General features: G+C 71.4%; 56 protein-coding genes (1 of these 56 only partly in view). 29 read left to right on the plus strand and 27 right to left on the minus strand.

Annotation, left to right across the window (positions count from 1 at the left end; genetic code table 11):
* From BBH68_RS04225 to BBH68_RS04240, 4 genes are all read left to right on the plus strand, one after another.
* Positions 1-746: sensor histidine kinase (locus tag BBH68_RS04225; protein ID WP_245737883.1), on the plus strand; the 746-nt coding region annotated here is incomplete at its 5' end.
* Positions 743-1,417 (plus strand): response regulator, encoded by a 675-nt coding sequence (locus BBH68_RS04230; protein WP_065958902.1) that lies wholly within the window; start codon positions 743-745, stop codon positions 1,415-1,417. The genes BBH68_RS04225 and BBH68_RS04230, both read left to right, overlap by 4 nt.
* Positions 1,418-1,528: 111 nt before the next feature.
* Entirely contained in the window at positions 1,529-2,731 is a 1,203-nt protein-coding gene (locus tag BBH68_RS04235; RefSeq protein WP_065958903.1) for an alpha/beta hydrolase, read from the plus strand.
* On the plus strand, positions 2,718-2,927 hold the full coding sequence (locus tag BBH68_RS04240) for a hypothetical protein (RefSeq protein ID WP_065958904.1): 210 nt from the start codon (positions 2,718-2,720) through the stop codon (positions 2,925-2,927). Before BBH68_RS04235 ends, BBH68_RS04240 begins: the two co-directional genes overlap by 14 nt.
* A 92-nt stretch (positions 2,928-3,019) precedes the next feature.
* Here the strand turns inward: BBH68_RS04240 and BBH68_RS04245 are convergent, their stop codons facing one another.
* From BBH68_RS04245 to BBH68_RS04255, 3 genes are all read right to left on the minus strand, one after another.
* Positions 3,020-3,964, minus strand: coding sequence for a DUF5829 family protein (locus BBH68_RS04245; protein ID WP_174588979.1), 945 nt, complete (start codon positions 3,962-3,964; stop codon positions 3,020-3,022).
* Positions 3,965-4,046: 82 nt separating this feature from the next.
* Complete coding sequence (locus tag BBH68_RS04250; protein ID WP_065958906.1) at positions 4,047-5,078, minus strand: aldo/keto reductase; 1,032 nt, start codon at positions 5,076-5,078, stop codon at positions 4,047-4,049.
* Between the two features lie 7 nt (positions 5,079-5,085).
* Positions 5,086-5,538 (minus strand): MerR family transcriptional regulator, encoded by a 453-nt coding sequence (locus tag BBH68_RS04255; protein ID WP_065958907.1) that lies wholly within the window; start codon positions 5,536-5,538, stop codon positions 5,086-5,088.
* A 156-nt stretch (positions 5,539-5,694) separates the two neighbouring features.
* Here BBH68_RS04255 and BBH68_RS04260 point away from each other — a divergent pair, with 156 nt between their 5' ends.
* Positions 5,695-6,510 (plus strand): serine hydrolase domain-containing protein, encoded by an 816-nt coding sequence (locus tag BBH68_RS04260; protein ID WP_065958908.1) that lies wholly within the window; start codon positions 5,695-5,697, stop codon positions 6,508-6,510.
* A 77-nt stretch (positions 6,511-6,587) separates the two neighbouring features.
* Here BBH68_RS04260 and BBH68_RS04265 read toward each other — a convergent pair whose 3' ends face one another.
* Positions 6,588-7,292 (minus strand): pirin family protein, encoded by a 705-nt coding sequence (locus BBH68_RS04265; protein WP_425428774.1) that lies wholly within the window; start codon positions 7,290-7,292, stop codon positions 6,588-6,590.
* A gap of 48 nt (positions 7,293-7,340) precedes the next feature.
* On the opposite strand from BBH68_RS04265, the gene BBH68_RS04270 reads away from it, so the two are divergent.
* The 5 genes from BBH68_RS04270 (at position 7,341) to fabF (ending at position 12,294) form a co-directional block, all read left to right on the plus strand.
* Positions 7,341-8,525, plus strand: a complete 1,185-nt coding sequence (locus BBH68_RS04270; RefSeq protein ID WP_065958909.1) for a PucR family transcriptional regulator — start codon at positions 7,341-7,343, stop codon at positions 8,523-8,525.
* Positions 8,526-8,614: 89 nt separating this feature from the next.
* Entirely contained in the window at positions 8,615-9,616 is a 1,002-nt protein-coding gene (locus BBH68_RS04275; RefSeq protein WP_065958910.1) for an ACP S-malonyltransferase, read from the plus strand.
* A gap of 13 nt (positions 9,617-9,629) precedes the next feature.
* Positions 9,630-10,640 (plus strand): ketoacyl-ACP synthase III, encoded by a 1,011-nt coding sequence (locus BBH68_RS04280; RefSeq protein ID WP_065958911.1) that lies wholly within the window; start codon positions 9,630-9,632, stop codon positions 10,638-10,640.
* Between the two features lie 74 nt (positions 10,641-10,714).
* Positions 10,715-10,963, plus strand: a complete 249-nt coding sequence (locus tag BBH68_RS04285) for an acyl carrier protein (protein ID WP_065958912.1) — start codon at positions 10,715-10,717, stop codon at positions 10,961-10,963.
* A gap of 68 nt (positions 10,964-11,031) precedes the next feature.
* Positions 11,032-12,294, plus strand: a complete 1,263-nt coding sequence (gene fabF, locus BBH68_RS04290) for a beta-ketoacyl-ACP synthase II (RefSeq protein WP_065958913.1) — start codon at positions 11,032-11,034, stop codon at positions 12,292-12,294.
* 165 nt (positions 12,295-12,459) lie between these two features.
* On the opposite strand, the gene BBH68_RS04295 is transcribed toward fabF, so the two are convergent.
* Positions 12,460-13,356 (minus strand): NAD(P)-dependent oxidoreductase, encoded by an 897-nt coding sequence (locus BBH68_RS04295; RefSeq protein ID WP_065958914.1) that lies wholly within the window; start codon positions 13,354-13,356, stop codon positions 12,460-12,462.
* A 61-nt stretch (positions 13,357-13,417) separates the two neighbouring features.
* Positions 13,418-13,912 carry a DUF3145 domain-containing protein gene (locus tag BBH68_RS04300; protein ID WP_065958915.1) on the minus strand — a complete coding sequence of 165 codons (495 nt, stop codon included), beginning with the start codon at positions 13,910-13,912 and terminating at the stop codon, positions 13,418-13,420.
* A gap of 326 nt (positions 13,913-14,238) precedes the next feature.
* Here BBH68_RS04300 and BBH68_RS04305 point away from each other — a divergent pair, with 326 nt between their 5' ends.
* Positions 14,239-15,207 carry an SGNH/GDSL hydrolase family protein gene (locus BBH68_RS04305; RefSeq protein ID WP_079150792.1) on the plus strand — a complete coding sequence of 323 codons (969 nt, stop codon included), beginning with the start codon at positions 14,239-14,241 and terminating at the stop codon, positions 15,205-15,207.
* A gap of 90 nt (positions 15,208-15,297) precedes the next feature.
* Here BBH68_RS04305 and BBH68_RS04310 read toward each other — a convergent pair whose 3' ends face one another.
* Positions 15,298-17,817 (minus strand): glycoside hydrolase family 3 protein, encoded by a 2,520-nt coding sequence (locus BBH68_RS04310; RefSeq protein WP_065958916.1) that lies wholly within the window; start codon positions 17,815-17,817, stop codon positions 15,298-15,300.
* A gap of 225 nt (positions 17,818-18,042) precedes the next feature.
* Here BBH68_RS04310 and BBH68_RS04315 point away from each other — a divergent pair, with 225 nt between their 5' ends.
* Positions 18,043-18,666 carry a TetR/AcrR family transcriptional regulator gene (locus BBH68_RS04315; protein WP_065958917.1) on the plus strand — a complete coding sequence of 208 codons (624 nt, stop codon included), beginning with the start codon at positions 18,043-18,045 and terminating at the stop codon, positions 18,664-18,666.
* A gap of 6 nt (positions 18,667-18,672) precedes the next feature.
* Here BBH68_RS04315 and BBH68_RS04320 read toward each other — a convergent pair whose 3' ends face one another.
* Positions 18,673-20,076 carry a YncE family protein gene (locus BBH68_RS04320; RefSeq protein WP_065958918.1) on the minus strand — a complete coding sequence of 468 codons (1,404 nt, stop codon included), beginning with the start codon at positions 20,074-20,076 and terminating at the stop codon, positions 18,673-18,675.
* Between the two features lie 466 nt (positions 20,077-20,542).
* On the opposite strand from BBH68_RS04320, the gene BBH68_RS04325 reads away from it, so the two are divergent.
* Together BBH68_RS04325 and BBH68_RS04330 are read left to right on the plus strand one after the other, a co-directional pair.
* Complete coding sequence (locus BBH68_RS04325; RefSeq protein ID WP_065958919.1) at positions 20,543-21,280, plus strand: IPT/TIG domain-containing protein; 738 nt, start codon at positions 20,543-20,545, stop codon at positions 21,278-21,280.
* Positions 21,281-21,424: 144 nt separating this feature from the next.
* Complete coding sequence (locus tag BBH68_RS04330; protein WP_065958920.1) at positions 21,425-22,996, plus strand: beta strand repeat-containing protein; 1,572 nt, start codon at positions 21,425-21,427, stop codon at positions 22,994-22,996.
* Positions 22,997-23,032: 36 nt separating this feature from the next.
* Here BBH68_RS04330 and BBH68_RS04335 read toward each other — a convergent pair whose 3' ends face one another.
* Entirely contained in the window at positions 23,033-24,388 is a 1,356-nt protein-coding gene (locus BBH68_RS04335; RefSeq protein ID WP_107500861.1) for an alpha/beta hydrolase family protein, read from the minus strand.
* Positions 24,389-24,510: 122 nt separating this feature from the next.
* Between BBH68_RS04335 and BBH68_RS04340 the strand changes: the two genes are divergently transcribed.
* Positions 24,511-25,257, plus strand: coding sequence for a DUF4232 domain-containing protein (locus BBH68_RS04340; RefSeq protein WP_079150793.1), 747 nt, complete (start codon positions 24,511-24,513; stop codon positions 25,255-25,257).
* Positions 25,258-25,578: 321 nt separating this feature from the next.
* Positions 25,579-26,415 carry a hypothetical protein gene (locus BBH68_RS04345; protein ID WP_065958921.1) on the plus strand — a complete coding sequence of 279 codons (837 nt, stop codon included), beginning with the start codon at positions 25,579-25,581 and terminating at the stop codon, positions 26,413-26,415.
* 8 nt (positions 26,416-26,423) lie between these two features.
* Here BBH68_RS04345 and BBH68_RS04350 read toward each other — a convergent pair whose 3' ends face one another.
* The 4 genes from BBH68_RS04350 to tnpA all read right to left on the minus strand — a co-directional run bounded on the left by BBH68_RS04350 (position 26,424) and on the right by tnpA (position 29,040).
* On the minus strand, positions 26,424-26,924 hold the full coding sequence (locus BBH68_RS04350) for a DUF3515 family protein (RefSeq protein WP_076970993.1): 501 nt from the start codon (positions 26,922-26,924) through the stop codon (positions 26,424-26,426).
* Between the two features lie 102 nt (positions 26,925-27,026).
* Positions 27,027-27,290: a DUF6011 domain-containing protein gene (locus BBH68_RS04355; protein WP_065958923.1), complete on the minus strand. Its 264-nt coding sequence runs from the start codon at positions 27,288-27,290 to the stop codon at positions 27,027-27,029.
* Positions 27,291-27,412: 122 nt separating this feature from the next.
* A complete protein-coding gene (locus tag BBH68_RS04360; RefSeq protein ID WP_065958924.1) occupies positions 27,413-28,621 on the minus strand; it encodes an RNA-guided endonuclease InsQ/TnpB family protein in 1,209 nt (402 codons plus the stop codon).
* Positions 28,618-29,040: an IS200/IS605 family transposase gene (gene tnpA, locus BBH68_RS04365; protein ID WP_104531217.1), complete on the minus strand. Its 423-nt coding sequence runs from the start codon at positions 29,038-29,040 to the stop codon at positions 28,618-28,620. The genes BBH68_RS04360 and tnpA overlap by 4 nt, the downstream gene beginning before the upstream one ends.
* Before the next feature lie 442 nt (positions 29,041-29,482).
* Between tnpA and BBH68_RS04370 the strand changes: the two genes are divergently transcribed.
* The 8 genes from BBH68_RS04370 to BBH68_RS04405 all read left to right on the plus strand — a co-directional run bounded on the left by BBH68_RS04370 (position 29,483) and on the right by BBH68_RS04405 (position 39,226).
* Positions 29,483-30,391 carry a LysR family transcriptional regulator gene (locus BBH68_RS04370; protein WP_065958926.1) on the plus strand — a complete coding sequence of 303 codons (909 nt, stop codon included), beginning with the start codon at positions 29,483-29,485 and terminating at the stop codon, positions 30,389-30,391.
* A gap of 302 nt (positions 30,392-30,693) precedes the next feature.
* A complete protein-coding gene (locus BBH68_RS04375; RefSeq protein ID WP_065958927.1) occupies positions 30,694-31,857 on the plus strand; it encodes a mandelate racemase/muconate lactonizing enzyme family protein in 1,164 nt (387 codons plus the stop codon).
* Positions 31,858-31,889: 32 nt separating this feature from the next.
* On the plus strand, positions 31,890-32,915 hold the full coding sequence (locus BBH68_RS04380) for a zinc-dependent alcohol dehydrogenase (RefSeq protein ID WP_065958971.1): 1,026 nt from the start codon (positions 31,890-31,892) through the stop codon (positions 32,913-32,915).
* A gap of 157 nt (positions 32,916-33,072) precedes the next feature.
* A complete protein-coding gene (locus BBH68_RS04385; protein ID WP_065958928.1) occupies positions 33,073-34,071 on the plus strand; it encodes a hypothetical protein in 999 nt (332 codons plus the stop codon).
* Positions 34,072-34,107: 36 nt separating this feature from the next.
* Positions 34,108-35,214 (plus strand): multiple monosaccharide ABC transporter substrate-binding protein, encoded by a 1,107-nt coding sequence (gene chvE, locus BBH68_RS04390; protein ID WP_065958972.1) that lies wholly within the window; start codon positions 34,108-34,110, stop codon positions 35,212-35,214.
* Positions 35,215-35,231: 17 nt separating this feature from the next.
* Positions 35,232-36,794, plus strand: a complete 1,563-nt coding sequence (mmsA, locus tag BBH68_RS04395) for a multiple monosaccharide ABC transporter ATP-binding protein (protein WP_065958973.1) — start codon at positions 35,232-35,234, stop codon at positions 36,792-36,794.
* Positions 36,791-38,023 carry a multiple monosaccharide ABC transporter permease gene (gene mmsB / locus BBH68_RS04400; RefSeq protein WP_065958929.1) on the plus strand — a complete coding sequence of 411 codons (1,233 nt, stop codon included), beginning with the start codon at positions 36,791-36,793 and terminating at the stop codon, positions 38,021-38,023. Before mmsA ends, mmsB begins: the two co-directional genes overlap by 4 nt.
* A 42-nt stretch (positions 38,024-38,065) precedes the next feature.
* Positions 38,066-39,226 (plus strand): aldose epimerase family protein, encoded by a 1,161-nt coding sequence (locus BBH68_RS04405; RefSeq protein ID WP_076970999.1) that lies wholly within the window; start codon positions 38,066-38,068, stop codon positions 39,224-39,226.
* Between the two features lie 77 nt (positions 39,227-39,303).
* Here BBH68_RS04405 and BBH68_RS04410 read toward each other — a convergent pair whose 3' ends face one another.
* Both BBH68_RS04410 and BBH68_RS04415 read right to left on the minus strand, forming a co-directional pair.
* Complete coding sequence (locus BBH68_RS04410; protein ID WP_065958931.1) at positions 39,304-39,513, minus strand: DUF397 domain-containing protein; 210 nt, start codon at positions 39,511-39,513, stop codon at positions 39,304-39,306.
* Complete coding sequence (locus BBH68_RS04415; protein ID WP_065958975.1) at positions 39,510-40,349, minus strand: helix-turn-helix domain-containing protein; 840 nt, start codon at positions 40,347-40,349, stop codon at positions 39,510-39,512. The genes BBH68_RS04410 and BBH68_RS04415 overlap by 4 nt, the downstream gene beginning before the upstream one ends.
* A gap of 93 nt (positions 40,350-40,442) precedes the next feature.
* Here BBH68_RS04415 and BBH68_RS41770 point away from each other — a divergent pair, with 93 nt between their 5' ends.
* The 3 genes from BBH68_RS41770 to BBH68_RS04425 are packed head-to-tail and all read left to right on the plus strand — an operon-like array spanning position 40,443 to position 41,143.
* On the plus strand, positions 40,443-40,595 hold the full coding sequence (locus BBH68_RS41770; RefSeq protein ID WP_170066531.1) for a hypothetical protein: 153 nt from the start codon (positions 40,443-40,445) through the stop codon (positions 40,593-40,595).
* Positions 40,592-40,846: a hypothetical protein gene (locus BBH68_RS04420; protein WP_065958932.1), complete on the plus strand. Its 255-nt coding sequence runs from the start codon at positions 40,592-40,594 to the stop codon at positions 40,844-40,846. Before BBH68_RS41770 ends, BBH68_RS04420 begins: the two co-directional genes overlap by 4 nt.
* Before the next feature lie 6 nt (positions 40,847-40,852).
* The gene (locus tag BBH68_RS04425) at positions 40,853-41,143 is read left to right on the plus strand and encodes a hypothetical protein (RefSeq protein ID WP_065958933.1); all 291 of its coding nucleotides are present in this window, start codon (positions 40,853-40,855) and stop codon (positions 41,141-41,143) included.
* Between the two features lie 3 nt (positions 41,144-41,146).
* Here the strand turns inward: BBH68_RS04425 and BBH68_RS04430 are convergent, their stop codons facing one another.
* The 4 genes from BBH68_RS04430 to arfA all read right to left on the minus strand — a co-directional run bounded on the left by BBH68_RS04430 (position 41,147) and on the right by arfA (position 45,808).
* Entirely contained in the window at positions 41,147-41,977 is an 831-nt protein-coding gene (locus BBH68_RS04430; protein WP_065958934.1) for an EI24 domain-containing protein, read from the minus strand.
* Between the two features lie 154 nt (positions 41,978-42,131).
* On the minus strand, positions 42,132-43,136 hold the full coding sequence (locus BBH68_RS04435; protein ID WP_065958935.1) for a pectate lyase family protein: 1,005 nt from the start codon (positions 43,134-43,136) through the stop codon (positions 42,132-42,134).
* Between the two features lie 338 nt (positions 43,137-43,474).
* Positions 43,475-44,098 carry a Uma2 family endonuclease gene (locus BBH68_RS04440; protein ID WP_076970997.1) on the minus strand — a complete coding sequence of 208 codons (624 nt, stop codon included), beginning with the start codon at positions 44,096-44,098 and terminating at the stop codon, positions 43,475-43,477.
* A 162-nt stretch (positions 44,099-44,260) separates the two neighbouring features.
* Positions 44,261-45,808, minus strand: coding sequence for an arabinosylfuranosidase ArfA (gene arfA, locus BBH68_RS04445; protein WP_065958937.1), 1,548 nt, complete (start codon positions 45,806-45,808; stop codon positions 44,261-44,263).
* A 355-nt stretch (positions 45,809-46,163) separates the two neighbouring features.
* On the opposite strand from arfA, the gene BBH68_RS04450 reads away from it, so the two are divergent.
* The gene (locus BBH68_RS04450; RefSeq protein WP_065958938.1) at positions 46,164-46,670 is read left to right on the plus strand and encodes a DinB family protein; all 507 of its coding nucleotides are present in this window, start codon (positions 46,164-46,166) and stop codon (positions 46,668-46,670) included.
* A gap of 44 nt (positions 46,671-46,714) precedes the next feature.
* Here the strand turns inward: BBH68_RS04450 and BBH68_RS04455 are convergent, their stop codons facing one another.
* From BBH68_RS04455 to BBH68_RS04470, 4 genes are all read right to left on the minus strand, one after another.
* Positions 46,715-47,149 carry a hypothetical protein gene (locus tag BBH68_RS04455; protein WP_245737884.1) on the minus strand — a complete coding sequence of 145 codons (435 nt, stop codon included), beginning with the start codon at positions 47,147-47,149 and terminating at the stop codon, positions 46,715-46,717.
* A gap of 21 nt (positions 47,150-47,170) precedes the next feature.
* Positions 47,171-47,419, minus strand: a complete 249-nt coding sequence (locus BBH68_RS04460) for a hypothetical protein (RefSeq protein WP_065958940.1) — start codon at positions 47,417-47,419, stop codon at positions 47,171-47,173.
* A 101-nt stretch (positions 47,420-47,520) separates the two neighbouring features.
* Positions 47,521-48,516 carry a phage baseplate protein gene (locus BBH68_RS04465; protein ID WP_065958941.1) on the minus strand — a complete coding sequence of 332 codons (996 nt, stop codon included), beginning with the start codon at positions 48,514-48,516 and terminating at the stop codon, positions 47,521-47,523.
* Between the two features lie 173 nt (positions 48,517-48,689).
* Entirely contained in the window at positions 48,690-49,706 is a 1,017-nt protein-coding gene (locus tag BBH68_RS04470) for an arabinan endo-1,5-alpha-L-arabinosidase (protein ID WP_065958942.1), read from the minus strand.
* Positions 49,707-49,889: 183 nt separating this feature from the next.
* Between BBH68_RS04470 and BBH68_RS04475 the strand changes: the two genes are divergently transcribed.
* Complete coding sequence (locus tag BBH68_RS04475; RefSeq protein WP_065958943.1) at positions 49,890-51,302, plus strand: glycoside hydrolase family 30 protein; 1,413 nt, start codon at positions 49,890-49,892, stop codon at positions 51,300-51,302.
* A 62-nt stretch (positions 51,303-51,364) separates the two neighbouring features.
* Here the strand turns inward: BBH68_RS04475 and BBH68_RS04480 are convergent, their stop codons facing one another.
* The 4 genes from BBH68_RS04480 to BBH68_RS04495 form a co-directional block, all read right to left on the minus strand.
* Positions 51,365-52,255: a carbohydrate ABC transporter permease gene (locus BBH68_RS04480; RefSeq protein ID WP_065958944.1), complete on the minus strand. Its 891-nt coding sequence runs from the start codon at positions 52,253-52,255 to the stop codon at positions 51,365-51,367.
* Positions 52,252-53,214, minus strand: a complete 963-nt coding sequence (locus BBH68_RS04485) for a carbohydrate ABC transporter permease (protein ID WP_065958945.1) — start codon at positions 53,212-53,214, stop codon at positions 52,252-52,254. The genes BBH68_RS04480 and BBH68_RS04485 overlap by 4 nt, the downstream gene beginning before the upstream one ends.
* The gene (locus tag BBH68_RS04490) at positions 53,211-54,548 is read right to left on the minus strand and encodes an extracellular solute-binding protein (RefSeq protein WP_065958946.1); all 1,338 of its coding nucleotides are present in this window, start codon (positions 54,546-54,548) and stop codon (positions 53,211-53,213) included. The genes BBH68_RS04485 and BBH68_RS04490 overlap by 4 nt, the downstream gene beginning before the upstream one ends.
* A gap of 348 nt (positions 54,549-54,896) precedes the next feature.
* Positions 54,897-55,326 carry the 3' portion of a DUF5946 family protein gene (locus BBH68_RS04495; RefSeq protein WP_076970991.1) on the minus strand. The gene runs 26 nt beyond the window's last position, so the window shows 430 of its 456 coding nt (coding positions 27-456); its start codon lies beyond the right edge, outside the window; the stop codon is at positions 54,897-54,899.

Genomic DNA, 55,326 nt, shown 5'->3' on the forward strand with positions numbered 1-55,326 from the left:
CACGCTGCTCGCGCGCCCGGATCGCGCGCGAGCTGCACGACGTGGTCGCCCACCACATGTCGGTGATAACGGTGCAGGCGGACAGCGCCCCGTACCGGATCGGCGGCCTGCCGCCCGAGGCGGAGCGGGAGTTCGGCACCATCGCGGCCACCGCCCGTGAGTCCCTGGCCGAGATGCGGCGGCTGCTGGGCGTGCTGCGCAGCGAGGACACCCGCGGGGAGCGCGCGCCGCAGCCCGGTCTCGACCGGGTGCCGCAACTGGTCGAGGCGACCGTACGGGCCGGGATACCCACCAAGTTGTCGATCGCGAAGGACGTGGCCGCGCTCGGGCCGCTGCCGCAGGCGGTGGACCTGTCGGCGTACCGGATCGTGCAGGAGGCGCTGGCCAATGTGGTGCGGCACGCCCCGGGCGCCCCGACGAACGTGTCGATCCTGGCCTCCGCGGACCGTACGGGGCTGACGGTGCTCGTCGTCAACGGCCCGGCCGGCGGCACGTCCCGGCCGCCCCTGGAGACCACCGGCACCGGCCACGGCCTGGTCGGCATGCGGGAACGCGTCCGGCTGGTCGGCGGCACCCTGGACACCGGCCCGCTGCCCGACGGCGGCTTCCGCCTGGCGGCCCGGCTCCCGCTCGTCGAGGTGGCCCGGCCCACAGCAGAAGCAGACGCAGCAGAATCAGCGAGCGCGGCAGACTCAGCGAGCGCAGAAGGCGCGACAGGCGCAGAAAGGGACCCCCACGCTCCATGACCATCCGGGTGATCATCGTCGACGACCAGGCCATGGTGCGCGCGGGCTTCGCCGCGCTGCTCGCCGCGCAGAGCGACATCGACGTCGTCGGCGAGGCCCCCGACGGGAAGCAGGGGGTCGAGGTGAGCCGCAGCACCCATCCGGACGTGGTGCTCATGGACGTCCGGATGCCCGAGATGGACGGCCTGGAGGCGGCGCGCCGCCTGCTCGACCCGCCGCCCGGGGTCACCCACCGCCCGAAGGTGCTGATGCTCACCACCTTCGACGTGGACGACTACGTGTACGAGGCGCTGCGCGCGGGCGCCAGCGGCTTCCTGCTCAAGGACGCCCCGCCCGCCGACCTGATCTCGGCGGTGCGGGTCGTGGCCGCCGGGGAGGCGCTGCTCGCCCCGTCCGTGACCCGCCGTCTCATCGCCGACTTCGCCCGGCAGCGGCCCGCACCGCGCAAGAACCTCGCCGTGCGGCGCAGCGGGCTCACCCCGCGCGAGACCGAGGTGCTGGAGCTCATCGCCCGCGGGCTGTCCAACCAGGAGATCGCGGAGTCGCTGGTGCTGGCCGAACAGACCGTCAAGACGCACATCGGGCGGGTGCTCGCCAAGCTGGGGCTGCGCGACCGGGCCCAGGCCGTGATCTTCGCCTATGAATCGGGCCTGGTGACACCGGGTCAATAGCCACCCCCTACCCAGGTATGACCCGGCAGTTGGCTCCGGGGTGTGACGCTTCGCCACCCACCGTCTTCCTACGTTTCCCTCCGCCAGCGAACGACAGAGGGGGACGCGACCATGTCGCACACATCGGTCGGCCGACACCGGGCCCGCAGCCTGATCACCGCCGCGCTCATGGTCACCGTGATGGCGGGCACCGCGGGCTGGACCGTGGCCCATGAGCAGCAGGCCATCACCGGCCCGCCGCCCGGCACGGCCGCCTGGCGCGCGGACCACTCCCTGGGCCCCGGCGCCGCGGGCCGGCTGCCCGACCCGGCCGACGCCTCCCCCGCCGAGGTCGCGCGTTTCTTCGCCCGGCTCACCGCGGCCCAGCGGCACACCCTGGCCCTGCGCCATCCGCTGGTCGTCGGCAACCTCGACGGCGCGCCCGTGGCGCTGCGCTACACCGCCAACGCCCTCGCGATCCGGGCGGAGCGCGACAGGGAGCGGACCGCCGACCCCGAGAGCCCGCTCATCGACCGCTACACCCGGCTCCTCGCCCCCGGCCGCCGGATCCTGGCCTTCGACCCGCGCGGCCGCGGCCAAGTGGCCGAGGTCTACGGAGACCTGACGACCGCGCAGCGCACGGCGGTGCTCGTGCCGGGCTCCGACACCGACCTGGGCGACTTCGACCGCGTCAGGGCCTCGTACGGCTCGGCGGCGGGCATGGCCAGGTCGCTGCGCGCGCAGATGGCCCGGGAGGCGCCCGGGGTCCGCTCGGCCGTCGTGGTCTGGGTCGGCTACACCACCCCGCTGGGCCTGGGCCCGGACGCCGCCACCGGTCGCCTCGCCAAGGCGGGCGCGCCCCGCCTCGACCGCTTCCTCGCCGGTCTGGCCGCGACGGCCGGCGAGGCCCTGGAGGCCCCGCCGGCCGTCTTCTGCCACAGCTACGGCTCGGTCGTCTGCGGGCTGACGTCCTCCGGCCTGGACCGGGCGGAGATCTCCGACCTGGTGGTCTTCGGCAGCCCCGGGGTCCGGGCCGACGACGCCGCGGACCTGGGCCCGGCCGCCCGGGTGTGGGCGGCGCGCGACGGCTCCGACTGGGTGCGGCGGGTCACCGGCTTCGACTTCCTGGGGCTCGGCCACGGCGAGGACCCGACCGACCCGTCCTTCGGCGCGCGGGTCGTCTCAGCCGCCGGGGCCCACGGCCACACCGGCTACTTCGCGCCCGGCACCGAGTCGCTGCGCAACTTCGCGCGGATCGCCGTCGGCCACTTCGCCGCGGTCCGCTGTGCCGACGGCGCGGGCTACGACCGCGACTGCCGCCATGGCCTCGGCTGAGCCCCCGCCGTCCGGGTTCGCGGTGCTGTGCGCGTATCTCTTCGCCCTGGGCCGGGAGGGTGGGGAGCCCGGCGAGGATCCCGGCGACGGGCCGCCGCCCGGGGAGCGCCGGGCGCTGCTGCTCCGCGCGGCCACCGCGGTCGTCGCCTCCCTCGCGATATGCGCGGCGGCCCTCCTGGACATCGGCTCCCCCTAGGCGGGTGGGATCGGCGGCGGGCAGCGGCGGGCACGGCGACGCCGGCCCGGACGGGTCCGGGCCGGCGTCGGGGTGCGGGTCACGCGCTGCGGCTACGGCTTGTCGAAGGTCCAGACGGCGCGGGCGCCGGGGCCCACGACCAGGGTCGAGTTGCCGATCCGCTCGGTGTGCCGGTAGTCCACCGACTTGTTGAGGGCCATGGTGATCTGCTTCAGGCCCACCTTGTCGGCCGGAACCACGTCGAACTGGACCGTGGTGAGGCCGTCCTTGACGAGGACGCCACCCTTGACGTGCCGGATGTCCAGCCCGCCCGCCTCGTACAGCGGAAGCTGCTGCTCGAGGTCGCGTTCGGTGACGGCGAAGCGGACGCGGGTCAGGTCCCGCATCAGGTGGTCCTTGTAGGTGTCCGGAAGGTAGCGCTGTCGGCTGACGTCACCGGGGTAGCTCGCCGGGCCCGTCTTGCTGCGCGGGTCGGCGAAGTACTCCGGCCGGTACTCCATCGCCCAGGAGCCGAAGGCGTCATAGGCGGTGACCGGGATCTGGACGCCGTTGAACCACGGCACCCGGACGCCGTCGCCGAAGTCACGGGTCTGGAGGAACTCGTCCGGCTTCTCGACCCCCCGCTCCTTCAGCCCCTCGGTAACCTTCGCCAGGTCGCCCTCGTGCTCGGGCGAGTACGCCACCGCCGAGGAGCCGAAGTTGGCGTCCTGGCCGGGCAGGTCGCCGGCGCCGAACAGCTCGACGTAGGTCTGGCTGCCGTACAGGTAGCGGCCCTTCCAGGTGAGGTCGCCACCGGTGGTGGTGCGGACCTCGAAGGCGCCGAACTCGCGCAGGAACTGCGAGTTCTCGACGGCGTCGGCCGTCTCCCGGTCCAGCACGCCGTAGGAGTGGTTGTAGAAGAGGAGCTGGTCATCGGCCGATGCCCGGCTCTCGGCGTGGCGCGCCGTCTGCGCGCCGGCCTGGGCGGACCCCGCGAAGGCCACACTGGCGACCACGGCGAGGCCTACGGTTGCCCTTAAAACACGACGAATAAACATGCCGGTGATCCTAAGCGGTGCCGATCACAAAGGGAACGTTTGTTCGTGATTCAAGGGTTCACCACTCCCGGCCGCGCATGCGCTACTCCCGGCCCGCGCTGGTGAAGGTCATGTCCTCGTAGCGGTCCCCCGCGACCCGGCCCGCGATCGGCTCCAGCGCGGCCAGCTCCTCCTCGCTCAGCTCGATCCGCGTCGCCGCCGTGTTCTCCTCCAGGCGGCGCCGGCTGCGCGTGCCGGGGATCGGCACCACGGCCAGGCCCGCGTGGACCCGCGCCCGCTGCTGCACCCACGCCAGCGCGATCTGCGCGAGCGTCGCCCCGTGGGCCTCGGCGACCTTCCGCACGGGCTCCAGCAGGGCCGCGTTGGCCGCCGCGTTGTCGCCCGTGAAGCGGGGCTGCCGGCGGCGGAAGTCGTCGCTGGGCAGTTCCCGGTCGGCGTTGGCGAACGACCCGGTCAGGAAGCCTCGGCCGAGCGGCGAGTAGGGCACGAAGGCGACGCCCAGCTCGCGCGCCGCGCCGACCACCCCCTGCTCGACGTCCCTGCTGAACAGCGACCACTCCGACTGCACCGCCGCAATCGGGTGCACCGCGTGCGCGGCCCGCAGCTCGCCGCCGGTGACCTCGCTGAGCCCGAGGTGCCTCACCTTGCCCTCGGCCACCAGCTCGGCCATGGCGCCGACGCTCTCCTCCAGCGGCACGTCGGGGTTGCGCCGGTGCATGTAGTAGAGGTCCACATGGTCGACACCGAGGCGGCGCAGGCTGTTCTCGATGGCCTCACGGATGTACGGGGCGTCGTTGCGGATCACGGTCCGCCCGTAGGGGTCGTCCGGCGAGCGCACGATGGAGAACTTGGTCGCCAGCACCACCCGGTCCCGGTGGGCCCGGACGAAGGGGGCGAGGAACTCCTCGTTGGCGCCGAGGCCGTAGACGTCGGCGGTGTCGAGGAGGGTGACACCCAGCTCCAGGGCCCGCTCCAGCGTGGCCCGCGCCTCCGTCTCGTCCGTCGGTCCGTAAGCCCAGCTCATGCCCATGCAGCCCAGGCCCTGCACCCCGACTTGGGGGCCGTCGGTGCCCAGCGCGACGGTGTCGAGCTTCTCGCTGTCCGCGGTGGTCATATGGTGTTCAGGCCCTCTCCGCCGAGCGTCGGGCGCCGGCGTAAATTTCGATCTTGAAGTCGAGGACGTGCAGGGTGTCCTGCAGCTCGGCGATCCGCTCCCGCACGTTCTCCCGGTGGGCGGTCAGCAGCGCCTCGCGCTCGCTGAAGGTGTGCTCGCCCTCGCGCACCAGCTCGGCGTAGCGGACCATGTCGGCGACCGGCATCCCGGTCAGCCGGAGCTTGCCCACGAGCTCGAGCCAGTCGAGGTCGCGGTTGGAGAAGCGGCGCTGGCCGGTGTGGGTGCGGTCCACGTGCGGCATCAGCCCGATCCGCTCGTACCAGCGCAGGGTGTGCGCCGAGAGGCCGGTGTGGGCGGCGACCTCGCTGATCGTGTAGCGGTCCTGCCCGGTGGGCCGGGGGTGGGTGACCCGCCCCGCGCACGTCCGCACCTTCACCGGTGCGCTCTCCAACACGGTCATGCCGCTCCACCTCTCGCCGTCGCTGATCCGTAAAGCCTCACGACGTTCTCAACGCTATTGACTTGGAGTGCACTCCAAGCAAGCCCGGATTTGAGGAATTCTTGGCTCCCCTTCCCGGGGTCCGGCCGCCGGCGGCCCTTGGCTAGGCTCTGGACCATGGAGAGCCTGCGGATGATCGAGAACTGGCCGGTGTCCACGGCGGCCGCCGCCGTCGTGCGCGCGGACGGCACGGTGGCCGGATCGTACGGCCCCGCCGACCATCGCTTCCCCCTCGCCTCGGTCACCAAGCCGCTGGCCGCGTACGCCGCGCTGGTCGCCGTCGAGGAGGGCGCGGTCGAGCTGGACGAGCCGGCCGGGCCCGAGGGGGCCACGGTCCGCCACCTGCTGGCCCACACCTCCGGGCTCGCCTTCGACGAGCACCGCTCCGCCGCCGCGCCCGGCACCCGCCGGCTGTACTCCAACGCCGGGTTCGAGGTGCTGGGCGACCACATCGCCAAGGCCACGGACATCCCCTTCGCCGAGTATCTGCGCCAGGCGGTGCTGGAGCCGCTGGGCATGGCCTCGACCGAGCTGTCCGGCTCCCCCGCCAAGGACGGCGTGTCCACCGTCGCCGACCTGACCCGCTTCGCGGCCGAGCTGCAGGCCCCGCGGCTGCTGGCCGACCGGACGCTGGCGGAGGCCACCGCCGTCGCCTTCCCCGGGCTGGGCGGGGTGCTGCCCGGCTACGGCCACCAGCGGCCCAACGACTGGGGGCTCGGCTTCGAGATACGCGACGGGAAGTCCCCGCACTGGACGGGCGCCGCGTCCTCGCCGCGCACGTTCGGGCATTTCGGGCAGTCCGGGACGTTCCTATGGGTGGACCCGGACGCGCGGGCGGCCTGTGTGGCCCTGACGGACCGGGCCTTCGGCCCCTGGGCGATCGAGGTCTGGCCCGCGCTGACCGACGCGGTCCTCGCCGAGCTGCGCGCCTGAGCCGTGCCCGGCAGCCGCGCCCGACAGCCCGGCGCGGCCCGGTCGGCCAAAGCGGCCCGGTCGGCCGTAGCGGCCCGTCAGCCGTACGAGGGCTCCGCGCGCATCGCCCACACCAGCAGCTCCGTCGGGGTCAGGGCGTGGGCCACCAGGTCCCGGCCCTCGGTGATCCGCGCCGCGTCCCCCGCCGTCAGCGTGTGGCCGGCGAGACGTATCTCACCCCGCACCACATGGGCGTACACCCAGGGCGCGGCGGGCAGCGCCACCCGCGCCCCGGCGGCCGGCCGCCGCACGGCGAGCGCGGCGCCCGCCCGCTCCAGGGCGTACGGCTCGGCCGGCCCACGGTCCGCGACGCCCCGCACCACCTCGTACGCGGGCTCGGCGCCCGCCTCCGCCGAGGTGAAGCCGGGGGCCGGGGCCAGCCACATCTGAAGGAACGTCAGCGGCTCGCGGCCCTCGTTGCGCTCGCTGTGCCGCACCCCGCCGCCCGCGCTGAGCCGCTGCAGCTCGCCGGGGCGCACCACGGTGCGGCCTCCGGTGGAGTCCTCGTGGGTGAGCTCCCCCTCGACCACCCAGGTGACGATCTCCAGGTCGCGGTGCGGGTGCTCGGCGAAGCCCGCGCCCGGGGCCAGCCGCTCCTCGTTGCAGGCCACGAGTGATCCGAATCGCGCATTTTCCGGGTCGTAATACCCAGAAAAGGAAAAGGCGTGGCGCGTCTCGATGCCTGCCCCGTCTCCGCCCCGATACCGTTCACCGGCCCGCTGTACCCAGATCACCCGGATCACGGTACCCACACCCACGACCCCGTCACCCGATAAGGCAGTCTTGTCCTCGTGCCAGAACCAGCCGCGAACAGCCCTCATCCGCACAGCGCCACGCTGCGCCGCCTGGAGAAGTCCTCCGGGAAGCTCGCAGCGAGCGCCATCGCCCGCATGGACGAGCAGCTGCCGTGGTACCGCGCGATGCCGCCGGAGAACCGGTCCTGGATCGGGCTGGTCGCCCAGGCGGGCATCGCGGCGTTCACCGAGTGGTTCCGGCACCCCGAGGCCCCGCAGGCCATCAGCACGGATGTGTTCGGCACCGCGCCGCGCGAGCTGACCCGCGCGATCACGCTGCGGCAGACCGTCGAGATGGTCCGCACCACGATCGAGGTCATGGAGTCCGCGATCGACGAGGTGGCGGCCCCCGGCGACGAGTCGGTGCTGCGCGAGGCGCTGCTGGTGTACGCGCGGGAGATCGCCTTCGCCACGGCGCAGGTGTACGCGCAGGCGGCGGAGGCCCGGGGCGCGTGGGACGCCCGGCTCGAGTCGCTGGTGGTCAACGCGGTGCTGTCCGGGGAGGCCGACGAGGGGGCGCTGTCCCGGGCCGCGGCCCTGGGCTGGAACTCGCCGGAGCATGTGTGCGTGGTGCTGGGCACCGCGCCCGACGGGGACAGCGAGCTGACCGTGGAGGCGATCCGGCGCGCCGCCCGCCACGCCAAGCTGCAGGTGCTCACCGGTGTCCTCGGCGACCGGCTGGTGGTGGTCGCGGGCGGCTCCGACAATCCGCTCCAGGCGGCGAAGGCGCTGATCGGGCCGTTCGCGGCGGGCCCGGTGGTGGCGGGCCCGGTGGTCTCCGACCTGCTGGCCGCGACCAAGTCCGCCGCGGCCGCCGCGGCCGGGCTGAAGGCGTGCACCGCCTGGCCGGACGCGCCGCGGCCGGTGCTCGCGGACGATCTGCTGCCGGAGCGCGCGATGGCCGCGGACCCGGCGGCGCGTGAGCAGTTGGTGGAGGAGATCTACAGACCGCTGGAGGAAGCGGGCTCCGCCCTGCTGGAAACTCTGAGCGTATATCTGGAACAGGCAAGCAGTCTGGAAGGCGCGGCGCGCATGCTCTTCGTTCACCCCAACACCGTGCGCTACCGGCTACGACGTGTGACCGACGTCACCGGGTGGTCTCCCTCCGACGTGCGCTCGGCGTTTACTCTGCGCATAGCCCTGATCCTGGGGCGTCTGGCCGACGCGGACCCCCAGGCCTAGCCCTTTGTCGGAGTCCAACAATTCCCTTCACGGTTCTTCGTCCTTGTCCTCACGGGCGGGCGAGACCGACCACAAGAGAGAGTGTGAGGGTGCTCGTACTCGTCGCTCCCGGCCAGGGCGCCCAGAAGCCCGGCTTCCTGACCCCCTGGCTCGACCTCCCCGGCGTCACCGAACGGCTGACCTGGTGGTCCGCCGTATCCGGCCTGGATCTGATCCACTACGGCACCAAGGCCGACGAGGAGGAGATCCGGGACACCGCCGTGGCCCAGCCGCTGCTGGTGGCCGCGGCACTCGTCTCCGCCCGGGCCCTGTTCCCCGAGGACGCCGCGGGCGCCGGGGGCGCCGGGAACTCCGCCGAGGGGCTCCCCGGGAGCGCCCGGGCCGTGCTCGGCGCGACGGCCGGCCACAGCGTCGGTGAGATCGCGGCGGCCGCGGTCGCCGGGGTGCTGACCGAGGAGACCGCCATGGTGCTGGTCCGCCGCCGCGGGCTGGCCATGGCGGAAGCCGCGGCCCAGGCCGAGACCGGCATGTCCGCGGTGCTCGGCGGCGAACAGGACGAGGTGGTCGCCCATCTGACCAAGCTCGGGCTGACCCCGGCGAACGTCAACGGCGCGGGCCAGATCGTGGCGGCCGGAACCGCCGAGCAGTTGGCCGCCCTGGCCGCCGACAAGCCCGAAGGGGTGCGCCGGGTGGTTCCGCTGGCGGTGGCCGGCGCCTTCCACACCGACCACATGGCCCCGGCGGTCTCGGCCCTGGACACCCTGGTCGCGGGCGCCCCCTTCGCCGACCCGCGCCTGACCTACGTCTCCAACCGGGACGGACACGTCGTCACCTCCGGCGCCGAGATCGCCCAGCGCCTGGTCGCCCAGGTGTCCAACCCGGTCCGCTGGGACCTGTGCATGGAGACCTTCCAGCGGCTGGGCGCCACCGCGATCATCGAGGTGGCGCCGGGCGGCACGCTCGTCGGCATCGCCAAGCGCGCCCTGCCGGGCGTCAAGACGCTGGCCCTCAAGACTCCCGACGACCTCGAGGCGGCCCGTGCGCTGATCGCCGAGCACGCTGTTCCGGTCGCCGACACCCCGGCCGAATAGGAGCTCCCAGAGCATGACCGCGAAGATCAAGCCCACCAAGGGCGCCCCGTACGCGCGCATCCTCGGTGTCGGCGGCTACCGTCCGCACCGCGTGGTCCCCAACGAGGAGATCCTCAAGCACATCGACTCCTCCGACGAGTGGATCCGCAGCCGCTCGGGGATCGCCACGCGGCACTGGGCCGGGCCGGACGAGACGGTGGCCACCATGTCCGTCGAGGCGGGCGGAAAGGCCATCGCCGCGGCGGGTCTGACGCCGGAGCAGATCGGCGGCGTGGTCGTCGCCACCGTCTCGCACTTCAAGCAGACCCCGGCGGTGGCCACCGAGATCGCCCACCGGCTCGGCGCGGGCAAGCCGGCCGCCTTCGACATCTCGGCGGGCTGCGCGGGCTTCGGCTACGGCCTGACCCTCGCCAAGGGCATGGTCACCGACGACACCGCCGAGTACGTGCTGGTCGTCGGCGTGGAGCGGCTCTCGGACCTGACGGACCTGGAGGACCGCGCGACCGCCTTCCTGTTCGGCGACGGCGCGGGCGCCGTGGTCGTCGGCCCGTCCGAGGAGCCCGCGATGGGCCCGACCGTCTGGGGCTCGGAGGGCGACAAGTCCGACACCATCACCCAGACGCTGCCGTGGGACGTGTACCGCGACGAGAAGGCCGCCGAGGTGCGCTTCCCCGCGATCACCCAGGAGGGCCAGTCGGTCTTCCGCTGGGCGGTCTACGAGATGGCCAAGGTCGCCCAGCAGGCCCTGGACGAGGCCGGGGTCAGCCCCCAGGACCTCGATGTCTTCATCCCCCATCAGGCCAACATGCGGATCATCGACTCGATGGTCAAAACCCTTGAGCTGCCGGAGCACGTCACGGTCGCCCGTGACGTGGAGACCACCGGCAACACCTCGGCCGCCTCCATCCCGCTCGCCATGGAGCGGCTGTTGGCGACCGGACAGGCGAAGAGCGGCGACACCGCGCTCGTCATCGGCTTCGGGGCGGGTCTCGTATACGCAGCGACGGTCGTTACCCTCCCTTAGTCAAGATCCCACGCAGCCCCGAACAGGTCGGACGCTGCGCACTCACCGCACACACCCGAAGAAGGAGCGCCGCAATGGCCGCCACTCAGGAAGAGATCGTCGAGGGTCTCGCCGAGATCGTCAACGAGATCGCCGGTATCCCGACCGAGGACGTCCTGCTGGAGAAGTCCTTCACGGACGACCTGGACGTCGACTCGCTGTCCATGGTCGAGGTCGTCGTCGCCGCCGAGGAGCGCTTCGACGTGAAGATCCCGGACGACGACGTCAAGAACCTCAAGACCGTCGGCGACGCCGCCGACTACATCCTCAAGCACCAGGGCTGAGTCCGAGCGCTTGTCGCCACCCGAGCGGTGGCGGGTCCAGCACCTTCAACACGTGGAATAGGAATCCTGTGAGCTCGACCAATCGCACCGTGGTCGTCACCGGTGTTGGTGCCACGACGCCGCTGGGTGGCGACGCCTCCGCCACCTGGGAGGCACTGCTCGCCGGTCGTTCCGGCGTACGCCTCCTCGACGAGGACTGGGCGGCCGACCTGCCCGTGCGCATCGCCGCGCGGATCGCGGTGGAGCCCGGTACCGTCATCCCCCGTCCGCAGGCCCGCAAGCTCGACCGCTCGGCGCAGTTCGCGCTGATCGCGGCCCGGGAGGCCTGGGCCGACGCCGGCTTCACCGCCCGGGCGGGCGAGGACCCGACAGTCGACCCCGACCGTCTTGGCGCGGTCGTGGCCTCCGGCATCGGCGGTGTGACCACCCTCCTCGACCAGTACGACGTGCTGCGCGAGAAGGGCGTCCGCAAGGTGTCCCCGCACACCGTGCCGATGCTCATGCCCAACAGCCCGGCGGCCAACGTCGGCCTGGAGGTGGGCGCCCGCGCCGGTGTCCACACCCCGGTCAGCGCCTGCGCGTCGGGCGCTGAGGCCATCGGTTACGCCATCGAGATGATCCGCACCGGCCGCGCCGACGTGGTGGTCGCGGGCGGCACCGAGGCGTCCATCCACCCGCTGCCCATCGTGGCCTTCGGCAACATGATGGCGATGTCGAAGAACAACGAGGACCCGCAGGGCGCCTCGCGTCCGTTCGACACCGGCCGCAACGGCTTCGTGATGGGCGAGGGGTCCGGCGTCATCGTCCTGGAGTCGGCCGAGCACGCCGCCCGGCGCGGCGCGCGGGTCTACGCCGAGGCCATCGGCCAGGGCATCTCGGCCGACGCGCACCACATCACCCAGCCCGAGCCCTCCGGGAACGGCATCGCCCACGCGCTGCAGAACCTGGTCGAGGCCACCGAGCTCAAGCCGGCCGAGATCGCGCACGTCAACGCGCACGCGACCTCGACCCCGCAGGGCGATGTGGCGGAGCTGAAGGCGCTGCGCAAGGTCTTCGGCCACGATGTCGACCACATGGCGATCTCCGCCACCAAGTCGATGACCGGCCACCTGCTGGGCGGCGCGGGCGGTGTGGAGACGGTGGCCACCGTGCTGGCCCTGCACCACCGGCTGGCCCCGCCCACGATCAACCTCGACCACCTCGACCCGGAAGCGGACGGGGACGTCGTGCGCGGCGAGCCCCGGCCCCTGCCGGCGGGCGCGATCGCCGCGCTCAACGACTCGTTCGGCTTCGGCGGCCACAACGTGGTGCTGGCCTTCCGGACGGTCTGATCCACCACCGGGGCTCCGCCCCGGACCCCGGCACACCTCAGGGTGCCCGCCGGGTCCGGGGCGGAGCCCCGCGTGTTGCCGCCGCGTGTTGCCGCGTTGCCGCCGCGTGTTGCCGCCGCGTGTTCCGGCCGCGTGTTCCGGCCGCCGCCTGCCGCGACCGCGTGTTCAGCCGTCGAAGCTGGCGAAGTACGACGCGGCCATGTCCTGGTCGCCGTGCCCCTTCTCGGTGGCCCGCCGGAACCGCTCCGCGCCCGCGGCCGCCACATCCAGCCGCACCCCCGCGCGCTGCCCCGCCTCGACGATCAGCCGGGCGTCCTTCTCCGCGGTCCTGGTCGCGAAGCTGGCCTCGAGATGGCCGCTGAGCAGCATCTCCGCCTTGGTCCGCAGATAGCCCATGTCCAGCGGCCCACCCGCGACCACGTCCAGGAAGGCGCGCGGGTCCACGCCGAGCCCCTCCGCGAGGGCCAGCGCCTCGGCCGTGCCGTTCGTGACGGTGAGCACCCAGCTGTTGGCCACCAGCTTGAGCCGGCTGGCCGCGCCCTGCTCTCCGCTGTCGCCCACCCACTGGGTCCGGCTGCCGATCCCGTCGAAGACGGGGGCCAGGACGGCACGGGCCGGCTCGGGGCCGGCGGCCAGCACCACCAGCTGTCCGCTCTCGGCGGGCTGCTTGGTGCCCAGGACGGGGGCGTCGACGAAGACCAGTCCGCTCTCCCGGGCGAAGGCGGTGAGGTCGTCGAGGCCGCTGAGACCGGCGGTGGTGGACTGGGCCCACACCGTGCCGGGGCGCAGCCCGGGGGCGGCCTGGCGCATCGCGTCGAGGGTGGCCGGGCCGTCGTGGAGGATCGTCAGGACGACGTCGGCGCCGTCCACGGCCTCGGCGGGGGTGTCGGTGACGCGGACACCGTGGGCGGCCAATGGCTCGGCCTTGGCGCGGGTGCGGTTCCAGGCGCGGACCTCGAGCCCGGCCCCGGCGAGGTTGCGGGCCATGGGGAAGCCCATGGTGCCGGTGCCGAGGACGGCGACGGATCGGGCGGGACGGGGGGTGGGGAGGTTTTCGGTCATGCCCGCACGCTAGGGCTTCGAGCGAGCTCCAGGCCAAACGCTCCAGGTCAGACGCGGGTGTTCAGACCACCTGGTGGAGCCAGCGTACGGGCGCGCCCTCCCCCGCGTAGCGGAAGGGCTCCAGCTCGTCGTCCCAGGGCTTGCCGAGCAGCTTGGCGACCTCGGCCTGCAAGTCGCTCTCCCCGCGCGCCGAGCGCCCGAGCGCGGCGCGCAGCCGGTCCTCGGGGATCAGGATGTCGCCGTGCATGCCGGTGACCGCGTGGAAGATACCGAGGTCGGGGGTGGAGCTGTAGCGCTCGCCCTCGGCCGTGGCGCACGGTTCCGCGGTCACCTCGAAGCGCAGCAGGTGCCAGCCGCGGAGCGCGGAGGCCAGCTTGGAGGCGGTGCCGACCTCGCCCTGCCAGGAGAACTCGGCGCGCCATGTGCCGGGCGCGGCGGGCTGCTTGATCCAGTCGAGGGTGACGCGCACGCCGAGTACGCCCGCGATGGCCCATTCGACGTGTGGGCACAGCGCGCGCGGGGCGGAGTGAACGTACAGAACTCCACGTGTCGTCACCTGGGCCTCCTGTGCGGTTCGAGGTACGCCTTCCCCAGCGGCCTCGTGCCCGTACCGGTGACGCCCGGGACAGCACTAGACATTCTGCCCTAATGATCACCCTCGCACCAGCCCCGAGGTTACCTGCAGTGAAATTTTTCGGGCAGAATTCTTATGAAAACGGACAGTATGTGACGCCGGGTAATGTGCCCGTACCGCAACGCTCCCGCTCCCGCCAGGGTGTGAGCGGGGCCGGCCCGGGAAAACGCTACCGCGCGGTGCGTCCGGAGGAGTGACGTACCGTCGGTCCTGGACAGAATCACCCATCAGTCGGAGGGGGAACAGCCATGCGGGGCAGCGCAGCACGGCGGGGCCGGCCGTCTTTTGACGCCCGGTACGCCTTCGGCCCGGCCGCGTCGACGACCACCCGTACCACCGCGCGTGCCGCCGTCCGTACCGCTGTGGCGCTGCTCACCACGGGGGCCGTGCTGGCGTCGGCGGGCTGCCTCGGCGGCTCGGACGACGCCTCACATCCGGGCGGGCCCCGGGCGGGCAAGCGCCCCGCGGCCAAGCCCAGCATCCTGTGGAACACCCGGCCCGACTCCATCGCCTCGCTCGGCGACTCCATCACCCGCGGCTTCGACGCCTGCTCGGTGCTGGCCGACTGCCCCGAGGTGTCGTGGTCCACCGGCACGGAGGTGAACAGCCTCGCCCGCCGCCTGCTGCCCGCCGCCTCCCGCTCGACCGCGCGCAGCTGGAACTACGCCAAAACGGGCGCGGTGATGGCCGATCTGTCCGGCCAGATCCAATCCGCGATCCCCCACAAGCCCGAGCTGGTGACCATCCTGATCGGCGCCAACGACGCCTGCCGGAGCACGGTGGACGCCATGACGCCGACGGCCCAGTTCCGGACCGACTTCAGCGCCGCGCTCAGGACGCTGCGCCAGGAGCTGCCCAAGACCCAGGTGTACGTGGCCAGCGTGCCGGACCTGAAGCGGCTGTGGTCCGAGGGGCGCAAGAACGTGCTGGGCAAGCAGATCTGGAAGCTGGGGATCTGCCCGTCGATGCTGAAGGACTCCGACGCCACCGACCCGGCGTCCATGGAGCGGCGCCGCCGGGTCGCGGACCGGGTGGAGGCGTACAACGGCGCGCTGAAGTCCGTCTGCGACCGGGACGCGCTGTGCCGCTACGACGGCGCGGTGCACGACTACCGCTTCTCGACGGACGAGTTGAGCAAATGGGACTGGTTCCACCCGAGCAAGCGCGGTCAGCAGCGACTGGCCGCCATGGCCTACCGCCGCATCACCACGCCATAGCCCCCGCGCGGGAGGTTGTGGTGAGTATGAGACGGCGACACGCCGTCGGGTCGGCGTGTCGCCGTCTCATACTCACCGCAAATCCCTCCTTCAGACCACAGCCACCGGGACGGACAGGCGGGGGTCGGCGATGCTGCGGGCCGCCTGGGCGGTGTACGTGCCGGGGACCAGCCGCCACGTGTGCGCGGCCTCGTCCCAGACCTCCGCGGCCCGGCGCGGCAGCGCGATGGCCACCCGGGCCCGCTCGCCCGGCCCGGCGGTCACCGAGGCGAAGCCCGCGAGGCGGCGCGCCGGCCGCTCCTCGCCGTCTCCCCCGGGCACCGCGAGATAGACCTGGACCACCTCACGGCCGGCCCGCGCCCCGGTGTTGCGGACCGAGACGGTGAGCGTGCCCAGGGTGTCGCCCGGCTCCGCTGCCGGGGTGAAATCGGCGTCTTCGTAGGCCCATTCGGTGTAGCCGAGGCCGTGGCCGAACCAGTACGCGGGGGCCGGCGCGGCCTCCGGCCGCTCGGCGGCGCGCCGCTCCCACGCCCGGTAGCCGATGAACACGCCCTCGTCGTAGCTCAGCCGGCCGTCCGTCGGCCGGACCTCGCTGACCGGGGCGTCCGCCAGGCGGGCCGGCCAGGTGGTGGGCAGCCGCCCGCCGGGCTCCTCGGCCCCGAGCAAGACATCAGCGAGCGCCGCGCCCGCCTCCTGGCCCGGGAACCAGCTCAGCAGCACCGCCGCGACGTCCTCGCGCCAGGGCATCTCCACGGGCGAGCCGGCGTTGACGACCACGACGGTCGGGGTTCCGGTCGCGGCGACGCGCCGCACCAGTTCGTCCTGACGGCCCGGCAGCCGCAGGTCGGCGCGGTCGAAGCCCTCGCTCTCGACGCGCTCGGTCGTCGCGACCACCACCACGGCGGCCTCGGCGGCTCCGGCCGCCGCCACCGCCTCCTCGATCAGCTCGTCCGCGTCGCGCTCGGGGGCGCGGTGCATCAGGCTCACGCACACCGCCTGGAGGGGCGCGTCCTCGAGCTTGACGACCCGGCAGGTCAGGCCGACCCGTACGGGCAGACCGGCCGTCAGCTCGACGGTCCCGCGCGGGGCGGGCTCGCCGAAGGCCGCCTCGAAGGGGTCGCGCGCGTCCGCCATGTCCTGCACCCCCTCGAAGAGCACCGCGTCGCCCACGGACAGCCGGAAGCCGCCCAGGCCCCGGGTGCCGAAGGCGTGCGGGCCGCTCTCGCGCGGGGTGAAGGTGCCGGTGATCTCGACGGTGTGCAGCTCCTCGTACGTCACCCCCTCCGGCAGGTCGCCGAGCCACCGCACCTCGCCGCTCGGCAGGCTCGACTCCCCCAGCACCCGCCCGTCCCCGTCGCGCACGACGGCGCGCAGCTCGAACCCCTGGGCGGCCGGGGTCAGCTCGTCGGTGGGGTCGGCCCCGACGGCGTACGTGAGCACGCCCGGCGGCAGCGCCTCGCGCAGCCCCTCCAGCGGGGAGACGACGCGCTCGGGGAAGACCTGGGCCGAGCCGCCGCCGAGCACCCGGGCGTCGCGGGCGGCCGCGCCGAGCAGCGCCACGCCCGTCACCCGGGCGGGGTCCAGCGGCAGGGTCGGACGGCCGTCGGGGCCGGGCTCGTTGCGCAGCAGCACGAAGGAGCGGCGGGCGATCTCGCGGGCCAGCGCCGGGCCGCCGCCGTCGCCGAGGGGTTCCGGCCGGTCGGCGACCGGCACCGCCGGGGCCACGCCCTCCAGGGCCCCGACGCGGGCGGCGAGCCGGAGCACCCGGCGCACCGCCTCGTCCACGTCGGCCTCGGCGACCCGACCGGCGCGTACTGCGGCGGCCAGCGCCTCGCCGTAGACGGTGCGCGGGCCGGGCATGGCGGCGTCGAGCCCGCCGAGCAGGGCCCCTACGGTGTCCCGGGCGGCCAGCCAGTCGGACACGATGAACCCGTCGAATCCCCACTCGCCGCGCAGCACCCCCTGCTGGAGCTCGCGGTGTTCGGTCATCGTGGAGCCGTTCACCCCGTTGTAGGCGGCCATGACGCCCCAGGGGCGGGCGTTCTTGACGATGGCTTCGAAGGGGGCGAGGTACAGCTCGCGCAGCGCCCGCGCGCCGACCCGGTTGTCGACGGTGAAGCGCTCGGTCTCGGCGTCGTTGGCGACGAAGTGCTTGACGGTCGTGCCCACCCCGCCCTCCTGGACGCCGGTCACGTACCCGGTGCCGATCTCGCCGGTGAGGTACGGGTCCTCGCTGTACGCCTCGAAGTGGCGGCCGCCCAGCGGCGAGCGGTGCAGGTTCACGGTCGGCGCCAGCAGCACGTGCACGCCCTTGCGGCGCGCTTCCTGGGCGAGGAGGTGGCCGGCGCGGCGGGCCAGGGCGGGGTCCCAGGTCGCGGCCAGCGCGGTGGGGCTGGGCAGGGCGATGGAGGGGTCGTCGGCGGTCCAGTGCACGCCGCGCACGCCGATCGGGCCGTCCGACATGACCAGCGACCGCAGCCCGATCTCCGGGACGGCGGGCAGCGACCACATGTCCTGACCGGCGAGCAACCGCGCCTTGGTGTCCAGGTCGAGCTTGCCGAGCGCGTTCTCCACGGCGTCCACGGCGTCCACGGCGCTCCCGTCGTTCACGGCGCCACCTCCTCGTCGTCATGCCCGTCGGCTCAGGCCATGGTGGCCCGGCCACCCACGCCTCCCTGTAAGCCGGTAGGTATGGTTACCCTTTCGTTATGCGACCCCGTGGGGGCGGCGCGGGGGCGGGGATGTCGTACGGTCGGCGAGCGGCGGACGAACGTCCACGGCGGACGGCGTTCAAGGCGGCGTTCAGGACGGCGAGCGGGAAGGGCGGGGACGGCGATGGCCGAACGGACGCGGAGCGGCGGGGGCGACGCCACCAGACGCGGCGCGCGCGGCGAGGAGCGGCGCGCCGAGATCGTCCGCCGCGCGCTCGAGGTGATCGCCGAGCGGGGCTACCGCGGCGCCACCCTGGGCGCGGTCGCCGAGCGCGTCGGCCTCACCCAGCAGGGCCTGCTCCACTACTTCCCCACCAAGGAGGCGCTGCTGGTCGCGGTGCTCGACGAGCGCGACCAGTGGGACACCGGCTCCGCCCGGCCCAGCGCCTCGGGCGGCTGGCCGCTGGACCTGCTCGCCTCGCTGGTGGAGTACAACGCCATGCGGCCGGGCGTCGTGCAGACCTTCTCCGCCCTCCTCGGCGAGAGCGTCACCGACGACCATCCGGCCCGCGAGTTCTTCACCCGCCGCTACGAGCGGGTGCGCGCCGAGATGGCGGCCACGCTGCGCGGCGAGTTCGGCGACCGGCTGCCCGGGGGGCTCACCCCCGAGGAAGCCGCGCCGTTGCTGGTCGCGGTGATGGACGGGCTGCAGTACCAGTGGCTGCACGACCCGGAGGGCGTGGACATGCCCGCCGCCTTCCGCTCCTTCCTCACCCTGCTGGGCCGGTCGGCCGCGCCGCGCGGCTGACGATCGCTACGCGTAGGTGTAGGTGAGGGTGTTGGAGGGGCCGCCCGGCGTGATCACCTGGACCAGGACGTTGCCCGGCCCGGCCGCCGCCGGGGCGATCACGGTGATCTGACTGTCGGAGTCCACGGTGGGGAACATGCGCGTGGTCCCGAACCTCACCTCGGTGGCGGTGCTGAGACGGCTGCCGCTGAGCACCACCGTGTTGCCGCCGCCCACCGGGCCGCCGACCGGGGTGAGGACGGTGAGCAGGGGCGGGGGGATGTAGTAGAAGTGGCCGAGGGGGCGTGTTCCGCCGGGTGTGGTCACCGTCACCGTCACCGCCCCGCTGCCCGCGGGGGTCACCGCCATGATGGTGTTGTCGTCCAGTACGGTGAAGCTCCTGGCCGGCCGGGAGCCGAACTTCACGGCGGTGGCGCCGGTGAGGTAGCGGCCGGTGATGGTCACCGTGGTGCCGCCGCCGATCGGGCCCTGCTCGGGCAGGACACCGAGCGGTGGGCTGAACACGCTGACCGAGTCGCCGCCGTTGTTGACCACGTACACGTACCGGCTGTCGGGGGTGACCGCCAGCCAGTTGGGCACGTTGAAGCCCGGCACGGTGTCCGTGACGGTGTCCGTCGCGGGGTTGATGACCTGCACCGAACTGGTGCCGTCCACGCTGACATACGCGCGCCCGCCGTTGGGGGCCACCGCCACGAAGAACGGGATGGACTGGGCACCGATCGTCCGCACGACGGTGTTGCCGGCCGTGCTGACCACGGACAGCGTGTTGCCGCCGTAGTCGGTCACGTACAGGCGCAGGCCGTCCTTGGTCAGGGCCAGGCCTCGGGGCAGGTCGAAGCCGGTGATGGTGGTCAGCACCGTGTTGGTGGCGGTGTCGATGACGCTGACCGTGTCCCCGCCGAAATTGCTCACATAGGCGCGGCTGGAGTCGGGGGTGATGAGGACGTTGTACGGCCTGGTGCCGACGGGCACGGTCGCGACGACGGCGCGGGTGGCGGTGTCCACCCGCACCACCGCGTTCCCGCCCTGACTGACCACGTAGGCGAACTGCCCGCCCGGCGCGAAGTCGACACCGACCGGGCTGGTGATGCCGCCGATGGTGGCGACCACGGTGTTCGTCGGGGTGCTGATGACGCTGACCGAGCCGGCGCCGAAGTTGCTGACGTAGACCTGGGTCCCGTCCGGGGACACCGCGATCCCCCAGGGGCCGGCGCCGGTGGTGACCGTGGCGGTCACGGCCTTGGTGGCGGTGTCGATGACGCTGACCGTGCCCGAGCCGAAGTTGGTGACATAGGCGTGGGCGCCGTCGGGTGCCATCGCGATACCGATGGGGCCGTGGCCGACGGGTATCTGGGTCAGCGGGTCTGCCAGCGGGGCGGGGGCCTGCGGCGGTGATGTGGGGAGCGACATGAGAACTCCTTCCGCGCGGCTCCGGTATGTTCGGCACGGCCGCGCAGGGACACCCCCCTTTTTTTCCTGATCAGAAGAATTGCAGCAGCCGATGGCCGACCCGCTGAAGGGGTGTATTGCCGCCTGTTGGGGCACCACCGCGCGGAATTCCCCAAGGCGTCGCTTTTTCATACAGTCATATTCACCCCCACGAGTATCGTATGCGCCCTTCTCACCCGATCGAGTATTCCGTTCAATCGATCCAGAGAGGTGGCCGTCTCGTGGCGATACCGGCTACAAGCCACGGTCGCGAGCCTCGATCCGCCGGCAACGAGGTCCCCCATCCCCCTCTCGTCCAGCGGTTTCCCCTCCCGGGCGCAAGCAGCCCGCAGGGGCCCCGGCTCGGCAGCTCCGCGATCCATGGCAGTGGAGACGCCCTCGCCGCCCGGCCCCGGGGACATGCCGCACCCCACAAAAGGAGCCCCCCATGGCAACACTCAACCCCACCCAAGGCCCCGCGGCGGGCGGAAACTCGGTCGTCATCACCGGCACCAATTTCACCGGCGCGACGAGCGTGAAATTCGGCAACAAGTCCGCCAGTTTCACCGTCAACTCCCCCACCCAGATCACCGCCACCGCCCCCTCGGGCAGCGGCGTCGTGGGCGTCACGGTGACCACCCCCGGCGGCACCACCAGCCCCGTCAACTACTTCTACGTCCCGCAGCCGATCAAGACGACCCTCAGCAATACCTCGGGGCCGCTGACCGGCGCGACCACCACCATCTCCGGCGCCAACCTGTCCACCGCCTCGTCGGTGACCTTCGGCACCGTCGGTTCGGCCACGCCCACCGTGGTGAACGACAACACCATCACGGTGACGGCCCCGACCGCCACCGGCGCCCAGACGGTTCCCATCACCGTCACCACCAAGGGCGGCTCCACCAACGGGCTGTTCTTCTCGTACGTGGACGCGCCCACCACGACCGGCATCAACCCGGCGAGCGGCCCCGAGGCCGGCGGCACCGCCAGCACCATCACCGGCACCGGGCTCAGCGACACCACGAGCGTGACCTACGGCGCCGCCTCGGCCGCCTTCGTGGTCAACAGCGACACGGAGCTCATCGCGTACGCCCCGCCCGGCACCGGGACGGTCACCGTCAACGTGACCACCCCCGGCGGCACCGACTCCACCCAGACCTTCACCTACGTTCCCCCGCCCACCTGATCGGCTCCCCGGGGCGGGAGGCGGCCCTGCCGCCTCCCGCCCCTCGCCGCGCGCTCCCCACCCTCATCCCGCCCTCCCCTCCGGCACACCGCGACCCTGACCCGGATCCACGCCTCCGACCACGGAGACGAGAAAGGCGCAGCCGTGCCCACGCCACCCGCCCCCTCGCCCCGGCCACCCGCCGCCGACCCCGAGGCCACCGCACGGACCGATGCCCACGCCACCGCGGCCGCGCCCGTGGTGTCCTCGGTCAGCCCCAGCAGCGGGCCGGCCGGCACGGCGGTCGTCATCACCGGCAGCGGACTCACCGGGGCCACGCAAGTCAGGTTCGGCACCGCGCTGTCCTCCTTCACCGTGGTCTCCGACACGCAGATCAACGCGACCGTGCCCACGGGCAGCGGCACCGTGCAGATCACCGTCACCACGCCGAACGGCACCAGCACCCAGAACGTCACCTTCACCTACGGCACGGCGACGGCCCCGACCCTCGCCTCGCTCAGCCCGGCCTCGGGGCCGGCGGGCGGCGGCAACACCGTCGTCCTCACCGGCACCGGGTTCACCGGCGCCACCCAGGTGCTCTTCGGCGCCACCCCGGCCCCCTCCTTCACCGTCAACTCCCCCACCCAGATCACCGCCACCGCCCCGGCCGGCAGCGGCAGCGTGCCGGTGAAGGTCACCACCCCCGGCGGCGGCAGCAACACGCTCACGTACACCTACGTCAGCGGCCCGGCCATCAGCTCGCTGTCCCCGTCCGCGGGGCCCCAGGCCGGCGGGAACACCGTCGTCATCACCGGGACCAACCTGGCCAACACCACCTCCGTGCACTTCGGCGCCACCTCGGTCGCCTTCACCGTGCTCTCCGGCACCCAGGTGTCCGCGGTCGCCCCGCCCGGGACCGGCTCGGTCAACGTCAACGTCACCACCCCCGGCGGCACCAGCAACAACCTGACCTACACCTACTCCGCCATCCCCACGGTCGGCACGGTCAGCCCCGGCCAGGGCCCGACCGCCGGCGGCACCACCGTGATGATCACCGGTACCGGTTTCACCGGCGCCACCCAGGTGTTGTTCGGCACCACCCCGGCCCTCTCCTTCACCGTCAACTCCGCCACGCAGATCACCGCCACCGCCCCGCCCGGGGTGGCCGGGGCGGTGGCGGTGAACGTGGTCACCCCGGGCGGCACCAGCGGTCCGGGCGCGTTCTACTTCTATGTGGCACCGCCCGCGCTGACCTCCCTGGCCCCGCCCAGCGGTCCGGCGAACGGGGGCAACACGGTGGTGATCAACGGCTTGAACCTCACCCTCACCACCGCCGTGCACATCGGGGCCGCGTCGGTGCCCTTCACCGTCCTGAACGACAGCCAGGTCTCCTTCGCGGCACCGCCCGGCACCGGCACCGCCAACGTCAACGTCACCACCCCCGGCGGCACCAGCAACAATCTGACCTACACCTACATGGCGGCCCCCGCCCTCTCCGGCCTCAACCCGAACCTGGGCCCGGAGAGCGGCGGCACGGTCGTGACGGTCACCGGGACCAACCTGGCCACCACCACCTCCGTCCACTTCGGCGTCGTCTCGGCCGCGTACACGGTGCTCTCCGACACCCAGCTCACCGCGGTCGCCCCGCCCGGCACCGGCACCACGAACGTCAACGTCACGGCCACCGGCGGCACCAGCAACAACCTGACCTTCACCTACGTGCCCCCGCCGGGATAAGGCCTCGCACCCGTCGGACCCCGGCGGTGCCTCGCGCTAGCCGATGAACCGCACGTCCGGGTGGCGCGGGGAGGGCCCGTCCAGCAGCGGCCGGTGCAGCCCCCGCAGGTGCCGGTCGAAGAACGCGGTGAGGTAGGCCCGCCGGCTCGCCGTGAAGCGGGCCGGGTCCACGGTGCCGATCATCTGCTTCCGCAGCCCCTCCGGCAGGGTGAGGTGTTCGGCGAGTGCGGGGAGGACGATCTCGTAGTCGGTGAACGAGTTGTGCTCCGCCTCCCGCACCCACAGGTCGCGCTTCCAGCCCGTGGAGTTCTGCCAGAACGCCCGCCAGGACGGCGAGTGCTCATGGGTGTGCGGCAGCCGCTCCGACGTGGTCACCAGCCACGCGCCCATCAGGAGGAACGGCCGGTCCAGCCCGCTGTGCGCGACCGGCAGCAGCTGGTCGGGGTCGGACCAGTCGTAGCCGAGCGGCCCGTCCAGATTGGCCCCGGCCCGGATCCGGCGGTCAAGACGCATGGCCTCCGCCGTCGCCATGCCCCCGAGCGAGTGTCCGAACATGCCGACCCGCGCCATGTCCAGCGCCGCGCCCAGCCCGCTGGGCAGCCGCCGCCCACCGGCATCGGGGTTGCCGCCGCGCGCCAGCACCTCCAGCCGGTCCAGCACGAAACGGACATCGGCCACCCGCACCTCCAGCGCCGCCTTGTTGCGCTCGGCGACCGGCTCGATCCTGCCGATCTCCGGCGACGGTTCGACGACCCGCCCGCCGGGGAACTCCACGGCGTGCGCCTCGTACGTGGGGTCGACCGTCACCACGACATAGCCCTGCCCGGCCAGCTCCACCACCGCGCCGGTGTCCAGCGTGCGCTCGTTGTACATCCCGGGCGAGTACAGCACGACGGGCCTGCGCCCCAGGCCGCGCGCCACGGCCGCCCCCTCGCGGGCGTAGGTGGGGAACCCGCCCCAGTCGACGGCCCCGTGCTCCACCTTCAGGATCCGCTCGGCGCCCGCCCCGAACACCTCCGCCGCGCCCGGCCGCATGTAGGGCGCCTGCGCGGCGTCCGTGCCCGCGTCCTTCCGCGCGGGGTACCACACGCTCACCATGAGTTCCCGCACCCCGGGCCCCCACCGCTCCTCGCGCCCCTGGTCCACCAGGTGCAGCTCGGTCATCCCCACCGGGTACGGGCCCGTGGGCGCCGGCAACTCGACCCGCAGGCCGTCATCGGCCCGCGCCTTTCCCTTACGGCCTGCCTGGCCCTTCCCCCGGCCGTCCCCGGAGGGCACCGCCCCGGAAGCGACGGTGGCGGAGGCGAGGGTCACGGCGGCGCCCGTGGCGGCCAGCCCGCCGAGCAGTTGACGCCGTGACAGCCGGGACACGGCGGAAGTCTTGAATCGCATGCCCAGACCCTCCCGCGCCCCCGCGCCCCCGCCCCACTGTCGAACGCCAGGTGTGCGTCTTACTTTCGTCGGGTTCCCGGTCCGCCGGTCGAACTCGTGGTCGAGCGTGCGAGGATGCCGACATGACCACACTTGGCCGTACGAGCGCGAGACCCGCGGACCCGGACCCGGTCGGACGGCCGGGATCCACGCTCCCCCGCCTGGCCGCCCTCGGCACGACGGCGGCCCTGCTCGGCCTCCTCGCCGCCTGCGGCACCAAGCCCGCCTCCGAGACCGTCGGGGCACCCGCCCCGCCCCCCGCCCCCTCCCGCCCCGTCCAAGCCGAGGAACTTCCCAAGGACCTTCCCAGCTACGGCGAGCTGCCGACCCCCACCCCCGCCACGCCGCCCCCCTGCCCGGAGTCCGGGGTGGTCGTCCAGGGGGAGGAGCCGGGCGCCGCGATGGGCCTGCGCGTCATGTCCCTGAAGCTGACCAACTGCGGCAAGCGCCCCTACACGGTGAAGGGCTACCCGACCGTCCGCGTCCTGGACGGGGACGGAAAGCCCCTGGACATCCGCGTGGCCCACGGCTCCGCCGGCATCGCCACCCTCGACCACTTCGACGCGGCGCCCCGACAGGTGACCCTGCGCCCCGGCCAGACGGCGGTGGCGGGCCTGGCGTGGCGCAACACCGTGACCGACGCCACGAACCCGGCCGTCAACGGCGAGGCGCTGGACGTGGCCCCGGCCGAGGGGAGCCCCCGGCAGACCGTGACGGAACTGATCGACCTCGGCAACACCGGCAAGCTGGGCGTCAGCCCCTGGCGCGCCCTCGACAAGCCCGCCAAGACCCCCGCGCCCCGCCCGAGCGCCCCGGCCACCCCACGGTGAGCCCCACGCGGGACGGGTAGCCAACGGCCGTCGGCTACCCTCCCCGCTCGGTTCGCCGCTCAGTCGCCGTCGAGCTCGATGTCGATGCCCATGTCCTCCAGGGCGTCCTCCAGCTCGTCCAGCACCTCGTGGACTACATCGTCCTGGTCATCGGCCACGGTGGTGGTCCGCCTTTCTCACAAGAAACACACGCGGGCCCCGCGGCTGCGAGGCCGCCCGCATCATATGCAAACCCCCTGGCCACCACCGACGTTGGCGCGCCCCCACCGCGCCACCGTCCGGCGCGGTCGGCACGGCCGGCGCGGCTGACACCATGGGCGCATGTCGAACATCTTCACCGACGCCATCCGGGTCTACGCCCGCCCCGACGACCGCATCACCGGTGTCGAGGCACAGTGGATCACCTGGATGCTGCTCGGCCGCCACGGCTCGTACCACGTCCCGGTGGTGACCCGGCGCGGGCCGGAGGGCGCTTACGTCGACATCCAGTACGGCTCGGGCAAGAGCCCGGACATCGTGAACTTCAGCCAGGACCACGCCCCGTACCTCTACGGCTCCCTCTGGGGCCGGCACTACAACGAGGGCGGTGACCAGGACATCATCTGGCAGGGGGACGTCAACGACGGCCCGCACCGGTACTGCCGCTACGGATTCGACGAGGTGCGCGTGGCGACCACCGCCGGCGACCGCCCGCCCGTCGGCCCCGAAGCCCCCTGGCGGCGCCACCCGGACGGCTCCTGGCGGCTGTTCGTCGCCGGCAGCTACCGCACCGGCAACTGCCGCTACGCCGACGTCGGCCCCATGGCCACGCCCGCCACTCCCCTGCCCGACCCGCCGCCGGCGGCCCTGCCCACACCCACCACGCCGAACGACGAGGGCGAGGCCCTCACCGCCCTCCACCCCCACTGGCTCGCCCCGCTCGCCGACGACCACCCCGACGTCACCTGGATCGAATACCGCTGGCGTGGCCGCGTCGTCCACCGCGCCCGCGAGGAGGACGACTGGGACGGCCCCGCCTGGCAGCACCGCTGCGCCGACGACTGGGACAACTGCCTGGACCCCGACTTCCTCCGCGCCACCGGCGCGACCGGCCTGCTCGCCCCGGAGGAGGTCTACGAACGCGACCGCGAGGACTGGGAGAAGCGCGGCTCACGCTGACGGCGGGGTCAGCGCCCGCGGGAGTCAAGACACTTGTCGCGCTGGCGGATGGGCTTGACCGCCTTGCTGAGGTCCACCAGCACCGCGTCGAGTTCGGCGACCCGGCCGGAGATGAAGACCTCCACCGCCGGGTCCCGGCCGTAGGTGATGACGACCTTCCGGCCGTCCCCGGACGCGGTCTCCCGCACCACCCAGTCCACCCCGTCGACATTCACACACGGGTCGGGCGTCGGAACGGGCGGCACCGCCCCGCAGCGCGACACCACCGCCCGGTCCCCCCACACGGCGACCCCGGCCGCCCCTCCCGGCGCCCGCTCCCGGCCGCCGAGGTCGTCCGGATACCCCTCCGCGATCCGCGCGCACTCCGGTGCGTCGCCCCGGGGCGCCGCCGCCACGCCGTACGCCGGCGAGGTCACCACGCCCGCCACGTACACGCCGGCGACCACCAGCCCGGCAGCGGCCACCCCCACGGCGACGCGCGCCGTCCGAGAACGAGGGACCAACCTCACGAACCCGCTCCTCACCCCCGCCGGCCGACCCTTCCACCGGCCCGTGCGGATCATCGTCCCACCGGCACTCCGACGGGCCGCCGCCAGGGCACACCGTCCGCGTCAGATCCCGGGCAGCGTGTCCTGCTCGACATCGTGCGCGGGCGGCTTCGGGGCGCCGCGCACCGCCAGCTTGGCCCGGCACTCGTCGCCCAGCCCCCACAGCCGCGCCTCACGCCCCCGCAAGGGGCGCCCGCACATACGGCAGGTGACGCGGCGACGCGCGGAGAGCGGCTCCTCGCCGAGGCCGGGGAGCGCGGCGGGTGGCGAGGCGGGTGGCGAGGCGGGCGACGCGGTGGGCGGCGTGGCGGGGTCGTCGGTGGTCATGGCTCCGGTGTACCACCTCGGCCGGCGCCGACCACAGCCGGCGTACGAACGCCCGCGGGCGCGTCCGGGGTGAGGTCGTGACTCCACCCACGCGTAAACGCGCGGGCTTCCTGCGTCGGTGGCTAAGCCGCCGTGCAGAGGGCCAGCCCGGCCCTGCTGAGGACGTTCCTCGCGCCGACGTGGTCCGCGTTCGCCGCGAACCCGCACGCCGTGCATTCGAACTTCGCTTGGGTGACGCGGTTCTCCTTCGCGACGTGCTCGCACTCGGGGCACGTGCGGGAGGTGTTGCGCGCGTCCACCGGGACCACGAGGCGACCGGCACTCTCAGCCTTGTTCGCCAGGATTCCGAGGAACTGCGCCCAACCCGCGTCGAGGATGCTGCGGTTGAGCCCGGCCTTCACGGCAGCACCGTTCGGCAGGAAGCCGCCGGGCTGGTCGGGGTCGGGCTTGGGGGCGGGGCTCTTGGTCAAGCCCGCCGTGTTCAGCCGTTCGTGCGCGATCACGTCGAGGTCACGGACAAGCGCGCGGGCGGTCTTGTGGTGGAAGTCGGCGCGCTGCCGCCGGATCTTGCCGTACAGCTTGGCGACCTTCCGGGCCGCCGCGCGGTGGCGCTTGGTGCGCTGCCGGGTCCGCTTCGGGAACGTGGCGAGGCTCCGTTGCGCCTCGGCCAGCTCATCAGCCATCGCGGTGAGGAATCGCGGGTTGGCGACGTGTTCGCCGTCCGAGGTGGTGAGGAAGTGGGCGACGCCCATGTCGATGCCGACAATCGCCCCGGTGGGCGGCAGTTCCTCGGCGGGCACGTTGTCGCAGGAGAGGACGATGTACCAGCGGGTTCCCTCTCGCTTCACCGAGATCGTCTTGACCCGGCCGCGCACGGGCCGGTGCTGGTGCACACGGACGTGCCCGACACCCTGGATGCGGACGCGGGTGACGGGGTCGTGGGGGGTGGGGTCCCATCGGCAGCCGTCGCCGTCCTTGGGGAAGGTGACGGTGTCGAAGTGCCCTGCGCCCTTGAAGCGGGGGTAGCCCGGGCTCTGCCCGGTCTTGACCCGGCGGAAGAACGCCTGGAACGCCTTGTCCAGGCGGCGCAGGGTGGCTTGCTGGGAGGAGAACGACCAGCGGCCCTGCCGTTCGGGATCGAACGCCCGGATCTCCTTGAGCTGGGCGGACTGGTCCCCGTAGCGGACGTTTGCCTTGGAGGTGTGCCGGTAGGCGTCACGGCGTTCCTGGAGGGCGCCGTTGTACAGGGAGCAGTGGTCCCGCAGCATCTCGCCGAGCGCGGCCGTCTGACGGGCCGTGGGGCGCAGGAGGAACTTATACGCGCGGATCAAGAGCTGTCCCCCTTCTTCCGCGGGCGTTCCCACTGGGTGTTGATGTACTTCTCGACCGTGGCCGCCGACACGGCACCGACCGAGGCGGCGAAGTACGACGACGACCACAAGGTGGGCATCCGTGACTTCAGGTGCGGGAACTCCTCGCGCAGCACGCGGGATGTGAAGCCCTTGAACTGGTTCGCCACGTACGAGGCCGACGACTTCGGGTCGTGCTTCACGAACAGGTGCACGTGGTCGGGCATCACCTCAAGGGCGATGACCTCCCACCCGCGTTCGTCGGCCTTCTGCCGGATCAGCTCGTCGAGGCGCTCCGCGACCCGTCCGCCGAGGACCGGACGGCGGTACTTCGGGCACCACACCACGTGGAGGCCGAGGTCGTACACGCCGCCGGAGAAGCGGCGAACCTTCCTGGTCACAGTCACGCGATCACTATACACACGCAACACGTCTAGTGCGGCAGAAAGGCGGTACAGGTGAACAGCGCAGATCCGTGCACCGAGTTGAGGTCAGAGCAATCCAGAGAAGCCATTCCCCACCCCGCTCAAGCGGGGCGTCCCCGGGCTAGGTTCTGATGGTGAGGATCACGAACAGCCAGTGGATGCCGGTCGTGGCCGCGAACTGCAGTCGGGCCAGATCCGCAGCGCTCATGGTGCGGCCTTTCTGGGGGGCGGGTGGCCGAGGGGACGGCGGGTGGCGGGTGGCTGGGGCCCTCGCTTCGCGTGTGCGGATGCCGGGCGCCGTGGCGCCCCTCATCCGTGCGGTGAACCCGCTGAAGACCGTAGGGAAAATCGCTCATGCGCTCCAAGACCAGTTTGGGTATGTGAAGATAACCGCGGAGGCATCAGGGAAGGGTGGACCGTGGATCTGCTGCAGTTGCGCTACTTCCAGGTGGTCGCCCGCCACGAACACATCAGCCGCGCCGCGGAGGAGCTGCGCGTCGCCCAACCCTCGCTCAGCCGCACCATCGCGCGCCTGGAGGCCGAGCTGGGCACCCCGCTCTTCGACCGGGAGGGCCGCCGTATCCGGCTGAACCAGTACGGAGCGATCTTCCTGCGCCATGCCGAGCGCGCCCTGAGCGAGCTGGACGACGGCCGCAGGGCCCTGCGCGGCGCCCGCGACACCGGGCTGGGCCGGGTCAGCGTCGCCTCCGAGACCCTCCTGACGATCACCCACGCCCTCGGCAGTTTCCGTGCCGCCTACCCCCGCGCCGACGTTCGGCTCTACCAGTCGAACGCGGAGGAGATGGCCCGCCAACTGCGGGCCGGAGAGGTCGACTTCTGCGTGGCCTCGCAGCCGCTGACCGGCAGCAACCTGGAGTCGATCCAGCTCGCCCGCGAGGAGGTGCTGCTCGCGGTCCCGCGCGGACACTGGCTCGACGGGCGGGAGAGCGTGACGATCCCCGAGATCGCCGACGAGCCGTTCGTCACCACACGCCCGGGCCACTGGCAGCGCGCGCTCCTGGACCGGCTGTTCGCGGCCGAGGGGCTCAGGCCACTGCTGTCGTGCGAAGGCGACGAACCGGCCTCCAGCCAGGACATGATCAGCGCGGGACTCGGCATCGGCCTCATCCCGGCCATGTCCCGCCAGACCGGTACGGACGCGATCGTCCCGGTCGCCTGGGTGCACCTGGACGCGCCCGGCTGCCACCGGCTGCTCACCCTGGTGTGGAACCGCGACACCTACCTGGCCGAAGCCGCCCTGAGGTTCCGGGAGTTCATCACCAGCAGGCCCTTCATGACCCACCGCCTGCCCGACCGGCATCCGTGACCGGCGTGCCCCGGCCCGCCCGGTCTCGCACCCACGCACGGGGGCTCACGGAGCGCAAGGGGGGCGCAGGCCCCGATCCGGTATCCGTTCGACAACGAACCTGCGACCACCCCGCCCCGGCTCCCACACACAGCAGAAAATCAACAAAGTAGAAAATCATTCGACAACCGTTTCCCCCGACCATTGACACCCCTTACACCCGGTGACTACCGTCACGCCAGGATTTCGAACGTGTGACGAAATATCGAACACGAACGGACTACCAACCCGGAACACGAACCATCGCGAAAGGGCAGACCGCCTTGCGCATCACCGGAATCAGCACGCATGTCGTCGGCACCCCCTGGCGCAACCTGACCTACGTACAGGTGCACACCGACGAGGGCATCACCGGCGTCGGAGAGACCCGCATGCTCGGGCACACCGACGCGCTGCTCGGCTATCTCCGTGAGGCCGAGGCCAACCACATCGCCGGCTCGGACCCCTTCGCCGTGGAGGACCTGGTGCGGCGGATGAAGTACGGCGACTACGGCCGCGCGGGCGAGATCGTGATGTCGGGCATCGCCTGCGTCGAGATGGCCTGCTGGGACATCAAGGGCAAGGCGCTGGGCGTGCCCGTCTGGCAGCTCCTCGGCGGCAAGGTGACCGACAAGGTCAAGGCGTACGCCAACGGGTGGTATACGACCGAGCGGACGCCGGAGGCCTACCACAAGGCCGCCCAGGGGGTCATGGAGCGCGGCTACAAGGCGCTGAAGATCGACCCGTTCGGCACCGGCCACTTCGAGCTGGACCACAAGGAGACCCTGTACGCGGTCTCGCTCATCGAGGCCGTGCGGGACGCGATCGGCCCGGACGCCGAGCTGATGCTGGAGATGCACGGCCGCTTCTCCCCCGCCACCGCCGTCCGCCTGGCGAACGAGCTGGCCCCCTTCAAGCCGGCCTGGCTGGAGGAGCCGGTGCCGCCGGAGAACCTGAAGGCGCTGGAGAAGGTCGCGGCCAAGGTGGACCTCCCGGTCGCCACCGGTGAGCGGATCCACGACCGCATCGAGTTCCGCGAACTCTTCGAGAGCCAGGCCGTGGACATCATCCAGCCGGACGTCGGCCACATCGGCGGCATCTGGGAGACCCGCAAGCTGGCCGCCACCGCCGAGACCCACTACATGCTCGTCGCGCCGCACAACGTCGGCGGGTCCGTGCTCACCGCCGCCTCCCTCCAGGTCGGCTTCACCTCGCCCAACTTCAAGATCCTCGAGCACTTCAACGACTTCGCCGACGCGGAGATCAAGAAGGTGGTCAAGGGCGCCCCGCAGGTCGTGGACGGCTACTTCGAGCTCTCCGACGCCCCGGGCCTGGGCGTCGAGCTGGACACCGACGCGGCCGCCGAGTTCCCCCAGCAGCAGGCCCGCTTCGACCTGTGGGCCGAGGGCTGGGAGAAGCGGGACCCCTCGGGGACCGGCCGCAAGTGACCACCGGCGGCGACGGAGCGGAGGTGAGCGGCATGGAAGAGGCCCTCGTACTCGACGGGCCGGGCAGCCACCGGCTGGCGGCCCGCGCCGTGGCCGACCCGGGCCCCGGGGAGGCGCGGGTGCGGGTGCACGCCTCCGGGATCTGCGGCAGCGACCGCGAGATCTACCAGGGCAACCGGCCCGAGGGGTACGTCCGCTACCCGGTGACCCCCGGCCACGAGTGGTCCGGCACGGTCGAGGCCGTCGGGGCCGGGGTGCCGGCCTCGCTGGGCGGCCGGAAGGTGGTCGGCGAGGGGTTCCGCAACTGCCAGGTGTGCGACGCCTGCCACGCCGGGGACACCACGCTGTGCGCCGCCGGCTACGAGGAGACCGGCTTCACCCAGCCGGGCGCGATGGCCACCACCCTCACCCTGCCCGCCCGCCTGCTCCACCCGCTCGCCGACGACGCCGACCTCACCGCCGCCGCGCTGCTGGAGCCCGCCGCCTGCGTCGCCGCCGCCGCGCTCAAGGCGGACGCCCGGCCGGGGCAGCGGGTCGCGGTGGTCGGCACCGGCACCCTCGGCATGATCGCGGTGCAGTTCCTCGCCGCGGTCTCCCCGGCCGAGCTGCTGGTGGTCGGCGTCAGCCGGGACCGGGAGCGGATGGCGCTGTCCTTCGGCGCGACCTCGTTCCACACCCGGGACGCCCTGCCCAAGGGCGCGGCCGGCACGTACGACGTGGTCATCGAGACCGCCGGCTCCGCCGCCGCGGCCCGGGAGTCCGCGGCGCTGCTGCGGCGCGGCGGGCGGCTGGTGCTCACCGGCATCCCGGCGCCGGGCGCGGACGGCCTGGACCCCACCGACCTGGTGGTGCGCCAGATCGAGGTGCGCACGGTCTTCGGGGCCCCGCCCGCCGCGTGGGCGCACGCGGTGCGGGTCTTCGACGCCGGGCTGCTGTCCCTGCTGCCGCTGGTCACCCACGAGCTGCCGCTCGCCGACTTCGGCGCCGCGATCGAGCTGGTCGGCGGCGCCGACCCGAAGGTCGGCAAGGTCCTGCTGCGCCCGGGGGGCACCTCCTAGCCGCGCGCCGGTACGGGCCGCCCTGACGCGATCCGTACCGGCGTGCACCCAATCTTCCACATGTCGTTCGGGATGCCGGACACCGAACATCTCGAACGACCCGAACCGTTCTCAGCCGGTGCCGCTCAGCACCACCCACCACTCCACAGGGAGCACCGTGACCGCCGCCTCAGCCACCACCCCCGGCCCCCGCCGCCCCGCCGCCTCGGCCCTCGCGCCGCTCGGCCACGCCGGGCCCGAGGCCGACCCCGCCGACGCCTCCCCGCACTCCTTCCCGGACGGCGGCACCTGGCGCACCGAGATCCCCTCCGTGGAAGGGCCCGAGGCGCTGGCCACCGTCTTCAAGGAGGCGAGCCGCCTGGAGGTGCCGATCCACCGGATCAGCCAGGGCAGCGGCGTCTGGATGCTCACCGACGCGGAGATCACCGAGATGGTGGAGAGCTGCGCGGAGCGCAACGCCGAGCTGTGCCTGTTCACCGGCCCGCGCGGCACCTGGGACATCGGCGCCGCCACCCGCACCGACTCCGGCGGCGGGGGCCTGCGCGCCCGCGGCCACGACGCGGTCGCCGGCTGTGTCGAGGACGCGCTGCGCGCCACCGCGCTGGGCGTCACGTGCCTGCTGGTCGCGGACGAGGGGGTGCTGTGGCTGCTGCACCAGCTGCGCGAGCGCGGCGACCTGCCGGCCGACACCACCTTCAAGCTGTCCGCCCTGGTCGGCCCGGTCAACCCGGCCTCCTTCGCGGTGTACGAGCAGCTCGGCGCCGACTCCATCAACATCCCCTCGGACCTGACGCTGGAGCACCTCACCGAGATCCGCCGGGTCTCCCGCGCCCCGATGGACTTCTATGTGGAGGCCCCCGACGACCTCGGCGGCTACGTCCGCATCTACGACGCGGCCGAGCTGATCCGCCGCGGCGCCCCCATCTACCTCAAGTTCGGGCTCAGCAAGTCCCCCGGCATCTACCCGTACGGCGCCCAGCTGCGCGACCTGGCCCTGAACAGCGCCCGTGAGCGGGTGCGCCGCGGCCGGCTCGTACTCGACATGCTCGCCCGGCTGGGCGCGGACGGTGGGATGTCCCCGCTGGGCTCCCGGCTGCCCGGCCCGCTGCGGCGCTTCGCCGCGGGCCAGGCACAGCCCGCGCCCCAAGAATCCTGAGCCACGGACGCACAAGGGAAGGACGACCCGATGATCATGCGCAAGGCCAGAGCGGTACGAGCACTGGCGGCTCTCGCCGCCCTGCTCACGCTCTCGCTCACCGCCACCGCCTGCGGCCAGGAGGCGGTCGGCGGCAGCCGCTACAAAGGCGGCAACAGCAACACGATCGGCATCGCGATGCCGGTCAAGACCTCCGAGCGGTGGATCGCCGACGGCAAGAACATGGTCAAGCAGTTCCAGGCGGCGGGCTACAAGACGGACCTCCAGTACGGCGAGGACGACGTCCGCACCCAGGTGGCGCAGCTCGAGAACATGATCACCAAGCAGTACAAGCTGTTGGTGATCGCGCCCATCGACGGAACCGCGCTGACCGATGTGCTCCAGAGCGCCCATGACGCCAACATCCCGGTGATCTCCTACGACCGGCTGATCCTGGGTTCGAAGTACGTCGACTACTACGCGACCTTCGACAACTTCAAGGTCGGCGTGCTCCAGGCCTCGTACCTCGTCAAAAAGCTCGGACTGACCGAGGGCAAGAAGGGCCCGTTCAACATCGAGCTGTTCGCCGGTTCGTCGGACGACAACAACACCCGGTACTTCTTCAACGGCGCGATGAGCGTGCTCAAGCCGTACCTCGCCGACGGGCGGCTCGTCGTCCGCAGCGGCCAGACGAAGCTCAACCAGCTGTACACGGAGAAGTGGAGCGGTAAGGCCGCCCAGGACCGCATGGAGAACCTGCTCAACAAGGCGTACAGCAACGCTGACGTCAACGCCGTGCTCTCGCCGTACGACGGCATGTCCATGGGCATCCTGTCCGCGCTCCAGGGCGTCGGCTACGGCACGAAGTCCAAGCCCTACCCGTTCGTGTCCGGCCAGGACGCCGAGCTGCCCTCCATCAAGTCCATCATCCGCGGCGAGCAGACCCAGACCGTCTACAAGGACACCCGTAAGCTCGCCAAGGCCACCGTCCAGATGGCCACCGCGAAGCTGGACGGCGGCAAGCCCCAGGTCAACGACACCAAGTCGTACAACAACGGCAAGAAGGTCGTGCCGGCCTATCTGCTCAACCCGGTCAGCATCGACAAGTCCAACACCCAGCTCCTGGTGAAAGAGGGCTACTACACCGCCGGCCAGCTGAAGTAGGGATGGAGGCCGGGAACATGAATCACATTCTCGAGATGCGCTCCATCACCAAGACCTTCCCCGGGGTCAAGGCGCTGTCCGACGTCAACCTCCGCGTCCGCGAGGGCGAGATCCACGCCATCTGCGGGGAGAACGGCGCCGGGAAGTCGACCCTGATGAAGGTGCTCAGCGGGGTCTACGCGCATGGCACCTACGACGGGGAGATCCATTTCCAGGGGGAGGTGTGCGCGTTCAAGGACATCAAGGCCAGCGAGCAGCGCGGCATCGTCATCATCCACCAGGAACTGGCCCTGATCCCGTACCTGTCCATCGCCGAGAACATCTTCCTGGGCAACGAACACGCCAAGGGCGGCCTGATCAGCTGGAACGAGACCCTCAAGCACGCCAAGGCGCTGCTCAAGCGGGTGGGGCTGACGGAGTCACCGCAGACGCGGGTCGCCGACATCGGGGTCGGCAAGCAGCAGCTCGTGGAGATCGCCAAGGCGCTCTCCAAGGAGGTGAAGCTGCTGATCCTGGACGAGCCGACCGCGGCGCTCAACGACGAGGACAGCGGCAAACTCCTCGATCTGCTGCTGGAGTTCAAGGCCCAGGGCATCTCCTGCATCATCATCTCGCACAAGCTGAACGAGATCCGCAGGGTCGCCGACTCCGTCACCATCCTGCGCGACGGCCAGACCATCGAGACCATGGTCGTCCGCGAGACGCCGGAGTCACAGCCGCAGGTCTCCGAGGACCGCATCATCCGCGGGATGGTCGGCCGGGACCTCGACCACCGCTTCCCCGAGCGCACCCGGTACGAGGGCGACGACGCCTCCGAGGTGGCCATGGCCATCGAGGACTGGACCGTACGCCACCCCATCGACCAGCAGCGCAACGTCGTGGACGGGGTGTCGCTGAACGTGCGGCGCGGCGAGATCGTGGGCATCGCGGGCCTCATGGGCGCGGGCCGCACGGAGCTGGCGATGAGCGTCTTCGGGCGCGCCTACGGCCGGTACGTGGGCGGCCGCGTCTACCGCGACGGCAAGGAGGTCCGTACCCGCACCGTCCCCGAGGCGATCGAGCACGGCATCGCCTACGTCACCGAGGACCGCAAGCACTACGGGCTCAACCTCGAGGACACCATCGCCCGCAACATCACCCTCTCCTCGCTGGCCAAGGTGGCGCGCCGCGGCGTGGTCAACGAGCACGAGGAGTCGCGGGTGGCCGAGCGGTTCCGCAAGACGATGAACATCAAGGCCCCCACGGTCTTCGAGCACGTGGGCAAGCTCAGCGGCGGCAACCAGCAGAAGGTCGTCCTGAGCAAGTGGATCCATGTGGGTCCCGAGGTGCTGATCCTCGACGAGCCCACCCGTGGCATCGACGTCGGGGCCAAGTACGAGATCTACACGGTCATCAACGAACTGGCGGCCCAGGGCAAGGCCGTCGTCTTCATCTCCTCGGAGCTGGGCGAGTTGCTGGGGATGTGCGACCGGATCTACACGATGGCGGCTGGGCGGCTGACCGGGGAGGTCCCGCGGGCCGAGGCGACTCAGGAGGTTCTGATGCGCCACATGACCAGGGACAGAGGAGACGAACGATGAGCACGGCGACCCAGGACACCAAGAACCCGGCACCACCACCGGCCGACGGCGCCCCGGGCATCGGGACGCTGCTGGTGCAGAGCCTGCGGGGCAATGTGCGCCAGTACGGGATGCTGGTGGCGCTCGCGCTGATCATCGTCATCTTCCAGATATGGTCCGACGACATCCTGCTGCGGCCGCTCAACGTCACCAACCTGGTGCAGCAGAACGGCTACATCCTGATCCTCGCGATCGGCATGATGATCGTGATCATCGCCGGTCATATCGATCTGTCGGTCGGATCGCTGGTCGCGTTCGTCGGCGCCTTCGCGGGCGTGCTGATGGTCAACCACGATGTGCCGTGGCCACTCGCGGTCGTCCTCTGTCTGCTGGTCGGCGCGGTGGCCGGGGCGTGGCAGGGCTTCTGGATCGCCTACGTCGGGATCCCGTCGTTCATCGTCACCCTGGCCGGGATGCTGGTGTTCCGCGGCGGCACCCAGATCCTGCTGGACGGGCAGTCCCTGTCGCCCTTCCCGGAGGGCTTCCGGAAGATGAGCATCGGCTTCATCCCGGAGATGGGCCCGTACACGCAGTACCACAACCCCACCATGGTCATCGGCCTCGCGGTGTGCGCGGCGGCCGTCTGGCAGGAGTGGCGCGGCCGGCAGCAGCGTGCGGCGTACGAGCTGGACGTGATGCCGCTCAGCCTGTTCTACGCCAAGTGCGCCGCGATCGTGGCCGCGGTGATGGCCTTCGCCATGACCCTCGCCAGTTGGCACGGCGCACCGGTGGGCCTGCTGATCCTCGCGGGCCTCCTGGTGATCTTCAGCTTCGTGATGCGCAACACCGTGGTCGGACGGCATGTGTACGCCCTCGGCGGCAACCAGCCGGCGGCCAAGCTGTCGGGTGTCCGCGACAAGCGCGTCACCTTCATGGTGTTCGTCAACATGGGCCTGCTGGCCGCGCTCGCCGGCCTCGTCTTCACCGCCCGACTGGGCTCCGCCACCCCCAGCGCGGGCCTCAACTTCGAGCTGGAGGCCATCGCCGCCGCCTTCATCGGCGGCGCCTCGGCCAGCGGCGGCGTCGGCACCGTGCTCGGCGCGATCATCGGTGGTCTGGTGCTCGGCGTGCTCAACAACGGCATGTCCCTGGTGGGCATCGGCACCGAGTACCAGCAGGTGATCAAGGGCCTGGTGCTGCTGGCGGCGGTGGGCTTCGACATCTGGAACAAGCGCAGGGTCGGTTCGTAAGTCCGTCTCCCACCACCCCCGATGGAACCGATGGAGCCGCACATGACCACGAGCAGACGCACACTGATGACGGCGGCAGCGGCCGCCGGACTGGCGGCCACGGCCGTCGCCACCGGCACGGGCACGGCTTACGCGAAGGACGGCGGACGCGCGGTGAAGGAACACTTCGGAACGCTGGCCGACGGCACCAAGGTCGACCGCTGGACGATTCGGAACGGCCGCACCCGGCTGTCCGTCCTCAGCTACGGCGGCATCGTCCAGTCCCTGGAGATCCCCGACCGCCACGGCCACCTCGCCAACGTCTCCCTGGGCTTCGCCGACCTCGACTCGTACGTCGCCGGCAGCCCGTACTTCGGCGCCCTGATCGGCCGCTACGGCAACCGCATCGCGAACGGCAGGTTCACCCTCGACGGCCACGCCTACCAACTCCCCGTCAACGACGGCCCCAACAGCCTCCACGGCGGCGACAAGGGCTTCGACAAGCGGGTCTGGTCAGTCGAGCCCTTCGAGCGCGCCGGCAACGTCGGCCTCACCCTGCGCCGGGTCAGCCCCGACGGCGAGATGGGCTACCCCGGCAAGCTCACCGTGCGCGTCGACTACACCCTCACCCCGACGGGCGACTTCCGCATCGACTACGAGGCCACGACCGACAAGGCCACCGTCGTCAACCTCACCAACCACACCTACTACAACCTGGGAGGGGAGGGCACCGGCTCCGTCTACGACCACCGGCTGGAGATCGCCGCCTCCCGCTACACCCCCGTCAACAAGACCCTCATCCCGACCGGCGAGCTTGCCAAGGTGGCCGGCACCCCCTTCGACTTCCGCCGTCCGAAGGCCATCGGCCGGGACATCCGCGAGGCGCACCAGCAGGTGCTCTACGGGCAGGGGTTCGACCACAACTTCGTCCTCGACAAGGGCATCACGAGCCGTCCCGAGCACATCGCGACGGTCGGCGACCCGGAGTCCGGACGAGTGATGCGGATCGCCACGACGGAGCCGGGTGTGCAGTTCTACTCCGGCAACTTCCTGGTGGGAACGCTGGCGGGCACCTCGGGGAAGGTCTACCGGCAGGGCGACGGCTTCTGCCTGGAGACCCAGCACTTCCCCGACTCCCCGAACCAGCCCGGCTTCCCGTCCACGGTGCTGCGGCCGGGGCAGACCTACCGGTCGACGACGGTGCACTCGTTCTCGACGCGCTGAGCACGTCTTTCGCTCCCTCCCACCCCGCGCGACGGCTTCGCAGCGCGGGGCGGGAGGGAGTTCGCGTTGGATCGTGGTCAGGCGGCGGGGAACTCCCCGCCCTTGACGGCGGCGACGAACGACGACCAGGCGGACGACTCGAAGACGAGCGCCGGGCCGTGCGGCTCCTTGCTGTCACGGACGGGGACTATGCCGCGCGAGGCGACGAGGTTGGCGGCGACCTCGACGCAGGCGCCGCCGTTGGAGCTGTAGGAGGACTTGAACCAGCGGGGGGAATCGGTCGTCACGGGGTGCCCTTTCGTACCTGCTCGATCATGGCCACGGATTCTGTTTGCGACAGGGCTTCGGCCTGCAACTGATGGTAGGCCGACAACGTGGCCTGAACGTAGGTGGATTCGCGGTCCAGGTATCCCCGGGCCTGTGACTCCGCATACGCCATCATGGACCAATCCGACATCGTCAGCAGGTAGACGGGCAAGTTGAACGGTCGTCGCTCGCCTATGCCGTATGGAGCAACCTGAAGATGGGTGTTCGGCAACGCAGCGACCTCCACGAGGTGTTGGAGCTGCTCGTTCATGACCTCGGCGCCGCCGACTGGACGTCGGATGCAACTCTCGTCCATCACCACGAGCATCGTGGGCGGCCGGGACCGTACGACTGCCGCCTGCCGCTCCGCCAGAACCGCGACTCGTTCATCTGCTTGTTCGGGCGTGATGGTGCCCCGGCGTACATCACCATCTGCCAGCGCCCTTGCGTACGCGGGTGTCTGAAGCAAGCCGGGAATGATCCCAACCTCAAACACCCGGATCTCCACTGCCTGGGCCTCGTACCCGACGTACTCCGGGAAGCCCTCCAGCAGACTGCCGTTCCGTAGCTCCCCCCAGGCGCGCTCGAACGAGTCCGAGGTCCCGGTGAGCCCGAGGGCCGTGTCCGCACACCGCGAGAACCGGCGCGTTGGCGGTTTGCAGCCTGTTTCGACCGCCGAAACATGCCTCCCTGAGTAGCCCATCCGCTCACCCAACTGGTCCTGAGTCCAGTCGCGCGCTTCCCGCTTGCTGCGTAAACGCGCACCGTAGGCCGCTTGGGGGGAGGCGTCCGGGTTCAACTCCTTCAGGTTTACCAATGTGTCCTCCGTGCCTGGAACGTTGAAGACACCCCGCCTGTAGACCACGCTGGGCGCTCCCAGTAGTGGAAACACTACGGAGAGGAGTGATCGGTGGCAGGCGAAACCACAAATCCGCCAGGACAGGTCGACGAACAACAGGGGCCGCAGGGCAACGACGACCGGCCGACCCTGGAGGAACTGCGGCAGCAGTCGGTGGCACTGGGCGAACAGATCGCTCAGCATCTGGCGCGGGGAGCGAAGTGACCCGCGCTCACTGGACCAAGGTCCTGCCCAGCCTCGCGGTCGGCATGGTGGTCTATGACCGGCACTACGACATGCCCGCGACCATCGCCGACTTCGACGGCCCGATGGTCTGCCTCACCCGCCCCACCGGCCTCGAATGGCGATCGCACTGCGCCTCGGTGCGACCGGCCACCGCGTACGAGCAGCGCCAGCTACGCGCCATCGCCAAGCTTCACGCCCAGCGCCAACGAGGCAGCGACTCGCCGGAGTGAGCCCCCATGGCAGACGGCCCCTGGCACGCCGAATGGACGTTCATGAGCGCATCCGGCGTCACCACAGGAAGAGCCGACCGCACACGGTATTTCGAGATCCGCTCCGCCATCTTCAAAGCGGCCTCCACATCCCTACGGGACCTGGCCCACGAGGAAACCGCCGAGCGGGGCGAGCCCTGGAAACTCCTCGTCGCAGTCCTGTACTCCGAGGCGATGCTGTCGGCTGATGAAGTCGGCGAATGGCGGTACGCGAGTCCGGACGGCTGGGCGACCGTGACGGTTCGCTTCACCCCGTAGCCGCTACGACTGCGCCCCGGAATAGGGCGCCGCGGGGTAGCCCGGCTGCGAACGGTCGTCGTCCGCGGTCCCGTCCTCGTCGTCGTCCTCCCGGGCCTCCTCCCCCATCAGGTCCCGCACGAACAGCGTGGCGCCCGCCACCGCCCCCGGCATCAGGAACACCGCCACCAACGGCAGCAGGAAGGCCAGCGCCAGCGGGACGCCAAAGCCGAGGGTGAACATCCGGCGGCCCTTGAGCAGCCGGCGCCGCTCCTTGAGGAGCACCCCGCGCCGCAGCAGCGCGATCGACGTCAGTTCTTCGGTGAGGAAGAAGCCCGTGACGCAGAAGGCGAGCACCGGGATCACCGTCTGGCCGACCACCGGTACGAAGCCCAGCGCGAAAAACAGCGCGCCCCAGATCGCCGCCCGTATCACCAGCGCGATGGCCTCCCGCAGGCCGATCCACAGCTCGCGCCACAGCGACAGCCCGGACTCGGGCGCGGTGCCGGACTCGGAGATGTCGACCTGCTCGGAGAGGGATTCGTAGAAGGGCTGGCCGACCAGCAGCGTGACCGCGGTGAAGGTGAGGATGGCGAGGAAGAGGCACACACCGACGAAGAGGACGGCGAGCGCGCCGCGGAAGACGTCGACCCACGGCGAGGGCCAGCCGTCGGCGAAGGGGGTGGCCCACCCGATGAGGTCGTCGGTCCAGAAGAACAGCGCGACGAGCGCCGCCGCGTACCCGACGAGGGTGATGAGCGCGGGAATCATCCCGAACCCCCACCACCGTCCGTGCCGGGCGACCCAGCGCTGCCCCTTCACCAGATAGCCGAACCCGGCCGCAAGATCACGCATGGGGCCGTAGCTTACTGGGGCGCGCCGGCGAGTCCGGCACGTCTCATGTGGGTCCCCTCCCGGGGTTCGCGGAGGGCACCGCCCCACCGGATTCGGCTCCGGTGGGGCGGTGCGGTCGGGTGTGGGGTGCTTGAGCGCGCAGGTCAGGTGGTGCTCAGATCTTTCCTGCCCCCGCCTGGCCCGTCACCGTCGAGACGACCGAGGACGCGGGCTCGGCGGTGTACGCGTACGGCGGGTTGGTGAAGCTGCCGACCTGGGAGATCTCGGTGGCCGCGCCGCCGAGGTCGTTGCCCCGCAGCACCGCGTATCCGTCCACGTCGCTGTCGCGGTTGGTGGTCACCGCGACCTTCGTGTCACGGAACACGTTGTTCTCGACGAGCATCTGCGCGCCCATCCTGGGGTGCACGGCCGTTTCCGCGCCCTGCACGTAGTTGTCGTAGAAGTGCCCGGTGCCGAACCGCAGGCTCGGGATCCGCGAGTAGACATTGCTGAACCAGTTGTGGTGGTACGTCACCTTCAGATGGCCGGTGTCCTCACTGGCGTTGTTGTCGCTGTGTCCGACCAGGCTGCCCTTGAAGTGGTTGGCGAACTTGTTCCAGGACACCGTGACGCTGTCGGACGCGTGGGTGATGTCCAGCAAGCCGTCGTAGTAGTCCTTGTCGTGGTCGCGGTCGGCCGAGAAGGTGTTGTGGTCGATCCACACCTTGGTGGACTTCTGGACGGTGATCCCGTCCGCGGGAGCGACGGGCTTGCTGATGTTCAGGTTGCGGATGACGACGTTGGTCTTCTCCTTCAGCCGCAGCCCACCGCCGGTGAAGCCGGATCCGGAGCCCACGCCCAGGACGGTGGTGTTGGAGCCGATGTCCACCTGCCCGGACAGCGAGATGAGGCCGGACACCTTGACCACCTTCGCGCTGTTGCTCGCGACGGCGGTCTTGAAGGCGGCCAGGGTGGTGACGGTGGTGGCGGTGGCGTTGCCGCCGCCGGTGGTGCCCGCGCCGTAGCCGATCGGCGAGCTCTCGGCCGTGACGGCGGCGCCGCCGGACGGCGCGCCGTGGGCGGAGACGGCCGAGACGGTGCCCAGGGTGAGCGCGGCCACGACGCCCGCCGCGAGGGCGGTCAGGCGGCGCCGGTGGAGGGTGGTGCGCTGGTCGGTCATGGGGGGAGTCCTCTCATTCCGAGAAGATCTCCACGCGGGAGGGGAGGCAAGCGCTTGCTGAACAGCGGCAAGCACGCTGGTCGCTAGGGGCCGGGTGGAGATCGCCAAAGTTGCGGCTCTGACGTGTTCTCTGTGCGTTCGACTCCGCCGACGAGCGGGTGGTCAGTCCGCGCCGGCAGAGGGCAGCTACCACCCATGAAGCTAGTAAGCGCTTGTAGTGATGTCAACGCCCTGGCGGCGTGTGCTTCCCCCCCGAGCGTTCCATGAGGGAGTGCGCCAACGACGCGGCGGCGCCGCCGGAGGTGTGTGCCTGGCCCCGGCGGGGTCAGGCACACGTCTCAGGTTTCGTCCTCTTCGCCAGAGGTCAGGAAGGACGCCGTATCGAGATCGCAGTCGAACGGCGCGGGGACGTGCACCTTCTCACCGAACGGAACGGTGAGGTGGGAGACGTAGCCCCTCGGGGACGGCGTCCAGAAGACGGTCGTCGTCTCGTTCTGCATGTCGAGCAGCAAGTACACGGGCACTCCGCTCTTGCCGTAGACCTCTGCCTTGTCGCTCATGTCGTTGGCGCGTGTCGCGATGGACGTGAGTTCGGCGACGAGCGAGAGTGCGTCCCCCGGGATATAGCGCGACCTCGTTCGGAAGGCCGAGCCATCGGCTACGTAGATGTCCGGCCCATAGGCACGCTCTGATGCGGGGAAGGTGAAGAGGTACGGAGTGCTCGCGGCCTTGTGCCCCTCCGGGGCGAAGGGCTGCAGATGCTCGCAGATCGCCCAGATGATCGGCGCGTAGTACCCCTGAGACCACGGCGATACGACGATGCTCCCCCTGATGATCTCCGCCCTGTAGCCATCGGGCACCTGCAACTCGGGCAGCAGCCGGCACAGCTCCTCGAAGGACCCCGCCTTCGATGCCTCTCCCCCGCTCGATGCCTTCCTCGTCTCCGTGGGGCGATCGATCATGATGATCACCGCATACCTCCTGCCGAGGGCTGATCCTGCCACTCAGCGTAGTTGTCCGGACTGACATTCCCCCACCGAATCACCCAATCCGGTGAATGTCCCGCCACCGGGCTCCGACATCCCCTGCGTGCCGATCACCGCCAGCAGGCTCAGCTTCCACTCTCACCCCAGCCGGATGACGTTCCAGGACATCGGCTCCAGCGTGGCCCGCAGCAGCCCGCCGTCCAGTTCCGTGCCGGTCGCGGCGTGCGGGGTGACGCGCTCGGGCTCGGCCAGGGTGTTGCGGGCCTCGGGGTCGGCGTCGGCGAGGACGCTGTGCTCGACGACGCCGGCCACGGACAGGCCGCGCAGGTCCACCTCCAGCGGCAGCGCGGCCGTCTGGGCGCGGTTGACGGCGAAGACGGTGACCTCGCCGGTCTCCTTGTCCGCGACGGCGGTGGCGTGCAGCAGCGGCACCTCGCCGTACTTGGCCGTCTCGTACGTCGGGCTGTCCACGTTGACCTGGAGGACCCGTCCGCGCCCGTGCCGGGAGGCCTGGGCGAACGGGAAGAAGGTGGTCTGCTTCCAGGCCGGGCCGCCCGGCTCGGTCATGATCGGCGCGATGACGTTGACGAGTTGGGCGAGGCAGGCGACGGTGACCCGGTCTGCGTGGCGCAGCAGCGCGATGAGCAGCGAGCCGAAGACGACGGCGTCGGTGACGGAGTAGTTGTCCTCCAGGAGCCGGGGGGCCTCCTCCCAGTTGGGCGGCTCGGCGTCCTGGAAGCGGGTCAGGTACCAGACGTTCCACTCGTCGAAGGAGAGGTTGATCTTCTTCTTGGACTTCAGCCGGGCGCCCACGTGGTCGCAGGTGGCGACCACGTTCTCGATGAAGGACTCCATGTCGACGGCCGAGGCGAGGAAGGAGTCGCGGTCGCCGTCGAGCTCTTCGTAGTAGGCGTGCAGGGAGATGTAGTCGACCAGGTCGTAGGTCTCCCGCAGGACGGTGGCCTCCCACTCCGCGAAGGTCGGCATGGCCTGCGAGGAGCTGCCGCAGGCCACCAGCTCCACGTCCGGGTCGATCTGCCGCATCGCGCGGGCGGCCTCGGCGGCCAGCCGCCCGTACTCCTCGGCCGTCTTGTGGCCGGTCTGCCAGGGCCCGTCCATCTCGTTGCCCAGGCACCACAGCCGGATGCCGTACGGGTCCTTGTCGCCGTGCGCCACGCGCAGGTCGGACAGGGCGGTGCCGGAGGGGTGGTTGGCGTACTCCTGGAGTTCCAGCGCCTCGGCCACCCCGCGCGTGCCGAGGTTGAGCGCCATCATCGGCTCGCCGCCGACCTTGCGGAGGAAGTCGATGTATTCACCGAGCCCGAACCGGTTGGTCTCGGTCGACCGCCAGGCCAGGTCCAGGCGGCGCGGGCGCTCCTCGACGGGCCCGACGCCGTCCTCCCACTTGTAGCCGGAGACGAAGTTGCCGCCGGGGTAGCGGATGACGGTGACGCCGAGCTCGCGGATCAGCTCCAGGACGTCGGTGCGCAGACCGGCCTCGTCGGCGCTGGGATGACCGGGTTCGTAAACGCCGGTGTAGACGCAGCGGCCGAGGTGCTCGACGAACGAGCCGAACACGCGCGGGTCGACGTCCCCCACGGCGAAGGCGGGGTCGATGGCGAAGCGGGCCGGACGGGCGGGAGCAGGGGTGTCGGCGGGGGTGGTGCTGGCGGGCGTCGGCTGCATTGCGGCGTCTCTCTCCTGCGCTGGCGCGCGGCAAAGTGTCCGAGATTTCGGATGTCGATCGCGACTTCGAACGAGACGGTAAGATCTCCTCCCCCGCCCGTCAACGCCTCGCGCACCGCAACCTCAGGCATGCCGCCCGGCCGGCGCCGCCTTGGGGCACCGGCTCTTCGGCGGTGAGATGATCCACGGCCTGGCCACCAAGGGCCCCTACGACTTCGGCGGCAGGCTGGGCACCGCCATGACGGCCCGCCCCAAGACCCCTCACCCCGTGGTTCACTGGGCTCGGCCAGGGAGCGCTCGACGCGGCGACCGGCCCTGATCCCGACTGTCAGGCCGTACGGAAAGGGACCCGCCCGTGACCACCGAACGCCCCCGCATAGCCATGATCGCGGACGAGCGCGAGACGCTGCGCGGCTTCCTCGAGTTCCACCGGGCGACGCTCGCGATGAAGTGCGACGGGCTCTCCGACGAAGACCTGCGGCGGCAGTCGATGCCGCCCTCGACGCTCTCGCTGCTGGGGCTGGTCCGGCACATGGCCGAGGTGGAGCGCAACTGGTTCCGCCGGGTGATGGGCGGCGAGGACATCCCGCTGGTGTGGTCCGACTCGTTCGACTTCCAGGCGGCCTACGACGCGCGGGAGGCCACGCGGGCGGAGGCGTTCGCGGCCTGGGAGGCGGAGATGGCACACGCGCGGCGGATCGAGGCGGAGGCGGAGTCGCTCGATGTGACGGCGCACGCCGCGCGATGGGGCACGGACGTGTCGCTGCGCACGGTGATGCAGCACGTGATCCTCGAATACGGGCGGCACAACGGCCACGCCGACCTGCTCCGCGAGGGCATCGACGGGACCGTCGGGGCCTGACGCGGCGGGGCTCCTCCGGACGAGGAGCCCCGTCCCCGGGTCCTTCAGCCGTGCTCCAGGCCCGCTTCGCGGGGCACCAGCCGGAGTTCGACCTCGCGCTCCTGGTCGCCCGGGACCTTGCCCCGGTCCTCGATCACGAAGGCGCGCGCCAGGACCTCACGGATCTGCTCGACCTGGCACGGGCAGCCCTGGAGGTCGGCCGTGATGGGTGCGGTCAGGGCGGTGGGCTCGGGCTCCGTACGGGTCGGGGTCACCTCGAAGGTCGAGGTCCACACCACCGGGTGTTCCTCGAGCGGGTGCTGCGGCAGGCCGGCGTACGCGTCGTCGGAGCGGTAGCACCCGTGCAGCACATTGAAGACCGTGTCGGCGTCGTCCCGCGAGATTCCGCTGAGGGTCACCAGAACGTGCTCGGCATGCCCTTCCACATTGGCCATGGTGGACACCTTCTTCGCTGCTGAGCGATAGTCCTTGTCTTTCATGTTCGCAGCTTTCGCGCGCTTTCACCCGGATGGTTCGTCCGGAATCGGATGGTCCGGGCGCGTACCCCCGGGCTGGGGGCTGCCCCGCCGCCCGGTGCCGGACTCGTCCAGGTCGGGCACGTCGTCGTCGCGGTCGTCCGGGCCTTCGTAGGTGGAGCCGGAGCGGTCCACGTCCAGGGGGTCGGGGCCCTCGTGCACCTGCTGGTCGGGCATGTCCCTGGGTATGGCGTGGGTGTGATCTCCGGGCGCTTCCAGTCGTCGGTCAGTCACGGACGGTTCCCTTCGTCGGCGAACGGTCGGCGGACGGACCCCTCAGGTACCCCGAGGGGCCGAAGCTACGCCGCCATGGACCGCCGCCCATGGACCGCCGCTCAGACGAGCACGTTCTTGTAGAAGAGGTTGCTGCGGCGGTCGCCCGCCTCGCCGGAGGCGAAGCCGAGGAAGAGCCGGACCTCCCCCGCGGCCGTCCGGTACACCGCCATGCCCTCCGGCTCCCGGTACGTCAGCGTCGAGCCCGCACCGGTGAAGGCCCGCTGGGTCAGGGCGCCGGTGTTCACGTTGACGCTGGAGGTGTAGGCGTTGCCGGGGGACGGGTTGGTGTCGCCGTAGGCGGTTCCGGTCAGCTGGTAGACGTAGGAGCCGTAGAGCGCGTAGCCCTGGAAGACGGCGGGGTCGCTGGGCTGGGCGAAGTCCGCGAGCCGGTTGGTGTAGTCGCCGGCCGCGACCTCGTTCACGTTGAAGATCGCGTACCGCCTGCTGCCCGCGGTGTTCAGATAGCGGATGGCCATCCGGTTGTTCACCGGGTCGATCGCGCAGGTGGTCTCCGTCGCGTCGGAGACGGGCGAGTGCTTGGTCAGGGCGGAGGAGGTGTGGGAGAGGGTGGCCCCGCTGGTCCAGCGGAAGCGGGCCAGCCGTCTGCCGCGGGCGCCGCTGTTGACGTCCACCTCGGTCCACAGATAGGTGTCGGACCCCACGGCCTGCGCGCCGATGGACACGCCGTGGCCGAAGCCCAGCAGATACATATAGCCGAGCTGATTGCCGGAGAAGTCCAGCTGGGTGATGCACAGGTCGCCGCTGTCGTCCGGGGAGCCGTCCTTGAGCTGGGCCACGAAGAGGCGCCGGTTGACGTTGTCGAAGGTGAAGGACTGCTGGACCCTCGCGTTGCGCAGGCGCGCGTGGCGGAACAGGTCGTACGAGGGCTGGGTCAGGTCGAAGCGCTTGGACGCCGGCACAGCCGCGGGGGCGGCCTCGCCGGCGCGGGCGGTCGCGGCGGCCGCCCCGGCCACCGGTCCGAGCGCGGCTCCCGCCGCGGCTCCTCCGCCGAGTTTCAGCAGCCGGCGCCGGTTCCAGGTGCGGTCTCGCGTCATGATCTCCGCTTTCTCTCGGGGAGGGTGGGGGCCGCGGCGCCCCCGCCCCCGGCCGGCGCCGCCGGTGGGGGCGCGGGCGGGAGCGGGACGCTACGGGCGTAGATCAGTCGTTCTCCGGATGCGCCGCCGGTACACCCGGTCCTGGCGTCAGGTTCATGTCAGGTCAGGACGTATCAGTACGCGGTGGGCCAACCGCCGCTCCAGCTCAGCAGGTTGACGCCGAGCTTCGGGGTGCCGCTGTCCTGGCCGTCGTAGTAGTGGTAGACGAGCAGGTCGCCGTCCACGTCGCTCATGACGGACTGCCCGCCGGGGCCGATGTAGCGGCCGTGGGACTCCAGCACCACCGAGCCGCCGTTGTTCATCATGGTGACCCCGTTCTTGTCCAGGTACGGCCCGGTGGGCCTGGTGGCGCGGCCGACCTTGATCTTGTACGTGGAGCCGGCGCCCGCGCAGCAGGTGTCGTACGAGGCGAACAGGTAGTAGTACCCGTTGCGCTTGACGACCGTGGGCGCCTCGACGGCCTTGGTACCGGTGGGCCGGGAGGCGATGGAGTAGACGGTCCGGTCGCCCGCGTACTGCTTGCCCGTGGAGGGGTCGAGGCGGATCATCTTCAGCCCCGACCACCACGAGCCGAAGGACAGCCACCACGTGCCGTCGCCGTCGACGAAGAGGTTGGGGTCGATGGCGTTGTAGTCGCTGCTGCCGGTCGTGGCGTGCACGATGCCCTGGTCGGTCCAGGTGCCCGCCTTGCCGCTCGGCGAGGTCGCGAACCCGATCGCCGAGTTGCTCGACCCGAAGGACGAGACGGCGTAGTACATCAGGTACTTGCCGCCCTGGTACGAGATGTCGGGCGCCCAGGGGTCGTTGCTCGAGGAGTAGTTCTTCCACCACGACGGCGGGGTGTTGAAGGCGTTCCCCGAGCGGCTGAAGGCGATCCGGTCGGTGGAGGTGCGGGCCTCGAGGCCGCCGTGGGTGGCGTAGAGCAGGTAGGTGCCGTCGGTGGCGCGGATCATGGTGGGGTCGTGGACGACGATGTCGCCCGTCACCCGCCCCGGGTTGGGGTAGGCGGAGGCGCTCGTCGGCAGCAGCGCGAGGGCCGTGGCGGCCGCGAGGGCGGCGAGTCGCCGGGCCCCGGACCGGCCGGTGGCGGCACGCGCGGCCCCGGCACGCCTCGACTTGAGGTGGATCATTCGGCTCTCCTTCAGAATGTTTTCGGTGCCCCTCCGAAACACTTGGCGCGACAGACCGCGCCGACTGGCCTCAACACCTCCCCTCTCCCGGGGGATTGACTCGCCCATCAGCTGCCTCTACTTTCCCCCGGACGTTTCGGTGACGTTCCGGAAGTTTTCGGTGGCAGAGGAAGGGACGCTCTCGTGATCAAGGTGATGCGCGCCGCTGTGACGGGCGCACTGGCCGTCGCCCTCCTGGGGACGGCGGCGACCGTGCCGAAAGCCCGTGCCGGCGACGGCGCCCCGGCGCGGGCCTCCGGCCGGGTGGACTTCGGCCACCGCCTCCAGCCCATCGACGGCTTCGGCTTCTCCGAGGCCTTCCAGCGCGCCGACCTGATGCACGGCGCGCGGGGGCTGACCCCCGAACACCAGCGGGAGGTCCTGGATCTGCTGCTGGACCGGACGTCCGGGGCCGGGCTGAGCATTCTGCGGCTGGGCATCGGCTCTTCCTCGGACGAGGTGTACGACCACATGAAGTCGATCCAGCCGACCGACCCGGGCGGGCCCGACGCCACGCCCCGCTACCAGTGGGACGGCGACGACGGCGGCCAGGTGTGGCTGGCGAAGGAGGCGAAGGCGTACGGCGTGAAGCGCTTCTACGCCGACGCCTGGAGCGCCCCCGGCTATATGAAGACCAACGGCACGGACGCGAACGGCGGGACGCTGAGGCCCGAGTGGCGGCGGGCCTACGCCGACTACCTGGTCCAGTACGCGCGGTTCTACCGCCAGGAGGGCATCCGCGTCACCGACCTCGGCTTCACCAACGAGCCGGACCTGTCCACCTCGTACGCCTCCATGCGGTTCACGCCCGAGCAGGCGGTGGAGACGGTCAAGGCGCTCGGGCCGGCCGTGCGCCGCGCCGGGATCAGCCTGGTGTGCTGCGACGCCGCCGGGTGGGACGAGCAGGCGGAGTTCAGCGCGGCGATCGAGAAGGACCCGCGGGCCGCGGCGTATGTCGCCGTGCACACCGGCCACCCGTACGTCGCCCCCTCCGACCAGCCGCTGCCGACCGCGCGCCGCACCTGGATGTCCGAGTGGAGCCCCAACGGACCGACGTGGAACGAGGCGTGGGACGACCGCTCCGGCTATGACGGCCTGGCGGTCGCGGAGGCCATCCACACCACCCTCGCGGACGCCCGCGCCAGCGCGTACGTGTACTGGTTCGGGGCGTCCGTCGGGGCCACGCGGGGGCTGATCCAGCTGGACGGGGCGGACTACCACGTCTCCAAGCGGCTGTGGGCGCTCGCCGCGTACAGCAGGTTCATCCGGCCGGGGGCGGTGCGGGTGGCCGCGTCCTCCGGGACGGAGGGCGTCAGGATCACGGCTTTCCGCAACCGGGACGGGTCGCGGGTGCTGGAGATCCTCAACACCGGTGAGCAGCCGGTGCGGGCCCAGTACGCCCTCGGCGGCGGCCCGGGCGCCTCCGGGCGCGGCTCGGTGTACCGCACGGACGAGACCCACTCGCTGAGCCGGGTCGCGACGGCGCGGGTGCGCGGCGGCGGGCTGGGCGTGGAGCTGCCCGCGCGGTCGCTGACCACGGTGGTGCTGGGGAGGTGACCGGCGGCGGGCCTGGTGCGCCCGGCCGGGCGCACCAGGCTCCCCGCCCCGTGGGGGGATCCTCACTGGCCGGCCAGTCCCGTGTGGGCCACACCGCGCACGATCTGGCGCTGGAAGAGCGCGAAGACCACCAGCAGCGGCAGCCCCGCGATCACGACCGAGGCCATCATCTGGGCGTAGCGCAGCCCGTACGAGGACTGGACGTTGACCAGCCCCACCGGCAGGGTCATCCCGTTGGGATCGGTCGTGACCAGGAACGGCCACAGGAAGTTGTTCCACGTGGAGATGAAGGTGAAGATCGCCACGGCCGCGAGCACCGGCCGGGACAGCGGCATCACGACGGTCCAGAAGACCCGCCACCGCCCCGCCCCGTCCACGAACGCGGCCTCCTCCAGCTCGCGCGGCACCCCGTCGAAGAACTTCACCAGGATGAACACCATCGCGGGCACGGCGACCTGCGGCAGGATCACCCCCCAGTAGGTGTCCACGAGGCCCATGGAGACCATCTCCGCGAACAGCGGGGCCATCAGCACCTGCGGCGGCACCATGATCCCGGCCAGGACCAGCCCGTAGAGCGCCTTGCGGCCGCGGAACTCGGTGCGCGAGAAGCCGTACGCGGCCATCGCGCACAGCACCACGGTCAGCAGGGTCGTCATGATCGAGATGTAGGCGGAGTTGAACATCCACTGTCCGATGTCGCCGGACTTCCACACCTCGCGGTAGGCGTCGAAGGTGATCGTCGAGCCGATCCACTTCAGCGGTGTGGTGGTGGTCTCGCCCTCCGGCTTGAGGGAGGTGGCCACCGCCCACGCCAGCGGCACCAGCCACACCGCCACCAGCGCGAGCGCGACCAGCAGCATGCCGATCCGGCCCGGGGACCAGCGGACCCTGCGGCCCGCGTCGGCGCCCGCTTTCACCTGTGTCAGGTCTTTCACGGCTGTCTCCGCGCTCATGACCGCGCGCCCTCCTCACTCGCGCGGCGGGTCAGCCGCAGATGGACCAGGGAGACGATCACGATCAGGGCGAAGAAGAGGTACGAGACGGCGGAGGCGTAGCCGATCCGGTAGCCGGTGAAGCCGGACTGGTAGACGTACTGGAGGATCGGCCGGGTGGCGTCGTCGGGGCCGCCTCCGGTCATGATGTAGACCTGATCGAAGATCTTCAGCGAGGCGAGGATCTGGAGGATGACCACGACGCCCGTGGTCCGCCGCAGCATCGGCAGGGTGATGTTCCGCAGCCGGGCCCAGGCGCCCGCGCCGTCCAGCTCCGCCGCCTCGTAGAGGTGCTGCGGGATGGCCTGGAGCGCGGCCAGGTACAGCAGGAAGTTGAAGCCGACGGTCCACCACACGGTGGTCAGGACGATCGACAGCATGGCGTAGCGCTCGTCGGTGAGCCAGCCGATGCCGGGGTGCAGGCCGAGGGAGGCCAGCGCCTGGTCGGCGAAGCCGAAGTCGGAGGGGTAGATCACCCACAGGAAGAGCAGCCCGACGACACCGGACGGCAGCAGGAAGGGCGCGAACCAGCTCAGCCGCCACAGCCACTGGACCACCCGCAGATGGTGGGCGAGCAGCGCCAGGCCCAGGCCGACGAGGACGAGGGGGACGGTGGACAGGACGGTGAACCAGACGGTGTTCCACAGCGAGGACCACACATCGGGGTCCCGCAGGGCCTCGGCGTAGTTGTCGAGGCCGATGAAGTGGCCGTCGGTGCCGGTGATGTTGTCGTCGCCGAGGCTCATCTTGACGCCGTACAGCAGCGGCCAGAGGAGGAAGAGAGCGTAGACGACGAGGAAGGGCCCGACGAACACCAGCCCGTGTTCGGTCCAGTGGCGGCGCACGGTCCCGGGCGGGGTGGTGGCCGCGGTGGCCCGGGACGAGTCGGGCGGGGGCGCGGTCACGGTCGGCGCGCTCATTTCGCACCTCCGAAGGGGTTGGGGGTGTCGAGGAGTTCGCGCAGCCGGGACTTGGCCTCCTTCAGGGCGCCCTCGGGCGTACGGGAGCCGGTGAACACCCCGGAGAACACCGAGCCGAGCGCGATCCACATGAGGGAGGCGGAGCCGGTGAACCAGGCGGGTTCGTCGAGCGCCACGTCGTTGACGACCGAGCGGTATTCGGACTGCGGCTGGAGCTTGAGGTAGGCGGGGTTCTTCAGCGTCGGCAGATAGGCCGGCACATGGCCGCCCTTGGCCCACTCGACGGTGTGCTTGAGCATCCAGGCCACGAACTCATGGGCCGCTTCGTTGGTGGCGCCGCCCCGGTCGTTCTGGTGGGGCAGCACGAAGGAGTGGCAGTCGGCCTGGGCGGTGGGGCGGCCGAAGAGGGCCGGCACCCGGGTCATGGAGAACGGCAGCTTGGTGGTGCGGAAGGAGCTGACCTCCCATTCCCCGTTGAGGTAGAAGGCGGTCCTGCCGCCGTTGAAGACGCCGACGGAGCCCGGGTAGTCGACCCGGCGGACGCACAGCCCCTCGTCGACGAGCATGCGCATGTACCGGAGCACCTTCAGCGCCTTGGCGTCGTCGAGGGCGAGGCGGCGGCCGTCGGCGGACAGCACCTTCCCGCCGGTCTGGGAGTAGAAGGTGGAGAACACCCGCCAGGGGCCGATGACGTCGCCGCCGATGGTCTCGGTGACCATGCCCGGCTGCCCGGTGGCCTTCTTGGCGGCGCGCAGGGCGGCGGTGAACTCCTCGGCGCCGTGGATCGGCGCCAGCTTGCCGTCGGAGCCGAGCAGCCCGGCCTTCTCGCACACCTCGGTGTTGTAGAAGAGCACCATGGGGTGGGTGTCGAGCGGGATGGCGTACTGCTTGCCCTCCACCGCGCCGCGCTTCCAGATGCCCTCGGGGAAGTCGGCGGGGGTCACGCCGTGTTCGGCGAGCAGGTCGAGGTCGAAGGCGTCGAGGAGGCGGCCGGGCGCGAAGCCCGCGAGCCTGGCCAGGTGCAGCGCCGCGACCTCGGGGGCCCGGCCGCCCGCGCCCGCCATGCCGAGCTTGGTGTAGTACGGCGAGCCCCACTGGAGGGTGGCGGCTTCCAGGCCGATCGAGGGATGGGACGCGCTGTAGGCGTCCAGCATCGCCCGCATGTTGACGCCGTCGCCGCCGCCGAAGAGGTGCCAGTAGCGCAGCCGGGTCTTGCCCTCGGCGACCGACGAGGGCGCGGCACAGGCGGTGGCGCCCGCGCCCAGGGCGCCGGCGGCGGCGAGGGCGCCGAGACCGGTGAGCACGCTGCGGCGGCTCGGGGAGGATCGTTGCATTGCGGCTCATTCCTGCTGCACCAGAGCAGCGTTTGTTCGTGATTTCGAATGCCGCTCGTAACTTCGGACGGAAGATAAGCCGCCGTGGAGTGCACGTCAACGCTTTGCGCAGGACTCGCCCCACCTCTTGACCCACGACTCAGCAAGCGCTTACCGTCACCGGTCTCTCTTCGTGCGAGTGAGGCGGGGCAACGGATGTACGAACTGGGGGGACGGGACCGTCCGCACCCGCGGGACGACGCGGCGGGGGCGGCTTCGGCCATCTCAAGATCGACTACAACGCGCGTCCGCAGGGCGCGCACTGTGAATGCCGTGGGCCCGCTCTTCGGCGGGCCACGGTCTTTCCGGTCACGTCTCGCAGCTCCACGCCTCGACCGTCGCCGCAGCCCAAGCCTCGACGCGCTGCGTGAACTCCACGGCAGGGAACGTCCCGTCGACGGCGACGTCCTTGATCGTGACGGAGAAACGGGATCGCAGCGCGTCCCGGTGCGGCAAGGCCGCGTCCCGGGACACTCGTGAAGGCTCCCCCTTCACACGATGGGAGTTGCCACGACGAGCCCGACCGACGAGCCGGTTCACTTCGCCGAGGCCGCCTTCGAGGTACGCACGCAGGAGCGCCCACGCCATCGCGCCGTCGTCGGCGGGAACCCGACTGGGGTGCTGAAGCAGGAAGCAGGAGACCGAGACACCGTGAAGCGGCCCCCACGGTTCCTGACGTGAATGGTCCAGAGCGAGCAAGGCGTGGAACAGCTCGTCACAGGATCGCGGATCCATCGGT

Source organism: Streptomyces sparsogenes (assembly GCF_001704635.1).
Classification (GTDB): Bacteria; Actinomycetota; Actinomycetes; order Streptomycetales; family Streptomycetaceae; genus Streptomyces; species Streptomyces sparsogenes.

What these genes read in the sequence shown, in the direction of transcription:
- BBH68_RS04335 (WP_107500861.1), bottom strand. Translation starts at nt 24,388, where the DNA reads ATGCGATTCAAGACTTCCGCCGTGTCCCGGCTGTCACGGCGTCAACTG.
- BBH68_RS04320 (WP_065958918.1), bottom strand. Translation starts at nt 20,076, where the DNA reads ATGTCGCTCCCCACATCACCGCCGCAGGCCCCCGCCCCGCTGGCAGAC.
- BBH68_RS04490 (WP_065958946.1), bottom strand. Translation starts at nt 54,548, where the DNA reads ATGCAACGATCCTCCCCGAGCCGCCGCAGCGTGCTCACCGGTCTCGGC.
- BBH68_RS04315 (WP_065958917.1), top strand. Translation starts at nt 18,043, where the DNA reads ATGGCCGAACGGACGCGGAGCGGCGGGGGCGACGCCACCAGACGCGGC.
- BBH68_RS04325 (WP_065958919.1), top strand. Translation starts at nt 20,543, where the DNA reads ATGGCAACACTCAACCCCACCCAAGGCCCCGCGGCGGGCGGAAACTCG.
- arfA (WP_065958937.1), bottom strand. Translation starts at nt 45,808, where the DNA reads ATGCAGCCGACGCCCGCCAGCACCACCCCCGCCGACACCCCTGCTCCC.
- BBH68_RS04230 (WP_065958902.1), top strand. Translation starts at nt 743, where the DNA reads ATGACCATCCGGGTGATCATCGTCGACGACCAGGCCATGGTGCGCGCG.
- BBH68_RS04480 (WP_065958944.1), bottom strand. Translation starts at nt 52,255, where the DNA reads ATGAGCGCGGAGACAGCCGTGAAAGACCTGACACAGGTGAAAGCGGGC.
- chvE (WP_065958972.1), top strand. Translation starts at nt 34,108, where the DNA reads ATGCGCAAGGCCAGAGCGGTACGAGCACTGGCGGCTCTCGCCGCCCTG.
- BBH68_RS04440 (WP_076970997.1), bottom strand. Translation starts at nt 44,098, where the DNA reads ATGATCGATCGCCCCACGGAGACGAGGAAGGCATCGAGCGGGGGAGAG.
- BBH68_RS04245 (WP_174588979.1), bottom strand. Translation starts at nt 3,964, where the DNA reads ATGTTTATTCGTCGTGTTTTAAGGGCAACCGTAGGCCTCGCCGTGGTC.
- BBH68_RS04470 (WP_065958942.1), bottom strand. Translation starts at nt 49,706, where the DNA reads ATGATCCACCTCAAGTCGAGGCGTGCCGGGGCCGCGCGTGCCGCCACC.
- BBH68_RS04430 (WP_065958934.1), bottom strand. Translation starts at nt 41,977, where the DNA reads ATGCGTGATCTTGCGGCCGGGTTCGGCTATCTGGTGAAGGGGCAGCGC.
- BBH68_RS04255 (WP_065958907.1), bottom strand. Translation starts at nt 5,538, where the DNA reads ATGACCGTGTTGGAGAGCGCACCGGTGAAGGTGCGGACGTGCGCGGGG.
- BBH68_RS04295 (WP_065958914.1), bottom strand. Translation starts at nt 13,356, where the DNA reads ATGACCGAAAACCTCCCCACCCCCCGTCCCGCCCGATCCGTCGCCGTC.
- BBH68_RS04380 (WP_065958971.1), top strand. Translation starts at nt 31,890, where the DNA reads ATGGAAGAGGCCCTCGTACTCGACGGGCCGGGCAGCCACCGGCTGGCG.
- BBH68_RS04340 (WP_079150793.1), top strand. Translation starts at nt 24,511, where the DNA reads ATGACCACACTTGGCCGTACGAGCGCGAGACCCGCGGACCCGGACCCG.
- BBH68_RS04280 (WP_065958911.1), top strand. Translation starts at nt 9,630, where the DNA reads ATGACCGCGAAGATCAAGCCCACCAAGGGCGCCCCGTACGCGCGCATC.
- BBH68_RS04260 (WP_065958908.1), top strand. Translation starts at nt 5,695, where the DNA reads ATGGAGAGCCTGCGGATGATCGAGAACTGGCCGGTGTCCACGGCGGCC.
- BBH68_RS04235 (WP_065958903.1), top strand. Translation starts at nt 1,529, where the DNA reads ATGTCGCACACATCGGTCGGCCGACACCGGGCCCGCAGCCTGATCACC.
- BBH68_RS04465 (WP_065958941.1), bottom strand. Translation starts at nt 48,516, where the DNA reads ATGACGCGAGACCGCACCTGGAACCGGCGCCGGCTGCTGAAACTCGGC.
- BBH68_RS04425 (WP_065958933.1), top strand. Translation starts at nt 40,853, where the DNA reads ATGGCAGACGGCCCCTGGCACGCCGAATGGACGTTCATGAGCGCATCC.
- BBH68_RS04305 (WP_079150792.1), top strand. Translation starts at nt 14,239, where the DNA reads ATGCGGGGCAGCGCAGCACGGCGGGGCCGGCCGTCTTTTGACGCCCGG.
- BBH68_RS04405 (WP_076970999.1), top strand. Translation starts at nt 38,066, where the DNA reads ATGACCACGAGCAGACGCACACTGATGACGGCGGCAGCGGCCGCCGGA.
- BBH68_RS04455 (WP_245737884.1), bottom strand. Translation starts at nt 47,149, where the DNA reads ATGAAAGACAAGGACTATCGCTCAGCAGCGAAGAAGGTGTCCACCATG.
- BBH68_RS04355 (WP_065958923.1), bottom strand. Translation starts at nt 27,290, where the DNA reads ATGACCACCGACGACCCCGCCACGCCGCCCACCGCGTCGCCCGCCTCG.
- BBH68_RS04250 (WP_065958906.1), bottom strand. Translation starts at nt 5,078, where the DNA reads ATGACCACCGCGGACAGCGAGAAGCTCGACACCGTCGCGCTGGGCACC.
- BBH68_RS04240 (WP_065958904.1), top strand. Translation starts at nt 2,718, where the DNA reads ATGGCCTCGGCTGAGCCCCCGCCGTCCGGGTTCGCGGTGCTGTGCGCG.
- BBH68_RS04285 (WP_065958912.1), top strand. Translation starts at nt 10,715, where the DNA reads ATGGCCGCCACTCAGGAAGAGATCGTCGAGGGTCTCGCCGAGATCGTC.
- BBH68_RS04485 (WP_065958945.1), bottom strand. Translation starts at nt 53,214, where the DNA reads ATGAGCGCGCCGACCGTGACCGCGCCCCCGCCCGACTCGTCCCGGGCC.
- BBH68_RS04435 (WP_065958935.1), bottom strand. Translation starts at nt 43,136, where the DNA reads ATGACCGACCAGCGCACCACCCTCCACCGGCGCCGCCTGACCGCCCTC.
- mmsB (WP_065958929.1), top strand. Translation starts at nt 36,791, where the DNA reads ATGAGCACGGCGACCCAGGACACCAAGAACCCGGCACCACCACCGGCC.
- mmsA (WP_065958973.1), top strand. Translation starts at nt 35,232, where the DNA reads ATGAATCACATTCTCGAGATGCGCTCCATCACCAAGACCTTCCCCGGG.
- BBH68_RS04345 (WP_065958921.1), top strand. Translation starts at nt 25,579, where the DNA reads ATGTCGAACATCTTCACCGACGCCATCCGGGTCTACGCCCGCCCCGAC.